This is a genomic window from Bizionia paragorgiae (assembly GCF_900107625.1).
Taxonomy (GTDB): domain Bacteria; phylum Bacteroidota; class Bacteroidia; order Flavobacteriales; family Flavobacteriaceae; genus Bizionia; species Bizionia paragorgiae.
On sequence record NZ_FNQK01000004.1, the window covers coordinates 1 to 57671 of the forward strand.

Annotated in this window: 47 protein-coding genes (1 of these 47 running past the window's edge); 24 read left to right on the plus strand and 23 right to left on the minus strand. The window is 34.1% G+C overall.

Annotated elements, in window-relative coordinates:
• Positions 1-206: 206 nt before the first annotated feature.
• The 7 genes from BLV64_RS03395 (at position 207) to hpf (ending at position 11631) form a co-directional block, all read left to right on the plus strand.
• Positions 207-779, plus strand: coding sequence for a hypothetical protein (locus tag BLV64_RS03395; RefSeq protein ID WP_092132454.1), 573 nt, complete (start codon positions 207-209; stop codon positions 777-779).
• A gap of 57 nt (positions 780-836) precedes the next feature.
• Positions 837-1613: a hypothetical protein gene (locus BLV64_RS03400; RefSeq protein WP_092132456.1), complete on the plus strand. Its 777-nt coding sequence runs from the start codon at positions 837-839 to the stop codon at positions 1611-1613.
• Entirely contained in the window at positions 1582-3192 is a 1611-nt protein-coding gene (locus tag BLV64_RS03405; RefSeq protein WP_092132459.1) for a DNA/RNA non-specific endonuclease, read from the plus strand. The genes BLV64_RS03400 and BLV64_RS03405 overlap by 32 nt, the downstream gene beginning before the upstream one ends.
• Positions 3193-4342: 1150 nt before the next feature.
• Positions 4343-9394 carry an NACHT domain-containing protein gene (locus BLV64_RS03415; RefSeq protein WP_092132465.1) on the plus strand — a complete coding sequence of 1684 codons (5052 nt, stop codon included), beginning with the start codon at positions 4343-4345 and terminating at the stop codon, positions 9392-9394.
• Positions 9395-9664: 270 nt separating this feature from the next.
• Positions 9665-10090 carry a hypothetical protein gene (locus BLV64_RS03420; protein ID WP_092132468.1) on the plus strand — a complete coding sequence of 142 codons (426 nt, stop codon included), beginning with the start codon at positions 9665-9667 and terminating at the stop codon, positions 10088-10090.
• An 868-nt stretch (positions 10091-10958) separates the two neighbouring features.
• Positions 10959-11144 carry a CsbD family protein gene (locus BLV64_RS03425; protein ID WP_092132471.1) on the plus strand — a complete coding sequence of 62 codons (186 nt, stop codon included), beginning with the start codon at positions 10959-10961 and terminating at the stop codon, positions 11142-11144.
• A gap of 187 nt (positions 11145-11331) precedes the next feature.
• Entirely contained in the window at positions 11332-11631 is a 300-nt protein-coding gene (hpf, locus tag BLV64_RS03430) for a ribosome hibernation-promoting factor, HPF/YfiA family (RefSeq protein WP_092132474.1), read from the plus strand.
• 72 nt (positions 11632-11703) lie between these two features.
• On the opposite strand, the gene BLV64_RS03435 is transcribed toward hpf, so the two are convergent.
• Both BLV64_RS03435 and BLV64_RS03440 read right to left on the minus strand, forming a co-directional pair.
• Positions 11704-12801, minus strand: a complete 1098-nt coding sequence (locus BLV64_RS03435) for a sensor histidine kinase (protein ID WP_092132477.1) — start codon at positions 12799-12801, stop codon at positions 11704-11706.
• Positions 12798-13574, minus strand: coding sequence for a LytR/AlgR family response regulator transcription factor (locus BLV64_RS03440; protein WP_092132479.1), 777 nt, complete (start codon positions 13572-13574; stop codon positions 12798-12800). Before BLV64_RS03440 ends, BLV64_RS03435 begins: the two co-directional genes overlap by 4 nt.
• A 191-nt stretch (positions 13575-13765) precedes the next feature.
• Here BLV64_RS03440 and BLV64_RS03445 point away from each other — a divergent pair, with 191 nt between their 5' ends.
• The gene (locus tag BLV64_RS03445; protein ID WP_092132482.1) at positions 13766-15514 is read left to right on the plus strand and encodes an FG-GAP-like repeat-containing protein; all 1749 of its coding nucleotides are present in this window, start codon (positions 13766-13768) and stop codon (positions 15512-15514) included.
• 101 nt (positions 15515-15615) lie between these two features.
• Here BLV64_RS03445 and BLV64_RS03450 read toward each other — a convergent pair whose 3' ends face one another.
• Entirely contained in the window at positions 15616-16734 is a 1119-nt protein-coding gene (locus BLV64_RS03450) for a DEAD/DEAH box helicase (RefSeq protein WP_092132484.1), read from the minus strand.
• Between the two features lie 67 nt (positions 16735-16801).
• Positions 16802-18355, minus strand: coding sequence for a DEAD/DEAH box helicase (locus tag BLV64_RS03455; protein ID WP_092132487.1), 1554 nt, complete (start codon positions 18353-18355; stop codon positions 16802-16804).
• Between the two features lie 103 nt (positions 18356-18458).
• Between BLV64_RS03455 and BLV64_RS03460 the strand changes: the two genes are divergently transcribed.
• The 5 genes from BLV64_RS03460 (at position 18459) to BLV64_RS03480 (ending at position 26043) form a co-directional block, all read left to right on the plus strand.
• Complete coding sequence (locus BLV64_RS03460; RefSeq protein ID WP_092132490.1) at positions 18459-19268, plus strand: DUF1853 family protein; 810 nt, start codon at positions 18459-18461, stop codon at positions 19266-19268.
• A 97-nt stretch (positions 19269-19365) separates the two neighbouring features.
• Positions 19366-21480: a DNA helicase RecQ gene (recQ, locus tag BLV64_RS03465; RefSeq protein ID WP_092132493.1), complete on the plus strand. Its 2115-nt coding sequence runs from the start codon at positions 19366-19368 to the stop codon at positions 21478-21480.
• A gap of 145 nt (positions 21481-21625) precedes the next feature.
• Positions 21626-23944, plus strand: coding sequence for a DNA topoisomerase 3 (locus BLV64_RS03470; RefSeq protein ID WP_092132495.1), 2319 nt, complete (start codon positions 21626-21628; stop codon positions 23942-23944).
• Positions 23934-24521 (plus strand): pseudouridine synthase, encoded by a 588-nt coding sequence (locus BLV64_RS03475; protein WP_092132498.1) that lies wholly within the window; start codon positions 23934-23936, stop codon positions 24519-24521. Before BLV64_RS03470 ends, BLV64_RS03475 begins: the two co-directional genes overlap by 11 nt.
• Positions 24522-24666: 145 nt before the next feature.
• Positions 24667-26043: a mechanosensitive ion channel family protein gene (locus BLV64_RS03480; protein WP_092132500.1), complete on the plus strand. Its 1377-nt coding sequence runs from the start codon at positions 24667-24669 to the stop codon at positions 26041-26043.
• A 73-nt stretch (positions 26044-26116) separates the two neighbouring features.
• On the opposite strand, the gene BLV64_RS03485 is transcribed toward BLV64_RS03480, so the two are convergent.
• The 3 genes from BLV64_RS03485 to BLV64_RS03495 all read right to left on the minus strand — a co-directional run bounded on the left by BLV64_RS03485 (position 26117) and on the right by BLV64_RS03495 (position 29543).
• Entirely contained in the window at positions 26117-26575 is a 459-nt protein-coding gene (locus tag BLV64_RS03485; RefSeq protein WP_092132503.1) for a cold-shock protein, read from the minus strand.
• 95 nt (positions 26576-26670) lie between these two features.
• Positions 26671-27372, minus strand: coding sequence for a hypothetical protein (locus BLV64_RS03490; RefSeq protein ID WP_092132506.1), 702 nt, complete (start codon positions 27370-27372; stop codon positions 26671-26673).
• 164 nt (positions 27373-27536) lie between these two features.
• The gene (locus BLV64_RS03495) at positions 27537-29543 is read right to left on the minus strand and encodes an alpha-ketoacid dehydrogenase subunit alpha/beta (protein WP_092132508.1); all 2007 of its coding nucleotides are present in this window, start codon (positions 29541-29543) and stop codon (positions 27537-27539) included.
• Between the two features lie 128 nt (positions 29544-29671).
• Here BLV64_RS03495 and BLV64_RS03500 point away from each other — a divergent pair, with 128 nt between their 5' ends.
• From BLV64_RS03500 to BLV64_RS03525, 6 genes are read left to right on the plus strand one after another with little or no spacing between them, the layout of a single operon-like run.
• A complete protein-coding gene (locus tag BLV64_RS03500; RefSeq protein ID WP_092132510.1) occupies positions 29672-30622 on the plus strand; it encodes an isopenicillin N synthase family dioxygenase in 951 nt (316 codons plus the stop codon).
• Between the two features lie 51 nt (positions 30623-30673).
• A complete protein-coding gene (locus BLV64_RS03505) occupies positions 30674-31006 on the plus strand; it encodes a translation initiation factor (protein WP_092132512.1) in 333 nt (110 codons plus the stop codon).
• A 3-nt stretch (positions 31007-31009) separates the two neighbouring features.
• Positions 31010-31951, plus strand: a complete 942-nt coding sequence (locus BLV64_RS03510; protein WP_092132514.1) for a DUF1835 domain-containing protein — start codon at positions 31010-31012, stop codon at positions 31949-31951.
• Positions 31941-32810 (plus strand): nucleoside phosphorylase, encoded by an 870-nt coding sequence (locus BLV64_RS03515; protein WP_092132517.1) that lies wholly within the window; start codon positions 31941-31943, stop codon positions 32808-32810. Before BLV64_RS03510 ends, BLV64_RS03515 begins: the two co-directional genes overlap by 11 nt.
• Positions 32811-32847: 37 nt before the next feature.
• Positions 32848-33702, plus strand: coding sequence for a substrate-binding domain-containing protein (locus tag BLV64_RS03520; RefSeq protein WP_092132520.1), 855 nt, complete (start codon positions 32848-32850; stop codon positions 33700-33702).
• Positions 33703-33752: 50 nt separating this feature from the next.
• Positions 33753-34343: a hypothetical protein gene (locus BLV64_RS03525; protein WP_092132523.1), complete on the plus strand. Its 591-nt coding sequence runs from the start codon at positions 33753-33755 to the stop codon at positions 34341-34343.
• An 8-nt stretch (positions 34344-34351) separates the two neighbouring features.
• Here the strand turns inward: BLV64_RS03525 and ung are convergent, their stop codons facing one another.
• A complete protein-coding gene (ung, locus tag BLV64_RS03530) occupies positions 34352-35017 on the minus strand; it encodes a uracil-DNA glycosylase (protein WP_092132526.1) in 666 nt (221 codons plus the stop codon).
• Between the two features lie 145 nt (positions 35018-35162).
• Here ung and BLV64_RS03535 point away from each other — a divergent pair, with 145 nt between their 5' ends.
• From BLV64_RS03535 to BLV64_RS03545, 3 genes are all read left to right on the plus strand, one after another.
• Positions 35163-36656: a YfcC family protein gene (locus tag BLV64_RS03535; RefSeq protein ID WP_092132528.1), complete on the plus strand. Its 1494-nt coding sequence runs from the start codon at positions 35163-35165 to the stop codon at positions 36654-36656.
• Between the two features lie 185 nt (positions 36657-36841).
• The gene (locus tag BLV64_RS03540; RefSeq protein WP_092132531.1) at positions 36842-39013 is read left to right on the plus strand and encodes an endonuclease MutS2; all 2172 of its coding nucleotides are present in this window, start codon (positions 36842-36844) and stop codon (positions 39011-39013) included.
• 1 nt (position 39014) lies between these two features.
• Positions 39015-39440 (plus strand): thiol-disulfide oxidoreductase DCC family protein, encoded by a 426-nt coding sequence (locus BLV64_RS03545; RefSeq protein WP_092132534.1) that lies wholly within the window; start codon positions 39015-39017, stop codon positions 39438-39440.
• Between the two features lie 67 nt (positions 39441-39507).
• On the opposite strand, the gene BLV64_RS03550 is transcribed toward BLV64_RS03545, so the two are convergent.
• From BLV64_RS03550 to aroC, 4 genes are all read right to left on the minus strand, one after another.
• Positions 39508-39753 carry a hypothetical protein gene (locus BLV64_RS03550; protein ID WP_092132537.1) on the minus strand — a complete coding sequence of 82 codons (246 nt, stop codon included), beginning with the start codon at positions 39751-39753 and terminating at the stop codon, positions 39508-39510.
• Between the two features lie 537 nt (positions 39754-40290).
• Positions 40291-41121, minus strand: coding sequence for a sulfurtransferase (locus BLV64_RS03555; protein WP_092132540.1), 831 nt, complete (start codon positions 41119-41121; stop codon positions 40291-40293).
• Positions 41122-41146: 25 nt separating this feature from the next.
• Positions 41147-42475, minus strand: a complete 1329-nt coding sequence (locus BLV64_RS03560) for a dicarboxylate/amino acid:cation symporter (protein ID WP_092132543.1) — start codon at positions 42473-42475, stop codon at positions 41147-41149.
• A 33-nt stretch (positions 42476-42508) separates the two neighbouring features.
• Complete coding sequence (gene aroC, locus BLV64_RS03565) at positions 42509-43570, minus strand: chorismate synthase (protein WP_092132545.1); 1062 nt, start codon at positions 43568-43570, stop codon at positions 42509-42511.
• Between the two features lie 116 nt (positions 43571-43686).
• On the opposite strand from aroC, the gene BLV64_RS03570 reads away from it, so the two are divergent.
• Complete coding sequence (locus BLV64_RS03570) at positions 43687-44541, plus strand: hypothetical protein (RefSeq protein WP_092132548.1); 855 nt, start codon at positions 43687-43689, stop codon at positions 44539-44541.
• 12 nt (positions 44542-44553) lie between these two features.
• Here BLV64_RS03570 and BLV64_RS03575 read toward each other — a convergent pair whose 3' ends face one another.
• Positions 44554-47481 carry an FAD-binding and (Fe-S)-binding domain-containing protein gene (locus tag BLV64_RS03575; protein ID WP_092132551.1) on the minus strand — a complete coding sequence of 976 codons (2928 nt, stop codon included), beginning with the start codon at positions 47479-47481 and terminating at the stop codon, positions 44554-44556.
• 149 nt (positions 47482-47630) lie between these two features.
• Here BLV64_RS03575 and BLV64_RS03580 point away from each other — a divergent pair, with 149 nt between their 5' ends.
• A complete protein-coding gene (locus BLV64_RS03580) occupies positions 47631-48137 on the plus strand; it encodes a hypothetical protein (protein ID WP_092132554.1) in 507 nt (168 codons plus the stop codon).
• 81 nt (positions 48138-48218) lie between these two features.
• Here the strand turns inward: BLV64_RS03580 and bshA are convergent, their stop codons facing one another.
• From bshA to BLV64_RS03630, 10 genes are all read right to left on the minus strand, one after another.
• Positions 48219-49352 carry an N-acetyl-alpha-D-glucosaminyl L-malate synthase BshA gene (bshA, locus tag BLV64_RS03585; protein WP_092132557.1) on the minus strand — a complete coding sequence of 378 codons (1134 nt, stop codon included), beginning with the start codon at positions 49350-49352 and terminating at the stop codon, positions 48219-48221.
• Positions 49353-49369: 17 nt separating this feature from the next.
• Positions 49370-52309, minus strand: a complete 2940-nt coding sequence (locus tag BLV64_RS03590; RefSeq protein ID WP_092132560.1) for a serine hydrolase domain-containing protein — start codon at positions 52307-52309, stop codon at positions 49370-49372.
• A gap of 151 nt (positions 52310-52460) precedes the next feature.
• A complete protein-coding gene (locus BLV64_RS03595) occupies positions 52461-52946 on the minus strand; it encodes an ABC transporter ATPase (RefSeq protein WP_092132563.1) in 486 nt (161 codons plus the stop codon).
• Between the two features lie 28 nt (positions 52947-52974).
• A complete protein-coding gene (locus tag BLV64_RS03600) occupies positions 52975-53178 on the minus strand; it encodes a hypothetical protein (protein ID WP_092132566.1) in 204 nt (67 codons plus the stop codon).
• A gap of 1 nt (position 53179) precedes the next feature.
• A complete protein-coding gene (locus tag BLV64_RS03605) occupies positions 53180-53971 on the minus strand; it encodes a (Fe-S)-binding protein (protein WP_092132568.1) in 792 nt (263 codons plus the stop codon).
• A 56-nt stretch (positions 53972-54027) separates the two neighbouring features.
• A complete protein-coding gene (locus tag BLV64_RS03610) occupies positions 54028-54468 on the minus strand; it encodes an LNS2 domain-containing protein (protein ID WP_092132571.1) in 441 nt (146 codons plus the stop codon).
• Positions 54468-54821 carry a hypothetical protein gene (locus BLV64_RS03615; RefSeq protein ID WP_245705863.1) on the minus strand — a complete coding sequence of 118 codons (354 nt, stop codon included), beginning with the start codon at positions 54819-54821 and terminating at the stop codon, positions 54468-54470. The genes BLV64_RS03610 and BLV64_RS03615 overlap by 1 nt, the downstream gene beginning before the upstream one ends.
• Positions 54822-54904: 83 nt before the next feature.
• Positions 54905-56215: a 4Fe-4S dicluster domain-containing protein gene (locus tag BLV64_RS03620; protein WP_092132574.1), complete on the minus strand. Its 1311-nt coding sequence runs from the start codon at positions 56213-56215 to the stop codon at positions 54905-54907.
• Positions 56216-56250: 35 nt separating this feature from the next.
• On the minus strand, positions 56251-57195 hold the full coding sequence (locus tag BLV64_RS03625) for an MlaD family protein (RefSeq protein ID WP_245705864.1): 945 nt from the start codon (positions 57193-57195) through the stop codon (positions 56251-56253).
• Positions 57196-57253: 58 nt separating this feature from the next.
• Positions 57254-57671: the 3' portion of an N-acetylmuramoyl-L-alanine amidase family protein gene (locus BLV64_RS03630; RefSeq protein ID WP_092132577.1), read on the minus strand. Its footprint extends 698 nt past the window's final position; the window shows 418 of its 1116 coding nt (coding positions 699-1116); its start codon lies off the right edge, out of view — the gene reads right to left on this strand; its stop codon occupies positions 57254-57256.

Sequence of the window (57671 nt, forward strand, 5' to 3'; positions counted from 1 at the left end):
TTTTGTTTCAACCAATAGCACTTTGGTTTGCCATTTCAGCAATTAATAGATTTATCAGTGCTATGAATGATTAAAAAGTCACTCTTGTCTGTGTTACGATATTACTTTAGTGTCTAAGAATAAATAATTTTAAAAACCGTTATAAAAAACTTCATATAAACGGTTTCATTAGATTTTTGTAGTTTTGTTTTTTAATTAACCGAACTATGAAAGCCATACTACTTTTTGCAATAACGATTTTACTATTTTCCTGTAGTGATGATGAGTTTAACTCAACAAAAAAATCAATTTTAATTGAAAAAGAAAACTCGTTAACTGCACAAGAAAAGATTAGAGAATTACTTTTAAAAACTGAAGGCGATTATGAGCAATTAGCTTGTATTTTTAATAATTCTCCAAGCAGTACAAAACGATTAAAGAATGGAGAAACATTTGCTACACCAGAAGCGGAAATAGAAATAAATAAACATTACAACTACTTTATTGTAAAGGAAAATAGTATTGATGATTTTAAGGCAGATTGTATTTCATATAAATGGTATAATCACACCAAAAGTTTTATGTCTAACTGGTGGTTTTGGGGTGTCTTTGTAATTTTGATTATTATTTCTTTCGCAACACTTGATATGGATGGAAATGAACTCTTAATTATCTTTCTTGTTTTATTATTTTATGCTGTAGTCTGGCTTTTAAATTATTTTGGAGGAGAACCAGTTTTCTCTGGTGTTCCAGACAATTTTATTAATACCTTAGATACTGTTTGGGAATCAAAAATATAGCAAATGAAAAACTACATATTTATATTGGTTCTACTATGTCTGTTTAGTTGTAGAAATATGGATACAGAAGAATTGAAAGTTTATAAAAAAGACATCACTTTTAATGAAGCATTATATCTAATTAATGAGCATAAACAGTTTGAGTTATCAAATAATAAAGATTTTTACAATACGCTATTAAAGCAATCAGAAGCGTATTTTATGAATATTACTAATGATTTTATTGAAAAGGAATTTAAGATGTCTGGGTCATTTAATGAAATAGGAATCATTAACAGTAAGACTCCCAAGGAACGGTTTTTAATATGGGAATCGAAAATAAACAACTACTTTTCATCACTATCTTATCTACGATTTATTAAATCTAAAACTAATAATCATTCTAAAAATATAAACAACCAAAGAAGAGCAGAACTTGAAGAGCTTTTGAACTTTATATCTGAGGATTCCTTATTCCTAAAAAAACAAACAGTTTCAATATTCAATGCCTCTGAAGAGAGTGTAAATTTATCTATTTCCAAAGCGAACGAAAGTATTAAGGAAAACTTGAAAGATGTAGCTTACACATCAGCCGAGGTAGCTTCAGTAGTTGCAACAGGAGGGACAGCTATTGTTATTGGTTCAGTTGAAGCGACTGGAATTACTGAAATGGCTTATGATTTTGTTGTCCCAACAGAAGATGAAACTAAAAAAATTCTAATTAAAGAATATTCGAATTTTTTAGAAAACAATAACATTGATTTTACAATAGATCTTAATCAAAATACTACTCAGTATTATGATAGGTTGATAAAATTAATAAATGATAGAAAAAATGAAAAAATACGGTTATAAAATATTAATATTTATCAGTGTTTTAAACTTCGCTTCTTGTAGAAAAGCATCTAAAGAAGTATTAACTCAAAAGGCTTTAAAACAATTAATTTATAAAAGCGATGATGTAGCTCCAATACTTAAAGCAAACTTTCAAGAGGATGTATTATCCAAATTAAGTCTGTCATTAGATAACTCTCAAATAAAACTATTAGCAAAACAAATTGATAATAATAAACCATTAGCCAAGTTATTAAATGATAATCCAAAAAAAATTAATGTTTGGAATTTTTTATCGCATTCAAAATACTCTAATGAAATCGATGCGATTAATTACTTTAGTAATTTACCTAAAAATCAATTTATTCTAAAAACAACTGATGATGTTGGAGAAATTATTGATGTTAATAGCGGAAATGTTTTAGCCAAAGTTTCTGATGAGATAATCTTAGTTACCAAATTAAACAAAAACCCATTTTTAAACCTTAAAAACTTTGCACCTAAAGCCGTTTATAAAATTAAATCTACCTTATACAGTATAGATGATTTGGGAAGAGTAAATAATGTAAAAACACCTTTATTAAAAATAAATAAAAATACTGTAAATATAATTGATGAAGGAGAGCATATTCTTTCATCAAAATTTGGAGGAGTTAATTTAGGAATAAACAAATCTTTCTTATCTATTAATGATTTTAAACAATTAAATTCCGATTGGCACTTGGCATTAGTTAATCGAAAAAAAATAAGCGAAGTTAATATTAAGCCACTTTATAGTGATAAATCGGGCATTCCTGATGCTTTTAATGTTAGTTATTATGATGGACAAACAAGAATTTTAAAACATATACCTAACAGCTTAAAGAAAACAAATCAGGATGTTTTTGAGCAAATGAAAAGACCTGCAATAGGCAAACATATTGATGGTAGAACAACTACTAAATTATTCCCTAAAGACATAACCTTAAAAGGGAATAAACTGTTTTATAACGGAAAGGAATTTGCAAGTATTGATGCAAAAACTAAAACAATTTTAGTAGATAGAAGAGCTGCTTTAAAAAATGGAATTAATCCATTATTAAGCCATCCTAAACTCCTTGAAAATTATAAGTACGTAGTAAAGGATGGAAAAAACACACATATTTTTAAAACGGACAATTTTGGTAGGGTTTACGAAACTGAACATAATATCAAAGAAATAGTCTCAAAGTCTAGAAATGTGGTTGAGCAGAACAACGCTAAGTTATATGGAGACGAAGTAAGTTCAAAAACGACAATCAAAAACTTAACAAACAAACAGCATCAAAAGCTTAGTGATGAAGGAGGACATTTTTTAGCAGATTCTGCTGGTGGTATTCCTGAGTCTATCAATATAACAAGTCAAGCTTATAAAGTAAACCATAGCTCTAAATGGAGAGGTCTGGAGAATAATATCTTAACCTCTGTTAAAAATGGTGATGTTGTAATAGTTAAAAATAGACAACTATATTCTGACAACTCCAGACGTTCGAGTGGAGCTATTATTGATTTACAAATAAATGGTAAGTCTGAACAATTTACTTTTGATAATATTAATAATACTTTAAAAGATATTCAGTAGTTAGCCAACTACGACAGTAAATTAAAATATTTTTCTAGGCAGTCAATGATTACTGTAAACTTAACCGAGATGAAGCGTTGGCAAATTGACCTCATAAAATTTTGGCTAAAACAATAGGAGAGTGGAGCGTACATATTTTAGGGGTTTAGTAATAAACATTCTCAATTGTTATGACTTTCCAAGGAATTTCTAAGCAATCTTAATGAGTCACAATATTTCCTAAAATATAGCGTAACGAGCCGTAATTGTTTCCAAAAGTTTATGCAGTCTTGATTTTTTGTTTTAGGTATTTAGCCTTCGCTAAATAGTGTTTCAAGACAAAAGATAATGAAAGAAGAAAAAAAGATTAATTGAAGTTCTACATATAACAAGTGCATAGAATTTTATTTTTCTTAAAATTTATGCTCTTGTGGAAAGCTTACGAGAATCTCGTGAAATTTTTTATTACGTACATTTTATCGAATACGCGATTTTTAATAAGAGAAAAAAGGTTAGCTTTTATTTTGGCGTTGGCAAGCGTTGGCTATCCCGATGTAAAATCGGGACGAGCGCTTGGTAGCGGCAACTGCGAAGTACATCACGAGGACATATTTTTAAAATAAGTATAATCCGAGTAATTTAACATAACAGCTAATTATAGATACAAATGTTTTTTAAACGCTGCAAAGCAAACCACTTATTAGTTTAATGACCCAGTTCATAATTCACTTAAATAATAAAATGTCCTGAGATATTTTACATAATGCAATTATAGCTAACTATGAGGAACAATTATTCAAGTATGGCGTGTTTGGTTTCCTTTTACATAATTGTTGACGATATGAGCCCAAAGGCAATCATATCTACAATTATATAAAATAGCACAGCTATACGGAAACTGCACACACTATATTTGTCCTATAATGTTCTGCGTTATGTAACTTTGCTTTGGTAAAAGCGAAGTTAAATTTCTACATTTTCTTATTTTTTTCTTCTAAAATGTTTCTATACAATGTTAATGGAACACTCTTTTTACGGAACGACGATAGGAGAGTAGTGGAATGTGTGTGGAATGAATTAAGTGTTCAAAACTTTTCTTAACTATGTGATTCTTTACAAATATTTACCTATAAAAAATCTGTATATTTAATTTTAAAACTTACAATTAAATATGGCAGGTGAAGCAAGTGTTTTTCAGATGAGTGGTGGTGGTTATGATTATGAACATTACGTACAAAGTGGTTTTTTATTAGCAATGATTCTTCAAGGAAGTATTCCTGTATTTCCTAATGGAAAAGTAAGCGAGTTAAGTTTCCAATGTAAAAGATTAGGTTATGAAACTGATGATTTATTTCTAAAAATAAAAGCTCGATCAAATGAACATAGAATAATTGCACAAATAAAATATAATATATCAATAACAGAAAAGAACGATACGTTTTTTGATGTTATAAATGCTTTTTGGAAAGACTTTAATAATGATAAGATTTTCGACAAACAGAAGGATAAATTATTTTTAATTAAATCTAGTTTAACAAATGAAGATAAAAATCAAACACTTGTATTATTAAGTTGGGCATCCACACATAAAGATGAAAAAGATTTTTTTAGTGAAGTTGAGAGAATAAAAGTTAAGAAAGATAAACTAACTGTATTTTCTAATTTACTGAAACGAGCCAATAATAATGTTGAATTATCAGAAACAGAATTATGGGAGTTTTTAAAATGCTTACAAATACTAGCTTTTGATTTTATTAGTGAAAGTAGTATAAGTGAGACAAATGCACTCAATTTAATTAAACTTTCAAAATCTAAAAGCATTGATACTACATCTTTCGAAATATGGACTTCAATTATAATTAAAGCTAGTGAATACAATAGAAATGGAGGAACCTTAACTTTTGAAGAATTAAAAAAAATAGATTTATATAAATACTTTGATTTAACATTAACTCAAGAAGCATTTAAGGCTGTACAAAAGCTCAAAGATGATAGTAGTTTAATTTTAAAACCTTTAAAGTCTAGTATTCAAGACTACCATATTGAAAGAACTTCAACAAAACTATCAGTTTTAGATTCTATAAATAACTATCCAATTACTTTTATTACTGGTTCTCCAGGTGTTGGCAAATCAGCAATAGTTAAGGAATTATTATTTGATGAATTAAAGAACGTTTCTCCTTTTATATTTAAAGCCGATCAGTTCAATAAATCGACAATAGCTCAAGTTTTTGGGGAAATTGATATAACTTATAATCTAGTAGAATTATTTAGTACAATCTCACTAATTCAAGACAAAATACTTATAATCGATAGTGCAGAAAAACTTTTAGAAGGTGATCCAGATAACGCCTTTAAGCAATTACTAGCAGTAGTTGAAGAAATAGGTGGCTTAAAATTAATCCTAACATCTCGTTCATATGCTGTAAATGTAATAACTCAAAAATTTGGAATTAAAAAAGAACTAATTAACTTAATTGAGATACCAAAATTAAATGATGAAGAATTAAAGGAAATACAAGTTGTATTTCCTCAATTATCTACATTATTTTCTAATAATGAAATTAAAGAAATTATGCGAAGTCCTAAATATCTTGAATTTGGACTTAATGCAATTAATAAAAATGATTTTAAATCAGGAACAGAAATTAGCTTAACAGATTTTAAAGATAAACTTTGGTCACAAATTATTGAAAATAGTACTGTAGTACGAAGTGGTCTGCCAAGAAAAAGAGGAAAAAGTTTTTCACATATTGCTATTGGTAGAGCGAAGTCTATGCAACTTTTCTTTGAACCTAATGATAACGAAATTGATTATGAGGCAGTTGAAGCTTTATTAAACGATAATGTAATAATTAAAAACAAAAACATTTATGAATTCTCACCGTCTCACGATATTCTTGAAGATTGGGCTCTAATAAAACATATTTCTAGTATTGAAAAAAAACTTGTAAATAAAGATGAATTATTTACAAAACTTGGAAATCAACCATCGATGAGAAGAGCTTTTAGGTTATGGGTTGAAGAATTAATAATAAGTGATATAGATACTGTAGTAAGTTTAATCAAGAAAACATTAGATAATGATAATGTTGAAAATTATTGGACTGATGAAATTTTAACTGCAATATTCAGGTCTAACAATTGTGAACCCTTTTTTGTTAAATTCAAAAATGAACTTCTCGAAAATAATTGTTCATTTTTAAACAGATGTGTCATAATTATAAGAACAACTTGTAAAGAATACAATTTAAACAAAGAATCTTCTAATGATATTTTATTTCCAGTTGGATCTGGTTGGCAAGAAATTTTGCACTTTATAGCTGTATATATTGAAAAAACTTCTTCTATTAGAAATTCAATTACTGCATTGTTATTAGACTGGGAATTTAAATATATATTCGAATTTAGTACTTGTACTAGCAATGAAATTGCGTCAGCAAATATTATTGTTTTACACTATATAAAAGAAATAGAAAACCAAAATGAATATTGGTTTGGGAGATCTGAAACAGATAAAAAAGAAAGTTTAGTCGAATTGCTATTTGGGTTTGCTGAATATTCTGCAAAAGAAATAGGAGATTTATTAATGAGAGTTAGTAATAGTAGTGATGACGATGATTATAGCAGATTGAGAGGATTTAATGAATTAGTTGTAAAGAAAGCTTTAGCAGGTTTAAGAAATTACAATTTGATAAAAGTTCATCCCGATTTGTTAATAGAATTAGCAAACAAGCATTGGAAATATGTTCCGCCAAAGAAAAAGGATAACGAAGGACCTTTTGGATATAGTTTTCCTTCTGCTAATCAAAGAGAAGATTCTTGGGGTTTAGTTAGACATCGATTTGATTTTTTTCCATCAGGTATATATAAAACATTTGTTTATAATTTTTTAAGACAGCATTCAGGTAAAGCAATAAAGTTTATTATTGACTTTACGAACTATATGACATTATCATATTCTAATTCAGAGTATGGTAAAAAAGAAGATTTAAAACTTATTGAAATTGAATTAAATGATGGTAAAAAAAATGAGCAATTTGGAAATGGATTTTTATGGAATGCATATAGAGGAACTACTGTAACACACTATCTTTTTGAAAGTATTTTATTAAGTTTAGAAAAATACCTATTAAGCATTGCAAAACAAGAAACTTCTGATAATAAGTTTTTAAAAACTATTGTAGATTATTGTTTATCAAATAGTAATTCAGTTGCAATCACAAGCGTACTTGTAAGTGTTTTTATTGCTTATCCAAAGTCATTTGGTAAATCAATAATACCAATTTTAAAGATTAAGGAGTTTTATGAAATGGATTTAGACAGAGCTACAAGAGAGCATTCTGCTTTAGCAATCGCTGATTCTCGCATTAGTTTTGCTCAAAAAGAAAAGGCTGATTTTAATAGGCTTCCACATCGTAAAAAGTATACTAGAGGGTTGAGAGATTTAATTTTTCAATATCAAATTAATTATGGTAATTTAAATAAAGAAATTCACGAAATTTTTGATGGTTTTTATAAAACTAGTAAAGATCACGTTTTATGGGAAAAAGCAATCAACGAAATGGATGTAAGGAAATATGAGGCAACCGTTTTAGACAAAGAAAAAGGACTCATACAACTTGAAGTGAAATATCCAGAAGAAGTTCAAAAAGCTGTTGAAACTTTTACTATTGAAAGAAAAGATGAAGATACATCATTATCTTTTTCGGGGATTTTACGTAATGCAAAAGATGGTGATTTAAGTGAATTAACTTTTGAGAAATGGAATAATATTTACACCCATTTTTCGTCAAATGATGTTCAAAAATCAATGTTTGACATGCCAGTAACTTTGTCTGTAATTGGGTTTAAAGATTTTCCTGAACAGTTAGATAATAAACAAAAAGAATGGTGCATTACAACAATTGCATATACAATTGGTAACATAATTAAATATATAAATTCTAGAGGTTATAGTTTTGGTGAGGATATTGGCTTTAATATAATGGAACAACAAACTTCTATTGAAGCATCTCATTTATTATTTCAAAACATTGATGATGCAAATGATTTATGTGAGGCTGAAATAATGATTTCTTATTTGATAATTAGTGGTCTAGCTGACTATGAGCAAAAATATTTTTTAAAATACTTTAGAAACTCATTTAGCGAGACACTTCCAGATTTATCGAAAAAACTATTTTTATTCTTAATCAAATATTCCAAATTTATTAAAACGAATAAAGCAATCAGATTTAGGAGTAAGGAAGAAGAAATAGAATTTAAAGAAAAGGAGTTTGCTTTTATTAAGAAAATTCAAAATGAAAAAACAGAAATTAAAATTGATTCTATAAACTTTGATATATATGAACCTCATTTTCTTGTCAGAGCATTGTTTATGATTCCTGTAAAGAGTAATTATAAGTTTCATCAAGATTTTATTTTAAAACTAATAGAACTTATAATAAATGATTTGAAGTTAGAAATAGGAGATTCTTTTCGTATATCAAAAAAAGACAGGAAAGTTGATATACGCCAAATGATTGACTTAAGGTTTTATCTAAATGAAGTTCTTATTTACAATGAAATAGAATTTTCAAAAAAAATGATTGATAGATTAACAAACTTTTATTTTGAAGAGAATTTTGAGTTTAATTATAATGAAAAAGATTTATATGAATTTGTAAGTGAAATTATTGATACAACAATTACTAGATTTGAAGATGTCATAATAGAAAATAAAGATCCAATTATTCAAGAGAAATATAGAACCCATTTTTGGTTATTATGGAAACACCTTTATCAAAAAATTGTTTCATCAAAATCTCAACATTTTAGAAAACAACTACTCCTAGATTCTAAATGGTCTGTTAAATCCAATAGTTGGATGGTTTTAGATGGAGAAAAAGCATTTTATGAAGAAATGTTAAATTATTTTGGTGATTCTAGCTTATCTAGTATAATAAATGTTTTTTCAACTTTTGGTGAAAAGATGTTTTTACCTGATGGAATAAAATGGATTGTAAAATTCATTAAAGAAGATATAGAAAAAGCTAAACATTTAGAATCTAAATCATCTGTAAAGTTAATTAAAATGCTTTTTAATAATCATATAAGTAAAATAAAAGAAGACCAAAATTTAGTTTCAGATTTTATGTTCATTTTAAATAAAATGGTGGATAATGGTTCCTGTGAAGCATACTTAATTAGAGAATGTGTTATCATTTATAAAATTAGTTGAAATTAATTATCGATGTAAAACGACCTCATAAAATTTTGGTAAAACAATAGGTAAGTGGAGCGTCCATATTTTAGGGGTCTAGTAATACAGTTTCTTAATATTTGTAACTATACAATAACTTCAAAGCAATCTTAACGAGTTACAATGTTTCCTAAAATATAGCGTAACGAGCCGTAATTGTTTCCAAAAGTTTATGCAGTCATGATTTTTTTGTTTCTTTTTTTATCAAGAAAAAAAGATAATAAAACTTAAAAATGTATCTTGTTATCTATGAATACTATCAATGAAAACGCTTTAAATTTTATGAAATCAGAGCTTAAAAAAGCTCAAATAGAAGTTTCAGAAAATGAAAGTGGGAGAGGAGCAGTAGACTTTAATATCACTACTAATAATGGTAATTCTTATCAATTATTCTTTAAATCTATTGATGCTGTTGCAGAAAAATTTATTAAAATCTCAAAGCAAGATTTAGGAGAATTAAACGAAAATCTTTTAATCAGTTTAGTTCTTTTAATTGAGAGCAAAGCGAAAGTTTTATATCTAATTCCATCAACAGTATTTTTAAATCCAAACTCTATATTTAAAAGTAATGACGTAATGCTAGCACATTTATCGAATTGGGAAATTAGTGTGTTTACAAATGCAATTCCAGAATTAAGTAAATATGCTTTAGAGAATATGATTGACAATCTTTAATTGTTGGTTCTAAATATTATGTAAAATAGAATTTCAGAAAAGCTTAATTGGAATTATAAATAGAACAAGTGCTTAGAATTTTATTTTTCTTAAAATTTAAGCTCTTGTGTAAATTCACGAGAATCTCGTAAAAAAAATCACAACGAACATTTCCTCGAAAACCTGAATTTCAATAATAGTTAAAAGCTAGCTTTTTTTTGGCGCTGGCAAGCGATGGATAATTGTGTTTAAAATAAATTGCTAGAGCAATTTGATTTTATAAAGCAATCGAGCGCAATTGCAGTGGCAATTTTACATAGCGACTAATTATAGAACAAATTGTAGTTCTGAAGATTCTTGATAACTTGCGTATTTGAAAAAACTTGAACCATTGTACAGAATATGAAAGTTATCGATAAGCAAAAACGATAATGTTTAATTACCCATATACAAGCGTTTATTATGAAAAAACACATACTGGGATATTTTACATAATATAGAATTATAGCTTACGAATAATAATGAGAACTTCATAAGCCGTAATTTCTTTTAACATAATTGTTGACGATATAGACCTAAAGGCACTATATCTACAATTATGTGTAAATAGCCTGAAAAACGGCTATACAGAAATTACTGTACATTTGTACTATAATTAATATTATGTAAAATAGAATGTTTATTTACTCTTATTCTCTTCAGTTCTTTGTTTATATCTCACCCCTTGTTAATGGTTTGCCTCTTACACCTCTTACAAAATATACTCATTAATAAAACTTTAACGCAGTTATAGCATTTCAGCAAAGCCTTTACGCAAATGAGCAAAACACCAAGGCATTAAAACCGTAGTTTTGAATAACGATAAATATTAATCTTAAAACTTAAAATGATGAATAGCGAACAATTAGAAGGAAAATGGAAACAAGTTAAAGGACAATTCAAACAAAAATACGGTGATCTTACAGATGATGACGTGACATACACCGAAGGAAAGTTTGACGAAATGCTTGGTAAAATCCAAGAAAAAACGGGAAAAACCAAAGAACAACTTTCAGACGAAATCAATAACTGGTAATTCCAGGTTAAAGCGTTTAGTAACATAAACTTAACGCATATCAAGGTGTCATTTATAAGAATTGACACCTTTTTTTATGTAAAATAGTTCATATACTAATGCCTAAATTTTTGCTAAAACTAGAGATAATTGCAAAGCATTTAGTATCTTTAGGTAACACAGAGAATTAACTAAAAAATAATACTATATGGACATAAATTTTGAATACCACGAAGTCGATCCTAGTGAATCACTAGAGTTTTTTGTCACCGAAAAACTAAACAAACTTTTTAATAAATACGAATTTATAGTTCGTGCCGATGTGTTTTTTAAAATCCAAAACTCATCTAATAATAACGGAAAAATATCTGGTGTCCGCTTAAGTGCTCCAGGTCCTCGCCTATTTGCAGAAGCCGATAGCGATACCTATCACAAAAGTGTTACCGAAGCCCTTACGCAACTTGAACGTCAATTAGAAAAGCGTAAAGGCAAAATGAAGACTCATTAACAACAAAACCTCATAAAACAAAAAAAACTGCTTTTCTCAAAGCAGTTTTTTTTTTTGAACTCTCCACTTACACTACGCTGCCGGAATTTTTATTAGCGCCACTACTCCTCTATCACTGCAATTCTTTAGATAGAACTTATAATTGGTCTCATAAATGGACTGTAAACGCTCATTAGTAATTTTTATACCAGATCCATTGCCTAAAGATAATAGCGTTTCGAAATCAGCCGATAACGGTGTTCCGTTATTACTGATTTCAATGTACACATACTGTTCAATTTTATAAATAGATATACTAATAACCAACTCGGTGTGTTCATAAGAATAGCCGTGTTTAATAGCGTTTTCTATTAATGGCTGTATTAGTAAACTTGGTACTAATTCCTGTTCTAATCCATCCGTAATCGTTTTTCGTATAATTAAATGATCTGAAAACCGTACAACTATAATATCCAAATACTTATCTAAAAATTCTAATTCTTTAGATAGAGGGATTAAAGCCTCGTCGTTGTGCTCTATAATACCTCTAAACAAATCTCCAAAATCTGCGATTACATTTTGAGATTTCTCCGGGTCAATATCAATTAGAGAAGAAATACTGTTTAAGGTATTAAACATAAAATGAGGATGGAGCTGTGAGCGTAACATTTGCAATTTACTAGTCACTAATTGCGTTTGTAATTTCGATTTTTGAAGTTCGATTCCTTTTATTTTATTTACATAACTGTAAACATATATTATAGAAATGGAAGAGAAATAAATTAAAAAATCCTTGTCCACACCAGCTAAAAACCGATCGAATGAAATATTGTCTATAGCTTCATTCACGCTCAAAAGTCCTGTAAAATACCCTATCGCAGTTATCGAGCATAAGGTGGTAAACCCCAATAAAAAAGAAAACAACGCATGTATTAAAAACATTATTTTTAATTGAAAATTCTTATCAATCATTTTATTGGTTAAATAGTAGGATATGATCATAAAAGCAACAACAATCAGCCACTCCGCAACAAATTCATAGACAAAAAACTCTAACCAATTATAAGATTCGTAAACTCCTCTATTAAGCTTCCAATTAATTTTTTTTATTAGTTGAAGTGATAACGCTAAAGTTAAAAATGCAACCAAATAGTTTAATAATTGTTTGTTTATTACCGTGTTTGATTTCATTTAATACCTAGTTTTTTATAAAACATTTTTTTATAACTATGACCTATTCTAAAAAGAGCATCATCTTTCATCTTTACATCCACCTCCCCGTAATTAGAATGGATGAGTTTGTTTATAAAGTTAATATTAACCACTGTCGATCTATGTATCCTACAAAAATCATCGGGTGATATATCGTTTATTATATTATTCAATGAGTCTCTTAAAACATAAGAAGTATCCGAAGTAAAAACATCGATATAGCTTCTAGAAGCCGTAATATATGTAATGCTCTTTGTGTCTATAAATGATACCGACTTCCCTGTTTTTACGGCTAGTTTATTTTTAAAAGAAGAAGATTTCCTAGAATTTGTGTCCTCTACACGTTTTAATAAATCGTTTAATTTAGCCTCAAACAGGGTTTGATTTTGTTGGTTTACATAAGACAAAGCTTTATCCACTGAGGCATTAAACCGGTCTTGTTTATATGGCTTAAGAAGGTAGTCTATCGCAAATAAATCGAAAGCTTTAACAGCATAGGTATCAAAAGCGGTGACGAAAATAACCATGGGTGGTTTTACATCAATGTCTTTTAACACTTCAAAACCACTACAATCTTTCATTTTGATATCCAAAAAAATAAGTGCGGGTTTTAAGTCATTTATCATCTGTATTGCAGACTTTCCCGTTGCAGCCTCTCCTATATAGTGAAGTTCCGGTCGCTTCAAAACTAAACTATACAAGCGCTTTCTCGCCAAGGGTTCATCATCAATAATTAAACAACTTATCATCATTTTTTTAGTGTAAAACTAACTAAAATATACAATAGTAATTGTATATAACTCTTTTTAAAAACGTAATATAAAGGCTTTGCAACACTTTCAATACCCTTAGAAAAGAACTTGACACGCTTCGCAACAATTTTGATAAGCCTAACAACGATAACACCTAGTTTTGATTCTTATTAATTTAAAACTAAACACGAATGAAAATTACCGCACTTAGTATTTGCATGCTACTAACTATTACTAGTTTGCACTCCCAATCGTTTGAAGCCACTAATCTACCGGACATAACAACAACAGCTTCTGGATCTAGAAGTGCTAACTTTGTTGATGTTAATGGTGATGGATGGGATGACATCTTTTTCTCTAATGGCCCTTCTGGAGGACAAAACAACCTACTTTATATAAATAATACCGATGAAACATTTACTACCGTAACCTCTGGTGATATGGTCTCTGATGGCAGTAGCTCGGACGGTACGAGTTTTGCAGATGTTGATAATGATGGGGATTTGGATGCGTTTGTAGTGACTTGGGCTTCGGGGCTTTCTGGAAAAAACTACTTTTATAGGAATGATGGTTCCGGGAGCTTTACTCACGAACCAAGCGTAACTTCTGGTGTCTTCACTTTTTCTGAAATGGCAACTTGGATTGATGTTAATAACGATCAGAAATTAGATTTATTTTTTACAAGTAGCGCAGGAAATGCAGTGAATAGATATTATGAAAACCAAGGTGATGGCTCCTTTACAGCGGTATCCAACTTACCGATTACTAATGAATTTTTAGCCACCCGATCTGTAGATTGGGTAGACTACGATAATGATGGGGATTGTGATTTGTTCCTTACCAATGAAAACAATACAGCCAATTCTCTTTTTAGAAATGATGGCCCTAATAACTTCACGAAAATAACCAACCTTTCTATCGTATCCGACTCAAAAAGTTCTAGTGGTAGCTCTTGGGCAGATATCGATAATGATGGAGATTACGATTTGTTTATTGCCAATTGGAATAACCAAAACAATCAGTTATTTAGAAATGATAATGGCGTTTTCACGGAAATAACATCTTCTGTAATAGCAAGCGGTGGTGGAAACTCTTTCGGATCAGCGTTTGCCGACATTGATAACGATGGAGATTTAGATTTGTTTGTTTGTAATGCATTTTCTAACACACAAACCAATAATTTTGTTTATATCAATGACGGCAATGGTAATTTTACACAAGACACAACTAGTGATTTAGCTCTACATTCCGGATGGACGTTTGGCTGTGCTTTTGGCGATTATAATAATGATGGCTGGTTAGATTTGATCCTTGCAAATACCCTAAATGAAAATCAAAATAATTCACTTTTTAAAAACACAGGTACTGGAAACAACTGGATTAAAATTAACTGTAAAGGTACAGTATCTAATACGTCTGCAGTAGGTACTAAAGTGCGTATGAAAGCAAATATAAATGGCTCCGATGTGTGGCAAACACGCCGCATTGCTGCTTCTACAGGCTATAACAGCCAAAATAGCTACACGGTTCATTTTGGCCTAGGAAATGCGACTTCAGTTGATGAACTGGAAATTACTTGGCCTATTGGAACCGTTCAAACATTTACTAATTTAAATGTAAACACCACTTACAATAGTGTAGAAAATATGACGCTAAGTACTCCTGAATTTAAAAGAAAATCAACTTCAAAACTTTATCCAAACCCAGTTGGTGATACCTTAAATATGGATATAGAATTAAACAAATCGTATTCTAATTTAACCTTATTGATATATGATTTAAAAGGAACATTAGTTTCTAAAATCTCAAAACTAGAGACGTCTAATAAATCACTTCAGACCGCACTTAATGTATCACCATTAACAACAGGGACTTATTTATATACTTTGCAAACCGCTAGTGGCCAGTCCTTACTATCTGGTAAATTTATTAAGAAATAATTGATACACATTAACAACAAAACCTCATAAAACAAAAAAAAACTGCTTTTCTCAAAGCAGTTTTTTTATATCTCTATTTTAAATCGTCTTTAGATTTCCCTTTATAAAGTTAGTGTTTTAAAAGAAATCTGTAATTTCTTTTCTACTGCTTTTAATTGTGTCATTTCATTAGAAAGTACTAAAGCTATCGATTCTCCTTTTTTACCTGCTCGTGCCGTTCTACCACTTCTATGGGTGTAATATTCTAAATGTTCTGGCAATTGGTGGTGAATAACAAAGCCTAAGTTATCAACGTCAATACCACGCGCCGATACATCGGTAGAAACCAAAATTTGAAGACTCGTATTCTTAAACGCACGCATCACTTTATCACGATCTTTCTGCGTCATATCGCCTTCTAAAGCATCTACATTAAAGCCTTCCTTTTGCAATAATTGCTTTAGGCCCTGTGCTCCCGCTTTGGTTTTACAAAAGATTATACCGCGCTCCTCTTCTCTATCTTCCAATAATCGGATTAAGGTTTCAGGTTTGTTGGCAATCGTTGTTTCTACAAAATAATGTGAAATATTAGCGTTTACAACACTGTTTCTGTCAATTTCAATGCGCATAGCATCTTTAGACACATAACGCTTTACAATCTCCTTTAAATCCTCAGGCATCGTTGCCGAAAACAGCCACACATTTCGCGTTCCTGAAGTCGCATTAAGAATGGTATTTAAGTCCTGCTTAAAGCCCATACTCAACATCTCGTCCGCCTCATCTAGAACAATAGTCTTTATCTGTTTTAAATCGATACAATTTTTATCTAGTAAATCTACCAATCGCCCTGGTGTAGCCACTACAATATGTGTTGTACGCTTTAGGTTTCTAATCTGAATGTCTATTTTTTCACCGCCATAAACCCCTTCAACAAAAACCTTGGCATCGTTGTATTTGGTAAATTTAAAAAGTTGCTTCTTGATCTGCTGAACCAGTTCGCGTGTTGGTGATAATATCAAAACCTGAATGGCTTCTACACTCGGATTCACTTTATGTAATGCCGGTATACCGTAAGCTGCTGTTTTTCCTGTACCCGTTTGTGCTAATCCTATAAAATCTTTAGCCGAAGCTAATAACATAGGTATCGCCTGCTCTTGGATCTCTGTAGGTTTTGTAATTCCTAATTCTTTTAAGGATTTAACGTAGTTTTTACGAACTCCTAAATCTTTAAATGTTGTCATAATATAGTGTGTAATTAGAAATAATAAATAGCTAAGCCTAGAATCTGTAAATCAATAGTACTAAATTTTAGTCTTCTGGCGGAAATCCGTGAATCTCTTCAAAAACTTCATCAAAATTAGTACGTAGATACGCGTTTAGTTTTTTGCGGTAATCGTCTTTTAACCACTCGACAAAATTAAAGGTACTTTTACTAATACATTTGGTATAACGCTGAATTCTGAAATCGATATCATCACCCAATAGTTTTGCTAATGCTAAAGCATCCCACAAATCCTCACTGTTTTCAATACAGATTTTAGCGTGATGCTGAATCGAACGTTCTAAAATCACTTTAGACGACTCTCCGTTTCTTATCGATGCGATATAATTTTTCTTAATATCAAAATACACGTCTTCCGATTTTGCAAACTCTGCACGAACCGCTTCTGGCATTTCATACCTGAAGTTTTCTTCTAAATCTTCATCACTTAAAATACCGTCTAAGTAGAAGTTTGGAGATCTAAAAATCTTTTGCCAATCTAAATCACTTCCCCAAGGACCAAAACGGTGTAAGTTGTTACCCAAATCAATCACCGTAAATTTGGACTTGTTCTTTAAAATACGCGACCCACGACCAATCATCTGGTAGTACAATGTTAATGATTTTGTCGCTCTATTTAAAACAATACAATCTACAGTCGGCTCATCGAAACCAGTAGTTAAAATACTTACCGAAGTTAAGATGGCATCAGGCGTTTCTTTAAACCATTTTAAGATGGCTTTACGCTCTTTTTTACTGTTATTATTATCTAAGTGCGCAATAGGATACCCCGCACGTCTAAACGTATCGTAAACGTGTAACGACGTGTTAATACCGTTATTAAAAATTAAGGTTTTCTTACCTTTACAACGCTCTTCATACGCTTGAATAAGCTTGGTAAGCATGTCGGTATTCGTGTATAAATCTTCAGAAGATTTTACAGTATAATCACCGTTTGCACCTACCACTAATGAGGTTAAACCTACATTGTATGAAAACACTTCTGCGCGTGCTAAAAACTCATTTTCAATTAACGACTGAATAGTTTCTCCTACAATTAATTCGTTGTAGTTATCCTTCATCGGTAGATTTATATTACTACTTAAAGGCGTTGCTGTAACTCCTAAAATAAAGGACTTTTCAAAAAACTTGAATAATTTTGTAAATGAGTTGTAGTGCGCCTCATCAATAATAACCAATCCGATATCCGAGATATCTAGTTTGTTATCTGTTAACCTGTTGTTTAAAGTCTCTACCATCGCTACGAAGCAATTGTAGTTCCCTTGATCTGATAAATCCGCTTTACTATCAATCACCTTATTGGTTACTCCAAACTCCGATAACATATTCGAGGTCTGTTTACACAACTCAATACGGTGGGTCATCACCAAAACTTGTTTCTTGTGATGCTTTAAATACTGTCTTACAATCTCAGAGAATATTACTGTTTTCCCACCACCAGTAGGCAGTTGGTAAAGCAGATGGTAATCTTCTGGTGCATCTTCAAAACATTTAAAAATTTTGTTTATAGCTCCCCTTTGGTAGCTATATAAATTCTTTCCTTCCGTGCGTTCTTCTAATTCTAAAGCTGTTACTGACATGTAGTTTATTCAAATTTTACAATGTGCAAAAATACAACGTTTTGTAGGCTTTTCACGATTAATTGCCATAAAAATTTTAAAAAGTGTATTTTTGATTGCTACTATGACAAACACTTCAGAGGAATACCAAAAACAATTCAGTGGGTTTTTCAATACCCCTCACCTATTTAATTCCCCCGTAAATGGCTTAGAGCCATACACTAAAAAACCTGAAAACAGCTTTCGATTTCATGCTGCTATAAATCCGAAAGTGAGACTAGGTCAGCGCGTAGAACGTTTTGTTACTGCCGAACTCTTACAACTTCCAAACTTATCTGTTTTAGTCGAAAATTGTCAGATTAAAAATGAACTGCGTACCATTGGTGAGCTCGATTGTTTGTTTTTAGATCACGCCAAGCCTATTCATTTAGAAATTCAATTTAAATTTTATTTATACGACCCCAGCTTAGGGACTTCTGAAATCGACCATTGTATTGGTCCCATGCGTCGTGACACTTTAAACGAAAAATTAAACAAACTAAAAAACCACCAACTGCCCCTACTCTACGCCCCCGAAACCAAGCCTCTACTCGACAGCCTAGAATTACAAGCAGAAGATATCACCCAAAAAATCTATTTTAAAGCACAATTATTTTTACCTCTAGGAGAATCTGTTACCCTAAAAACACTAAATCCCAATTGTGTTTACGGGTTTTATTTTCATTATGATGATTTAGAACAGTTTGAAGACTGTAAATTTTATTGTCCTAAAAAAACGGATTGGTTGCTGGATGTTTCTCCAGCAGTCCACTGGCAAACCTATTTGCAAATACTGCCTAAACTAATGACTTATAAAAGTGAAGGGTATTCCCCTTTAATCTGGTTAAAAAAACCCAATGGCGAACTCTCCAAATGTTTCGTAGTGGCTTGGTAGTTGAAAACTAATGCTATGGCATAACCTAAGATTTAAGCGCTCTCAAGGGTTAAAAACTTAACTATTCTTCTTTACTTTGCAGTATTAATTTCTATCCATGATTGACACTGAAATACAAAACCAATTACACACGGCTCTAAAAACCTATTTCGGTTACGATAGTTTCCGTGGCCAACAACAGGACATTATAGAAAATGTATTACAAAAAAAAGATACATTGGTTATTATGCCTACAGGTGGTGGTAAATCCATTTGTTTTCAGATTCCTGCTGTTGTTTTGGAGGGACTTACCTTAGTAATTTCACCCTTAATTGCTTTAATGAAAGATCAGGTCGATGGACTTAACGCCAACGGTATTAAAGCCGCTTTTTACAATAGCAGCCAGTCGGCAGAAGAACAACAAAACATTATAGAACAGGCAATCACCAAAGAAATAAAACTGCTTTATGTGGCACCAGAAAGTCTTTCAGGCTTAGAAAACTTGGTTAATGAAAAATATATTAGCTGTGTCGCTATCGACGAAGCCCACTGTATTTCTAGTTGGGGCCACGATTTTAGACCCTCTTACCAACAATTGGGCTTCTTAAAAAAGCAACTCCCCAACACGCCTATTATTGCCCTAACGGCGACTGCCGATAAAGCCACCCGTCAAGATATTATCGAGCAGCTTGAAATACCACATGCCGATCAGTTTGTGGCGTCTTTCGACAGAAAAAACATTGAGTTGGAAGTCCGCCCTGCCGATGCTCGTGCAAAGCAAATTATAAATTTTATAAAAAAACACCCCGGACAATCGGGAATCGTGTATTGCCTGAGTAGAAAAAACACGGAGCAAATCGCTAAAAAATTAAACGATAATGGTATTAATACCGACTGTTACCATGCCGGATTGAGTTTTGAGGATAGAACGCGAGTTCAAGAAGATTTTATATTCGATAAAACGCAAGTGGTATGCGCCACTGTAGCTTTTGGAATGGGAATTGACAAATCTAATGTCCGCTGGGTAATTCACCATAATATGCCTAAAAACATCGAGGGCTATTATCAAGAAATCGGACGTTCTGGCCGTGATGGTTTAAAAGCAAAAGCCCTGTTGTTTCATAGCTATGCTGATGTGATCCAGCTAAGAAAATTTGCTTCTGGAGCTTCTAATGAAGAAGTACAAATCGCTAAACTAGAGCGTATGAAGCAGTTTAGTGAAGCCACTACCTGCCGACGAAAAATTCTACTCAGCTATTTTGGAGAATTGCTAGCCGATAATTGTGGTAATTGTGACGTGTGTAAAAACCCTCCTAAATTTTTTGATGGGACCGTTATTGCACAAAAAATTCTATCTACCATCACCCGAGTGCACCAACAAGAAGCCATAGGGACTCTAATCGATGTGCTTCGTGGGGCCAATAATGCTAATATATTAGACAAAGGCTTAAACCGGATTAAAACCTTTGGTATCGGTAACGATATCTCTTGGAAAGATTGGCAACACTACATTATTCAGCTTATAAATCAGGGGATTTGTGAAATCGCTTTTCATAAAAATAACGCCCTACAACTCACTGAATTTTCAAACAAAGTCCTATTTAAAGGCCTTAAAGTCTACTTAACGCATCCGGTTCATATTACCGAGCAGGTAAAAACTACGGTTGCATCGAAAAGAAAAACAGTAAATAGCAATAGTCTATTCGAGCGTCTAAGAAAATTACGTTACCGCATTTCGCTAGAGGAAAACCTTCCAGCGTATCTTATTTTTAATGATGCGACCTTAAAAGAGATGGAGCGCGTACGCCCTATGTCTGAAAGTGAGTTTTTGACTATTTCCGGTGTCGGACAGCGTAAAATGGAGGTTTATGGTGATGAGTTTATTGCTGAAATCCTAGATTTTATGGGCTCGAAAATTAAAAAGCCTAAAAAAACAGATACACATTTAGTGACTTATGAACTGTACAAATCAGGTTTATCGATCGAGGAAATATCCGTGCAACGAAAATTAAAAGCACCAACAATCTACTCCCATATTGCTAAATTATATGCTGATGGCAAAGACATTAATATGTATGACTTCGTTTCAAAAAGTGATGTTGAAGCCGTTCATAAAGCTAAAATAGAATTAGAATCTCCAAGTACATTAAAAGAGTATTTTGAATATTTTAATGAGCAAATGGACTATTTTAAAATCCGTTTGGCTTTAAGTGTTGTGGATAAAGACGCGTAAAAAGTTGGGCATCGAAAAGGTAGCACCTTGCTAGTAACGTATAGCGATTTAGGGCATAAATCCCTATCGTTAATAACTCCTTGACTTTCCCTTTTAAAAAACCCTTAAAAACACTTACTTTGCGTCTTCAAAAACCAAGTATTAAGTGAAAGTTTGTATCGCCGAAAAACCGAGTGTAGCTCGAGAGATTGCTACTGTTTTAGGAGCTAACACCAAGCGTGATGGCTACTATGAAGGCAATGGCTATGCGGTAACCTATACTTTTGGACACTTATGCACCTTAAAGGAACCAAACGATTATAAACCACATTGGAAAAGTTGGGATTTAAACAACTTACCCATGCTACCGGAAAAATTCGAGACGAAAGTCACCAAGGATTCTGGTATTCAAAAACAATTTAAAATTGTAAAAGGCTTGTTTGATAAAGCCGATGTGGTGATAAACTGTGGGGATGCCGGGCAAGAAGGAGAATTAATACAACGTTGGGTATTAGATCAAGCGAAGTATAAAGGTGAAGTCCAACGTCTATGGATTTCCTCCTTAACCACCGAAGCGATTAAAGAGGGCTTTAACAACCTTCAACCGTCTTCCAAGTATGATAATTTATATTACGCCGGGTTTTCTCGTGCTATTGGTGATTGGTTATTAGGTATGAATGCCACCCGTTTGTACACTGTTAAACACGGGGGCTACAAACAAGTGTTATCTGTAGGGCGCGTGCAAACCCCAACCTTAGCGATGGTGGTAAACCGCTTTAAAGAGATTGAAAACTTTAAACCACAACCCTATTGGGAATTACAAACCTTATACCGAGAGACTTTATTTAGCTATGAAGAAGGCCGTTTTACTAATGTTGAAGAAGGGCAAGTCCTCGCGGATAAAGTAAAAGAACACGACTTTGAAATCGTTTCTATCAGCAAAAAAAACGGTAATGAATATGCACCTAAACTCTTTGATTTAACGGGTTTACAAGTGTATTGCAACACCAAATTCGGTTTTTCTGCCGATGAGACGCTTAAAATCGTTCAAAAATTATACGAGCAAAAAGTAGTAACCTACCCTAGAGTAGATACCACCTTTTTACCCAATGATGTGTACCCAAAAGTGGAAGGTATTTTAAGAAACATTACAAAATACAGTGACTTAACAGCACCTCTATTAGGTAAAAAAATCAAGAAATCTAAAAAGGTCTTTGATGATTCTAAAGTCACCGATCACCATGCCATTATCCCTACTGGGGTACAAATTAATTTACAGTACAACCAACAACAGGTTTATGATATTATAACCCGACGTTTTATTGCTGTATTTTACGACGATTGTAAAGTGGCAAACACAACAGTAATTGGTAAAGCCGATACCGTTAATTTTAAAACTACGGGAAAGGAAATCCTAAGTAAAGGATGGCGCGTTGTTTTTGAAACTGGCGATTCTAAAACCAAAGAACCCGGACTGTTACCGAGTTTTACTAAAGGTGAAAAAGGGCCACACGAGCCTTCATTCCTAGAGAAAGAAACTAAACCGCCAAAGCAATTTACCGAGGCCTCCTTATTACGGGCCATGGAAACAGCAGGAAAGCAGGTGGACGATGATGAACTTAGAGATTTAATGAAAGAAAATGGTATTGGTAGACCTTCTACCCGTGCCAATATTATCGAAACACTCTTTAGACGCAAATACATAAAGCGTAATAAAAAACAAGTGTTACCTACGATTACCGGAATTCAGCTTATTGATATCATCCAAAATGATATGCTGAAATCAGCAGAACTTACCGGGCTGTGGGAAAAGCAATTAAAAGATATTGAAAAAGGAGACTATAGCGCCGGTGCTTTTATAAAAAATATGAAGCAGATGGTAGACCGCCTTGTTTACGATGTGCGCAGTGAAACCGTAAAAGCTAATATCTCGTATACCAATAATAAAACAGGGACTTCTTCTTCTAAGAAATCCTCTAAATCAAAAACTAAATCCGCTAAAAAGGCTGTTGTGGGTCATGCCTGTCCGAAATGCAAATCTGGACAATTAGTAAAAGGAAAAAGCGCTTATGGCTGTAATTTATACGGTAAGAGCTGTGATTTTGTATTGCCTTTTAGTTATGCTGAAAAGAAAATATCATCCAACCAGTACTTAAGATTACTCACTAAAGGGTCGACAGTTAACCTTAAAGGATTTAAAATTGATGGTCATGCTGTGGAAGGCTTACTGCGATTTGATGAAGCGTTTAAATTAAAACTTGAACCCAAAAAAGGCACAGCTAAAGGTGCAACAAAAACAACTTCCGACGATATAGCTTGTCCGAAATGTAAAAAAGGCACCATTATTAGAGGTAAAACCGCCTACGGGTGTAGTGCCTATAAAACAGGATGTGATTTTAGGTTTTCTTACGATGCCATTCGTGAAAAAGCCAACGGCCAGACATTAACCAAAGACCTGGTTTATACTATATTAAATGGAGGGTAAACACTATCATTTTAAAATCTATAAACCCTATGGCATGCTTAGCCAGTTTGCTAGCAACTCCACGCAACAAAAGCGTAAACGGTTTTTGGGGGAGCTCGATGACTTTCCGGAAAACACCATGCCTATTGGTCGCCTAGACGAAAAAAGTGAAGGCTTACTCCTACTCACCACCGATGGTAAACTAAGTCATTTTATTAACAGCTCTGCGATAGAAAAAGAATACTACGCTTTGGTGGACGGCGCCATTTCAGAAGAAGACATCTTACAGTTATCACAAGGTGTAGAAATCGGATTTAGCGGTAAAAAATACCAAACCAAAGCCTGTAAAGTATTTAAATTAAAACAGGCTCCCAACCTACCGGAGCGTTCGAAAAAAATTCGTGATGATCGCCACGGACCAACAACTTGGATATCTATTACTTTAACTGAAGGAAAATTTAGACAAGTCAGGAAAATGACCAGCGCAGTGGGCTGTCCCACCTTACGATTGGTTCGCGTTCGCGTGGGTAACATACACCTTAACACCATGGATATCGGTGCTGTAGAGCCCGTAAACATACCGCAAACTATCGACTAGTTTTATCTACCAATCTCTATTTTTCATTTTTAGGTTATCTCGGTAAAATCATGCGACTCTACTTTTGTTTTAACTAATATTTAAGTGATTATACACCGTAGTCTCTCTAAATCTGAGTATTTTTACATTTAAAAGAACAACATAAATGAAAGAAACACTAGCCACTTTTTTTTACGATTACTTTATAAAATTTAACATCCCCGAAACAGCAGCCTTATACCTCAATCTATTAACGATGATTACGGTACTATTAATTGTACTTTACGTTATAGACAGGGTAACGCGCCGCATTTTAATATCGGTATTCACGCGATTTTCAGGGACTACCAAAACCAATTTTGATGATATTTTATTAAGCCATAACGTGCCTAGAAATTTAGCGCATATTATACCTTTTGTTATTGCCATACGCTTTATACCTGTTGTTTTCTATCATTTTGAAGATGCCGAAGCCTTCTTTATTAAATCTTTATTGGTACTCGGTATCATTATGGTATTATGGATTGTAAGAAGCCTGCTGCAATCCTTAAACAGTTACTTTAAAACCCTTCCAAAATTAAGAGATAAGCCTATTGACAGCTACATCCAAGTCTTTATGATATTTGCTTGGTTTACAGGGATTATTTTTTCGTTAGCGGTAATAAGCGGTATAGAAATATGGAATTTCTTAACGGGATTAGGGGCTATATCGGCAGTTATTCTTTTAATATTTAAGGATACTATACTAGGTTTTGTTGCCAGCATACAAGTGGCTATTAACGATATGGTACGCATTGGCGATTGGATTACTTTTGACAAGTTTGAAGCCGATGGTGATGTTATAGAAATCACTTTAGCAACGGTGAAAGTTCAGAATTTTGACAAAACCATTACAACCATTCCTACCTACGCCTTAATTTCGGAGTCGTTTAAAAACTGGCGTGGAATGACAAACTCTGGGGGAAGACGGATTAAACGACACCTACTTATAAAACAAAGTAGCATAAAATATTTAACCGATGCTGAAATTATAAAACTAAAAGAAATTCAGATTATTTCAGAGTATTTAACCAATCGTCAAGAGAAACTTAAAGAGTACAACTCTAAAAATAACATTAATAAAGACCTCTTATTAAACGGTAGAAATTTAACAAACATTGGTGTCTTTAGAAAATACATTCAAACGTCGCTAGAGATGAATCCTGCCTTAAACAAGGATATGATAGCGATGGCAAGACAGTTGCAACCAACGACCCAAGGAATTCCATTAGAAATTTATGCGTTTAGTAGTGACAAGCGTTGGAAAAACTACGAATATGTGATGTCTGATTTATTCGATCATATTTTAGCGGCAGTGCCTTATTTCGACTTAGAGCTATTTGAACTACCAAGTTCAACCAGCAGTAAATATATTACCACTAAAACAAAAGGACCGATTGACTCCTATGGAGAAAGAAAGGATAATGAAAAGGAAAGCTCTGAAAAGGAATCTACAGAAGATAGTAAAACCGGATTAGATTATAATGATTTAAACCCCAAGTAGGGCTGACTAGTTTAGAACTAAAAAAGCCTCGATTTGAATAAAATCGAGGCTTTTTTAATTTATAATTATACTGTTATATTTTCTTAACACGAACGGCATTTAAACCTTTCATTCCTTTTTCTAGTTCAAATTGAACTTTGTCATTTTCGGCAATCTCATCGATTAAACCACTAACGTGACAAAAGTATTTTTCACTATCTAGTGCATCAATAATAAATCCGAAACCTTTAGAAGAGTCATAAAATGACACTTTTCCTTTGTGGATTGGATCTACTTCTTCTTCTTCTCCTTCTTCTTTTTTAGGGACTCCTAAAACAATGTTCTTTGCCTTTACCTTTACTTTGTCCTCTGGATTTGGTGGCGTATCCGTTAGGTTACCGTTAAAATCTACATAGGCCATAGGTATTCCTGAAGTTCCATTTTCAGCAGCTTCAGCTTTACGGGCTTCCATCTTCTTTCTTTTCTCTTCTCTCTTCTTGAGGCGTTTTTTTTCTTTTTCTAATTTGTTAAATGTCTGTTGCGACTTTGCCATTCTATTCTTTGGTAAATTGTTATTTTAAGTTAAAAATTGATAATCAATTATTTACAAAAGTACGAATTTGTTACGTGAAAACGAAAAAAAATATTTTATTCGTTTTTTTCGCTATCTTCTTCTTTTACAAGCGTTATAGTTGCTTTTACTCCTGTTGCTAAATTCCACTGATTGGAAGATATGATAATTCCTTTGTCATCTAAGACTTCAAATTGCGCTGTATTAGGTCCGCTAGACCCTTGATTTAACGCTTCGAAATCAATAACATTAGTTCCGGGCTCTAGTTTTAAAAAGAGACCTTTAAAATGTGTTTCCAGTAAAACACGCTCACGCACTACTTTTCCATTTACATAAACACGTATTAAATCACCATCGGGATACTGGTGATCGCGGTAAATGATATTTACTCGCATGGCTCGCGTACTATACTCTCCCAAATATTGAGTCGTTGTGCTACCGTTTTGACGTCGTTCGTAATCAGGCCTTAATTTTAAGGCGTTTTTTAACTGATCTTGATACAACTCCGCTGGGTTTCTAAACGGCGTTTCATTAGTGATCGTAAAATGAGGGCGTTTAACCACGGGAAGCTCTTCCTTTTTTGGCGTTTTAACCTCTGTATTCGAATCTTCCGGTGTTACACTAATAATCGGCTCAGGGTTTATTATAAGCTCATTGTCCGCTTTAGGGTCATCCACCGCTTCCGCAGGAATGATTATAGACTTGTTTTCACTGTCTATTTGTGCGTTCACACCCAACGAACAAACAGCTATAAATAAAAAAGCTAACTTAAGTTTCATTAAATAATTTGATCTTTGAAACTAAAATAAAACAAAAACCATACCTAAGTGTAAATAAAAACTTAAAATTGATTTTGAAAACGACTTTTATAATTTATAAAAACTAAAACAGCCTAAAAACGTAGTGTTTATAGGCTGTTGTTATTTTAATATGTATTCCTTATTTAATACTCTAAAAGTGCTAAAAGTTCGTTTTCGAATTTATCACGCGATAAATATTGATCTTCTAAGTGGTTAATAAATGGAATTGGCGTTTCTAAACTAGCAACACGCTTTACTGGTGCGTCTAAATCCTCAAAACAATGTTCCATAATTAATGCCGAAATATCACTTGCAATACCTCCAAACATCGAGTCTTCTTGTAAGATAATAGCTCGCCCTGTCTTTTTTACGGATTTATAAATAGTCTCTGTATCCAAAGGTTGTAAGCTACGTAAATCGATAACATCGGCCTGGATATCCTGATGTTTATCCAATGTGTTTAAAGCCCAATGCACTGCAGCTCCATAAGCAATAACGGTAACATCATCACCGGTTCTTAAGGTCGCTGCCTGACCAAATGGAATAGTGAAATAATCGGTTGGCACCTCTTGTCTTATACTTCTATATAATGCTTTATGTTCGAAAAACAATACCGGGTTAGGGTCGTTAATCGCAGTAGCTAATAACCCTTTGGCATCCTTAGGGAATGCAGGGTAAACCACCTTTAATCCTGGGGTTTTAGTAAACCAAGCCTCATTAGTTTGAGAATGAAAAGGTCCAGCTCCAACTCCAGCTCCACAAGGCATACGCAACACCACATCTGCGTTCTGGTTCCAACGGTAGTGAGATTTTGCTAAGTAATTAACTACAGGATTAAATCCTGAAGTCACAAAGTCACTAAACTGAAGCTCAACAACACTTTTAATACCCGCAATAGACAGTCCCATTCCTGTTTCTACAATCGCCGATTCACAAATTGGCGTATTGCGAACACGGTCTTTACCAAACTGCTCAACAAAACCATCGGTGATTTTAAAGACACCGCCATATTCGGCAACATCTTGTCCCATAATTACAAGGTCTTCATGACGTTCCATAGATTGCTTTAATCCTTGAGATACAGCATCTACAAATCGCAACTCTTCAGTTTTAGAGTTTTCTTTAACCTCTTGATAGTCAAACTCTCTATACACATCATTTAATTCGATAGTTTCCGAAGATTTAATATGTTCTTCAGCTCCAGCGATCTCCAAATGCGTATCTATTTCTGCTTTAAACTCTGCTTTTAAACGCTCATCATCAGCTTCCGTTAAAAGCCCTTCCTCCATTAAAAAGTGTTTAAAGTTTGTAATAGGATCTTTCTCTGCCCAGGCATCCATAAGGTCTTGAGGAACATATTTAGTACCACTCGCCTCTTCATGTCCACGCATCCTAAACGTTTTAAACTCTATTAAAATTGGACGTGGATTATTTCGAATGCTTTTAGCCAGTTCAGACACTTTAGTATATACCTCTATAATATTATTACCATCAATAATATGCGATTCTATACCATATCCAAGAGCTCTATCGGCTAAATCCTTACAATTGTATTGCTCATTAGTAGGTGTCGATAATCCGTAGCCATTATTTTCAATACAAAACAGCACGGGTAACTGCCATACTGAAGCCACGTTTAAAGCTTCATGGAAATCCCCTTCACTAGTCCCGCCTTCACCTGTAAAAACAGCTGTTGCTTGGTTTTTATTTTTAAGTTTACTAGCAAGAGCAATCCCATCGGCAACTCCTAATTGCGGACCCAAGTGAGAAATCATACCCACAATTTTAAACTCCTGGGTTCCGAAATGGAAACTGCGATCACGACCTTTAGTAAATCCTGATGCTTTTCCTTGCCATTGAGAAAACAATCGGTGTAATGGAATATTACGGGAGGTAAAAACCCCTAAATTTCGGTGCATGGGTAAAATATACTCCTCATCATTCATAGCTAGGGTAACCCCTACCGATATGGCTTCTTGCCCAATACCACTAAACCATTTACTGATACGGCCTTGTCGTAACAAGATTAACATTTTCTCCTCGATAGAACGAGGTTTCAACATGGTTTTGTATAATTCTAAAAGGGTCTCATTACTTAGAGCCCCTCTTTTATAATCTATTTTGCTTTTCATCTCTGAAATTAAGTTCATACTAATCGTTTTTCAAATATAGCATAATTGCCGTAATTGTATTAAAAGGACGTTAAAAATATGGATTATAATCTTTGCTATGTTTTCTTTACATTTGTAATAATAGATTTATAAATAAAACAACTCAAATGAATAGTATACCTAGCGTTAATTTAGAAGATTTCATTTCGGGAGATCCTGAAAGAAAGCAAAAGTTTGTCAATGAAATCGGTAGAGCTTATCAAGAGATAGGATTTGTAGCCTTAAAAGGTCATTTCCTAGATGAAAGTCTTGTTGAAAGATTATATGATGAAATAAAAAACTTTTTCGAATTACCTGTAGAGGTTAAACGCAGTTATGAAATTCCGGGAATTGGTGGTCAACGCGGTTATGTTTCGTTTGGAAAAGAAAGTGCTAAGGGTAAAAAGGAAGGCGATTTAAAAGAGTTTTGGCACTTTGGTCAATACGTTGATGACAATCCTAAATTAGCAGCAGAATATCCAGACAATGTGATTGTTAAAGAGCTTCCTGCTTTTAACGAAGTTGGAAAAGAAGCTTATGGCATGTTAGAAAAAACAGCTAAATATGTACTACGTGCTTTAGCCTTATATCTCGATTTAGAAGAAACCTATTTTGACAACTTTATTCATAATGGTAACTCAATTTTAAGACCAATTCACTACCCTCCAATTACCGAAGAGCCTAAAGCGGCAGAACGCGCAGCAGCTCATGGAGATATTAATTTAATCACCCTTTTAATGGGAGCTCAAGGACGTGGATTGCAAGTGCAAAACCATGATGGCGAGTGGATTGATGCTATTGCAGAACCAGATGAATTAATGATTAATGTGGGAGATATGTTATCGCGCCACACTAATAATAAACTAAAATCGACTATCCACCGCGTGATTAACCCGCCAAGAGAACAATGGGGAACCTCACGTTATTCTATTCCATTTTTTATGCACCCGATTAGTGAAATGAAATTAGATGTATTGGAAGGTTGCATCGATGATGAAAATCCGAAACAATTTGACGATATCACCGCTGGAGAATTCCTAAATCAGCGATTAATCGAATTAGGATTAATAAAAAAATAAAACGTAACGAATCGTTTTAACTATTTAAGAGGATTCACTATTGAATAACAAATGGATTTACAAGACCAGTTAAAATCACTTTTTCCTGACCACGAGCCTTCTAATACCGAGGAAGAAACAGAAAACAAAGGCTCGGAGATTTGGATGCAAGACGACCCCATACTCTGTAAATACGAAAAGCGCAAAGGGAAACCCATCACCATTATTGATGGCTATACTGGTGCTACCGAAGATTTTAAAATTCTAGCCAAAGAACTAAAGCAAACCCTTAGTGTGGGAGGTAGTTTTAAAGATGATAAAATTATCATTCAAGGGGATTACCGCGATAAGATAATGGCGATTTTAAAGGAGAAAGGATTTAACGTAAAACGTGTTGGAGGATAACACATGACCGAGTCCACTTTACATATCACTAATGGCGAAAGCTTAACCGCATACCTTCAGGAGCTTAATTTTGAAGGCGATTTATTATCGTGGAATGAAATGTTATGTGAAGGCCCTACCGTAAGTGATGTTGCCTCGCCAGCGTTTTTAAAATTGCGGAAAGCCTTTTTTAAAGACACTTACGGGTTTGATTATAAGGAAAAAGAGTTCAAATCAGAAATCAAACGTTTAGATCGGATTAATGATTACGAGCGTGTAATTTTATGGTTTGAATATGATTTGTTCTGTCATATTAATATGATAGCCGTTATTAGTCTGCTGATGCAAAAAAAAGCGGTTATCCCTATGTATTTAGTATGTAGCGGACGAATAGAGGGTGAAAATGAATTGAAAGGTTTAGCTCAACTCACTCCTAAACAACTTAACGACCATTATTCAAATAAAATAAAACTTACCGTAGATGATATTGCGTTAGCCGAAAAAGCATGGTCTATCTATTGCAGTGATGATCACAGTAATTTTGGTCCTTTAATTACCCGGCCTTCAAATTTTGTCTATTTAAGCAATTGCTTGAAAGCACATGTAAGACGCTTTGCCGATACGCGAAGTGGCTTAAACACCTTAGAGTTTAATATTTTAAAACTCATAGACACACACACTATTAATTCAAGGCATCATCTTTCGGGATATGTTTTGCATTATCAAGGCTTTTACGGTTATAGTGACCTTCAAATAGAGCGTATCATTAACAATTTAGTTGTTTTCTATACAGAAACCGAAGAGGAATTGCTGTTAAATCGCGAGGGACACTTGGTCTTAGAGCATCAAAAAAATGTATTCAATAGCATTGAAAATCAAATGATTTACGGCGGTGTAAGTAAACGTGATTTTACTTATTTTAAAGACGAAAACAAACTTATAAAAACAACATTAAATGCCCATTAAAGACTCAGAACTAATATTAAATCCAGACGGTAGTGTATACCACCTAAATATTCGTCCGGAGCACTTAGCCAAAACAGTTATTACTGTGGGCGATCCAGATCGTGTAGATGGGGTAACCAAGTATTTTGATAGCGTGAGCTTTAAAACGCGAAAGCGCGAATTTCATACTCAAACAGGTCTGTATAAAAACAAACCGATTACTGTAATCTCTACAGGTATTGGTACCGATAATATTGATATTGTATTTAATGAACTGGATGCTTTAGTCAATATCGACTTAGAGACTCGAGAAATAAAAAAAGATTTAACGGCGTTAGACATCGTTAGAATTGGAACTTCAGGCTCCATACAAAAAGACATCCCTATCGACGCCTTTTTAATTAGCGAATACGCTGTGGGATTTGATAGCTTACTTCATTTTTATAACAGTGAAGCTATTCAAAACAAAGATATCTCGGAAGCCTTAATAAAACATACTGGATGGGACAAGCAAAAATCAAGTCCCTATGTTGTAAAAGGTGATGATAGCTTATTCAAAAAGTTAAGTTCCGATAAAACACATGCTGGTTTTACTGCCACTAATGTTGGTTTTTATGGTCCGCAAGGCCGCGTACTACGATTAGCCTTACAAGATGCCGCTTTAAACGATAAATTAGCTAGCTTCAATTATAAAGGCCTTAGCATTACCAATATGGAAATGGAAACCTCAGGTATTTATGGCTTAGCGAAACTTTTGGGTCACCGTGCCTTATCTATGAACGCTATTATTGCTAATCGCGCCACAGGAGAGTTTACAAAAAACGGAAAAAATACAGTAGACAGCTTAATTCAATACACACTAGATAAGCTTACAGAATAACATATAATACGTTCCCTTAGAAAGGAATAGATACACAATGAAGAAAGTAAAAATTGGAGGAGTTCCGGAACATTTTAATTTACCTTGGTATTTAGGTTTAAAAAATGGAGAGTACAAAGACGCAGGTATTAACTTACGTTGGGAAGATTATTTTGGTGGTACTGGCGAAATGAATAAAGCCTTACGCAATGGAGATATTGATATGGCGGTGATTCTTACCGAAGGTATTATTACCGATATCATTGCAGGAAACAAGAGTAAAATTGTTCAAACTTTTATTCAAACTCCACTAATTTGGGGTATTCATGTTGCTGAGCAATCCGATTTTGAATCGGTTAAAGATTTAAAGGGGACTAAAGCTGCTATTAGTCGTTATGGGTCGGGTTCACATTTAATGGCTTATGTAAACGCCAAAAAAAACGACTGGGATTTAGAGAGTGACTTAGATTTTGAAGTCATTAAAAATCTAGATGGTGCCGTGGAAGGTTTAACAGATGGTGCTGCCGATTATTTTATGTGGGAAAAATTCACCACGAAACCCCTAGTAGATAATGGCACCTTTAAACGCATAGGAAATTGTCCGTCGCCATGGCCCTGTTTCGTTATAGCGGTACGAGAAGAGTTCTTAGAAAACAATCGTGAAGAGGTGAAAACCATTTTAGAAATTGTAAATAGAACAACCTTAGACTTTAAAAATATTCCAAGTATAGATAGAATGATTGCCAATCGCTATAAACAGGAGATTGAAGATGTACAAGAATGGCTATCACTCACAGAATGGTCTCAATCTCTAATTGATGAGGCTACAATTAATAAAGTTCAAGATCAGTTATTAGCTTTAGAGATAATTCCTAATACATTAGACTACAAAGACTTAGTTGAAGAGTTGTAATAGCTACCACGTAGGGATTGTTATTTATGAAATAAAAATAATTTAACATCATGAAAATCACATCATTAATCATTCTTTCTACCATTTCACAATGTGTGAGCTTATGTTGCCCTGAAGATGACGATTATAATGGTAATCACTATTTTATAGAAAATAACGAGCTGCTTAGCGTACAAAATAATATTACCCAGCTTAATGTTGGCGATACCCTATATTTTGAAACGAATATAAATACAATCCAAACCACTACGACTAACGATACTATTGATTTATATGATTTTTCTCGGCCGGATGAATCTATGCGTTACCATCTATTTGTTTATAAACCAAATAGTAATGATGACCTAGAACCTCTAACTTTAAATGAGAATACGATCATACCGATCACTGGTCCAATTTTAGTTTCAGAAGATCCTGATAACCCGTATATAACTGTAGAAACAATATTAGAAAATGACGCCTTTAAAAATGTTTTTGGGGTCGTTGTATTGGAAACGGGAACCTTCTATATTGGTAGTTATCTTGATGCGCCAAACGGGGAAATTAATTTAATAATCAGTAACGGGATTGACGATGTACATATAAACACTAAAATCGTAAATTCCAATCCGCAAGGTCTCTATCAATTTACCGTCAATTAAAATTTAAATTACCAGGAAATGGGTGATTTGCCTTGTGCTTTTAGGAGGGTGTTGACTTGACTAAAATGAGAATTCCCAAACCAATAACCACGGTTTGCACTTAAAGGCGACGGATGACCAGAAGTTAATATGGTATGCTTCGTCTCATCGATTAACTTAGCTTTCTTTTTTGCGAATCCGCCCCAAAGTAAAAATATAACTTTGTCTTGCTCCTCACTAATCGTTTTAATAACGGCATCAGTAAAGGTTTCCCATCCTTGCTTTTGATGACTTCCCGCTTCATGAGCACGAACGGTTAATGTGGCGTTTAACAAAAACACCCCTTGCTCTGCCCAACGCTCTAAGTTTCCGGATTGGGGATACGGAATACCCAAATCAGCTTCTAATTCTTTAAATATATTTACTAAGGAAGGCGGGTGAGGCATTTTATCACTAACACTAAAACACAAACCGTTGGCCTGATCAAAATTATGGTAAGGATCTTGTCCTATAATTACAACTTTCACAGCGTTAAACGCACACATTTCAAAAGCCTTAAAAATCTCATCTTCTGGAGGAAAACATGTAGACGTATTATAAGCGTCTTCAACAAAGGCTTTTAACTGCAAAAAATAGGGTTGTTGCATTTCAGATTTAAGGTGTAAATGCCAAGATTCAGGAAGCGATAACTGCATACGGTTTAAAGGGTGTAAGTTTTAAAAGACGAAAATAATGTTATCTTTAAAAATAGAAAATAATTATCTCTTTTTATAGGGTTTTACTTTCCTATAATTTTAAATTTGCAGATTAATTAACGCCTTCAGTTTATCCGTATTTAATATGAAAAACATAAAATTTCCTACAGCTCAGACAATATTATTAATCATTGCTGCCTTAGTAACCTTATTAACTTGGTTAGTACCTGCCGGAAAATATAATACTTTAGCTTATGATTCAGCATCGAATACGTTTATTGAAGTCGCTAAAGATGAAACGAAAACCTTACCTGCTACTCAAGCAACCTTAGACGGTTTATCGATAAAAATTCCTTTAGAGAAATTCACCAATGGAGATATATACAAAGCCATTAATATTCCGAATACCTACCGCGAGTTAGAGTCTAAACCACAAGGTTTAAGCGATTTTATTAAATCCCCAATAAAGGGAATTATAGAAGCCGCCGATATTATTTTTCTAGTATTAATTATCGGAGGTTTAATTGGTATTATTAATAGTACAGGCGCTTTCGATGCGGGTATCGCTTGGTTGGCGCGCGTGCTAAAAGGTCGCGAGTATATTTTAATTATTTTGGTCACGACATTAATTGCTGCCGGTGGTACTACTTTCGGACTTGCGGAAGAGACTATTGCCTTCTTCCCTATTCTTATTCCTGTGTTCCTCGCTGCAAAATATGATGCTTTGGTAGGAATTGCTTGTATATTTATTGGATCTTCAATAGGTACTATGTGTTCCACTATTAACCCGTTTAGTACTATTATTGCTAGTGATTCGGCTGGAATAAATTGGACAACAGGGTTGCCGGGTCGTATATTTATGCTATTAAGCTGTTTAGCAATTTGTATATTTTATATTATGCGTTACGCAAAGCGCGTTAAAAATGACCCTACTAAATCTATAATTTACGATCAGAAAGAACAAATTGAAGCACTTTTTGGAGACAAAAAAGACCAAACAGTAACTTTTACTTTTCGCCTACGTTTAGCACTTTTTGTATTTGCTCTTTGCTTTTTAGTCATGATTATTGGAGTGTCTATGTTAGACTGGTGGTTTTTAGAAATGACGTCTACGTTTTTAGTGGGTGCGATTATAATTGGAATTATCACCCAAATTAGTGAATCCGATTTCGTAGAAACCTTTGTAAAAGGAGCTGCTGATTTATTAGGGGTTGCCTTAATTATTGGAATCGCTCGTGGTGTAACGGTTATCATGGCCGATGGTTTAATTAGTGACACCATGTTATTTTATGCTAGTGGTATTACCGAAGGCATGTCTAAAGGATTATTTGCAAGCGTAATTACTTTAATTTATGCTGGACTATCGTTTTTTATCCCAAGTTCTTCAGGGATGGCTGTATTAACAATGCCCATCATGTCTCCTTTAGCAGATACTGTAGGTATAGGACGTGAAATTGTAGTTAACGCTTACCAATACGGATTAGGGTTATTTTATTTAATTAATCCTACAGGTTTAATTTTAGCCTCTTTAGCTGTAGTAAAAGTTGGTTTTAATAAATGGTTAAAGTTTATTATGCCACTATTTATTGTATTAATAGTGTTTACTTTATTAGTTATGACAGTTTCAGTATACCTATAAACTAGGCAACTTTCAGTCTCTTTTATACGCTTAAAAAGATGTGGAGACACGCTTAAAAAGGTGTTTTCACCCCTATCAAGCAAACTGCAGTAAAAGTTTATGGTTTAAATAGGAATACGTAACTTTGTTATCGCTAAGCAAGATTAATTTAACAAAGCGAATGTACCGCCTTTGCGGCTAAACTAATGATAAGTATTCACGAAAAAACATTACAAGATTTAGAGTTTTCAACGGTTTTAGAACAAGTAAGTGAACACTGTGTAACCCACCTTGGACATTTAAAAACTTTAGAAATCACACCGTTCAAAAATAAAGAGCAGCTTCTAAAAGAGTTACAGCTCACGAACGAATATGTCTCTTCTTTTTATAACGATAATCGTATTCCTAACCACGGATTTGATACGATTACCAAAGAAATCCAATTACTTAAAATCGAAAACACTTTTTTAGAGCCTCACAGTTTAAAAAAGATTGTTTCTATATCCTTAACTAGCAATGAGATTGTCAGCTTTTTAAAAAAGTTTGAAGTGTACTACCCGGGCTTACAGGCTTTCTCCTCTCAAATAGAAGTTACTAAAGCCATTATTGAGCGTATAGATGCTGTAATTGACAGGTTTAATGATGTTAAGGATAATGCCTCACCTTTACTTTTTGAGATCCGTCAAAGTATCAATGCGTTAAAAGGCAAAATTAATTCTAGTTTTACATCGGCTTTAAACCTGTATCACGGCTTAGAATACTTAGATGATATTCGAGAATCGGTGGTCGATAATAAACGTGTTTTAGCTGTAAAAGCCATGTACCGCCGTAAGGTTAAAGGTGCTATTATGGGAGGGAGTAAAACAGGAAGCATTGTGTATATTGAGCCTGAAGCTACCCTACAACACACCCGTGAATTAAATAATTTAGAATATGAAGAGAGCGAAGAAATCGTTAGAATTCTAAAGCAGGTTACAAATTATTTACGCGACTTTTTACCACTCATAGAATACTATCAACTGTTTTTAACAGAAATGGATGTTATTTCTGCCAAGGCTAAATATGCGCGCTCTATAAACGGTATTCTACCTGAAATTACAGAAGAAAAAAATGTATACCTCAGGGATGCCTATCACCCACTACTCTATTTAAACAATCTAGAGAAAAAAGAAAAAACCTATCCGCAAACCATACAACTCGATCAAGAGAGTCGTATTATAGTCATTTCCGGACCCAATGCCGGAGGTAAAAGTATCACGCTTAAAACCGTAGGCTTACTACAACTGATGCTTCAAAGCGGAATGTTAATCCCTGTTCACGAACGCAGTAAAGTGAGTGTTTTTGATCGGATTTTAACCGATATTGGTGACAATCAATCTATAGAAAATCATTTAAGTACCTATAGCTACCGATTAAAACAAATGAATTACTTTTTAAAGAAATGTAATAAAAACACCTTGTTTTTAATTGATGAATTTGGAACTGGATCAGACCCTGAATTAGGAGGTGCTTTAGCTGAAACCTTTTTAGAAGAATTCTACGCTAGAAATGCCTATGGAATAATAACAACACATTATGCGAACTTAAAGATTCTTGCTAGTGAAAAGCCTGAAATGATTAATGCGAATATGATGTTTAACGAACGCACCTTAGAACCTATGTACCGCTTGGCACTTGGGCAACCAGGAAGTTCTTTTACCTTTGAAGTCGCACAAAAAAACGGTATTCCTTACAGCTTAATTAACCGAGCTAAAAAGAAAATAGAACGCAGTAAAGTGCGTTTTGATGCCACTATTGCAAAACTTCAAAAGGAGCGTTCACGACTAGAGAAAACGTCTGAATCACTAAAAATTAACGAAAAGAAAAAACAGACTGAAGCCGATAAGCTAGAAGGTATTAATGAGAAAATTCAAAAAAAGCTAGAAAGCTATCAGGAGCTTTACGACGAAAACCAACGGTTAATTTACTTGGGTCAGAAGGTGAATGATATCGCCGAGAATTTCTTTGAAAACAATCGTAAGAAAGAATTATTATCTGAACTCTTTAAATTGGTTCAAATAGAAAACTCGAAGCGTAAACGCCTAACTGCTAAAGAGAAAAAAATCACGAAAGCAAAAGTGTCTCAAGTCAAAAAAGAGGCTGAAAAGAAAGTAGAAGTCATTCGTGAGAAGAAAAAGAAAGCGAAAGAAAAGGCTGTGGTTATAGAAAAACCAAGACCGACTTTAAAGGTTGGTGATCGCGTGCGAATGAGTGATGGTCGATCGGTTGGGAGTATTGATAAGATTGAAAAAAACAAAGCCACAGTAAACTACGGGTTGTTTACAACCTTAGTAAATATTGATTTGTTAGATTTAGTTGAAGCCGTAAAGAAAACCTAAAATGATTTCCATTCCCAAACATAAACAACTGATTTTATTTGATGGCGTCTGCAATTTGTGTAATTCGTCTGTTCAGTATATTATTCGTCAGGATAAAAAAAACACCTTTTTATTTGCGGCATTACAAAGTGACCTAGGGAAAGCGCTTTTAACGCAATACAAAATAGACAGAACGAAAACAGATTCTATACTCTTATATGTACCCGAAAAAGGTGTGTTTTCTAAATCTACAGCGGCTTTACACATTGCAAAACACCTTGGCTTTCCAACCCAATTATTAGTAGTGTTTTTGGTTGTGCCTGCCTTTATACGAAATTTAGTGTATGATTTTATAGCTAGGAATAGATATAAATGGTATGGTAAAAAGGATCATTGTATGATTCCTACTCCAAACTTGAAAGCTAAGTTTATTGACCAAACCCCATAAAAAAGTCTGAATTAATTATATTCAGACTTTTAGTATTAGTTTACTTAGATTGGCACTCTTTTATAAACTAGCTTATTTTGATTGTACCGTCTTCTGATGAAATCAATTTGATATACATAACCTTATTATAATTTATAATATCAATTTCATCCAGCTTTTTAATACCTTTTACGTCAATAACGTAAGATTCAGTTAAAGTCTGGTTTGTTTCTTCTGTATAAATAGACTCATTAGATTTAACAGTATCGTTAACCTCCTGAGCAGTTGCGAAAGAAGCGAATAATAATAAAAATAATGTAGATAAAAATTTCATTTGTTTGGTGTATACTATTTATAACACTATAAAGATAAGGGGGTTAAAAAGTTAAATAGAATTTAATCGATGAAAGACCTAAGAATTTGATTAACACAGTAAATGTGCTAATTTTATCGATGAACAACATCTGTATACTTAAACTATGTTGTATTTATTTAAGGGACACTAATTACAACATTATAAGCGCTTTACAATTCTAAATTCCTAAATGGCTATTCAACTAGTAAGATAGCTACACTTGTAAAAGCATACACTTTACGTACTAAAAAGTCCAGTTTACGAAATATGATTTTAATCGCTTGCTATTATCTTCTATATTCACAGTACAGAAGTCTCAAAATATAACTAATTAACTTAACCCCAATTTCTGTTAATTGGGAATGAATTAAGTTCTCTTAAAGACCATAGTCTACTCTTTAAAAGGTTCTAAGCATTGCGATTAGAAAAAATTAATCTGTATTTTGAGACTTTTTTTAAAGCAACACGCTTCATTAATCTTCAATCTAAAAAGCTTAAGTAAACGACCTGAGAAATTTAGGGTTTTAGGGTTCCATATTCGGTCCAAGACCCATCGTAAACTTTAGTCTGTTTAAAATCGGCTACCTCTGCTGCTAAATCTAAAATGCAGGCCGTTAACCCAGATCCACAAGAAAATACTAGCGTATTATTCTTAGGGGTTACGCTGTTAAACAAACGTACTAACTCCTCTTTTGGTTTTAATTTACCTTCTACTAAACACCTTTCAAAGGGTAGGTTTTTAGAATTTGGAATGGTACCACTTCGCAATCCCTCTCGAGGTTCTGGAACTTCACAGCGAAATCGCTCAGCACTTCTAGCGTCAATAATAGTATGTTTTTCACTTTGAGATAGGACGTCTAGATCCTTGAAATACGTTACCCTATCAGGATTAAAAACCGCCTTAAAATCACCTTTGGGCTTACTGTTGTTTCCCTTTGGCTCTGTAGGATAATTTTGCTCAATCCAAGCCGGTAAACCACCATCTAAAATAGCACTATTAGCGTGACCAAAAGTTTTAAAAAGCCACCATACGCGTGCACTTGAATAGACACCTTTATCGTCATAAACCACAATGGCACTGTCTGAGTTAACCCCTAATTTTCTAGCTTCCTCTTGAAATTGTGAAGCGGAAGGAATGGTATTAGGAAAATCACTTGACAGGTCACTAAAACGCCCTTTCAAATTAAAAAATTGTGTATTTGGAAGCTGCACTTCTGATGAAACATTTTCGTTTTGAGCAGTCACTTTAACCATGCTCGCATCAAAAATTAAAAGGTTTGAAGCGTTTAAATTTTCCCGAAGCCAATCGGCAGACACAATAGGGCTAGAAAGTGATAGTTTAGACATATAACATCAGATTAATACATTTATTTTAATGCGTATTTTTAGTGCGTGGATAATTATCGTCCCATTCTTTTGGTTTCGGATCTTTTAATTTCCCTAAGGACTTCGCTACAAGCATAGATACTGTGGCATCTCCGGTAACATTTACCACCGTTCTACACATATCCAACGGCCTATCTACCGCAAAGATTAAGGCCAATCCTATAGGTAATAATTCTTTTGGAAAACCTATAGACTCTAAAACTATAACAAGCATTACCATTCCCGCACTAGGTACGGCAGCACTTCCAATAGAAGCTAATAATGCCGTAGCAACGATAACTAATTGATTGGTGAAAGTCAAACCTTCAGGCCATATTACTTGCATTATAAATACTGCGGCTATACCTTGATATAAACTAGTTCCATCCATATTTACTGTCGCTCCAACAGGTAAAACAAATCCGGAAACTTCTTTATCTACTCCCAAATGCTCTTCTACACGCTCCATTGTAACTGGTAATGTTGCGGCACTACTACTAGTTGAAAAGGCTAGTAATTGCGCTGGACTAAATCGGCTTAAAAACCATAATGGTGATTTCTTAGTATAAATAAAAATAAGGAACAGGTAAAAACATATCATTAAAAACAGGCCTAAAACCACACATCCCGCATAATAAAGGAGTTTTACTAAAATCTCCGTATCGTCGAAAGCTATGATAACATTTGCTAATAACGCAAAAACGGCATACGGTGCAAACAGCATGATTAAATCTACCATTTTCATTACGACCTCATTTAAGGAGTCGAAAAACCGCACTAAAGGTTTCGCCTTTTTCTTAGGTATTAATAAAAGACAGATACCAACAAACATGGCAAAAAAGATAACTTGCAGCATTTCAGGTTTAGCAAATGCATTAAAAATATTACTTGGAAACACATCGACTAAAGGTTGCAACGGACCGGTTTCTTTTTGCATATGGGCTTTACCAATCATAATATCGGCCGAGCCCTGATAGGTATCTTTAATCTTCTCTATGGTGTCTTGCGGCATGCCCTCACCAGGTTTAAAAGTGTTTACAATGGTTAGACCAATAACAATAGCGATAATGGTCGTTCCCATATAAATACTTATGGTTCGTAGCCCCATAGATTTAATCTTAGAAATATCTTTTAAATCTGAAATTCCTTTAATTAAAGACGCTAATATTAAAGGAACGGCAATAAGTTTTAGCAAATTAATAAATATGGTACCAAACGGCTTTATCCAATCGGTTACAAATCCTTTTCCACCATCTATGGAGTTCATTATAAACCCAAAGATGACTCCTAGAACCATTCCAATAATTATTTTCCAGTGTAATGCTAATTTCATAATTGCTTTTTAGTAATTCAGTACGTATTAATTCTTCTATTTATACATTTTATTCAGTAGAAAGTAGTCAGCCAATACCAAAGCGGCCATAGCTTCTACTATAGGAACAGCTCTAGGTACAACACAAGGATCATGTCTCCCTTTGCCTTCTACAATGACACGATTACCTTTATTATCAATAGAATCTTGCGGTTGCATAATGGTCGCTACAGGTTTAAAAGCCACACGGAAATAGATATCCATTCCGTTACTAATCCCCCCTTGAATACCACCAGATAAATTTGTTTTTGTAGAGCCATCAGGATTAAAAACATCATTATGCTCACTACCTTTCATTTTCGCCCCACAGAATCCACTACCATACTCAAAGCCTTTTACCGCATTTATAGACAGCATGGCTTTTCCAAGTTCGGCATGTAATTTATCGAATGCAGGCTCTCCTAATCCAATAGGAACATTTTTTAAAACGCAAGTGATGGTACCTCCAATGGTATCCCCTTGTTTTTTAATTTCTTTAATTCGGGTAATCATCTTTTCTGCAGTCACAGTATCGGGACAACGCACGACATTGGATTCTGTTTTTGAAAAGTCTAAATCTTGATACGGTTTATCGATAAAAATATCTCCCACCGAAGAGGTGAAAGCTTCTATTTTTATCCCCTCAAGCATTTGCTTGGCAATCGCGCCTGCAACCACACGACATGCGGTTTCACGAGCCGAACTACGTCCGCCACCACGGTAATCGCGGTGCCCATATTTTTTATCGTACACATAGTCGGCATGACTTGGACGATAGGTATCTTTTATATGCGAGTAGTCTTTAGATTTTTGATTGGCATTTTCAATAATAAAGCCTATTGGAGTCCCAGTAGTTTTACCTTCAAATATTCCAGATAAAAAACGAACCGTATCCGGTTCTTTTCTTTGGGTGACAATTGCCGATTGTCCGGGCTTTCTACGATTCATCTCATTTTGAATCGCCTCGAAATCTATGGTAATATTTGGTAAACAACCATCAATAATTCCGCCAATGGCTTCACCATGAGATTCACCAAACGTCGTTACATTAAATAGTTTTCCAAAGGAATTTCCTGCCATATTTTATTTTTACGCTAATGTAATTGTAAAATCACAGAAACAAAAATTGTAGTTTAATTTTATGTAGTTCTTATTTTTTGCCCTAAATTTAATAAAATATAAAAAAACCACCTGAAATGATTTCAAAAACCCATTTTTTTTCACTGTTAATGTGTCTGTTTTTAGTTGTGTCATGCTCTGATGACGACACCAATAATGATGGTCCTAATGGCACCGGAACGCCTGCTACAAACACAAATTATTTTCCGACGAACCTAGATAGTTATTGGAATTATGATGTTGAAATAAACAGCACGGTAACAACTAATCCTGAATTTTCTACCGATCAACTCACTGTTGCGAGTATCGATAATTCTAGTTTTACACTTTCTGCTAATAACGGACTACCACCAAATGGAACAATGAGTGGCATTTTAATTAGTGGTACTTTAACAAACACCAACAGCACATTAAGTTTAAATGGTGTATTAGGGTTACCAGCAGAACTTGCTGATATCATTGATTTTGATATTACTTTAAATAACGCTATCCTCTACGATACGACAGCACCTAATAATAGCGTGCTATTTACTATGAGTGACCAAGTCACGCAAGATATTCAAGGTATACCGCTAACCCTAGCCTATGAAGTGCAATCAACAGGTTTAAATGTTTATGATACTATTACACTTAATGGCGAAACATACACTAATGTGGTTGCTAGTGAAATCACTTTAAATCTTGGTGCAGTCGCGACTTATGATTTTAATGGCTTTCCAATAAGTATCGATGTATTGGACCCGCAAGACCTATTAATCGTTACGAGTTACTATGCTGAAAATATAGGGCTGGTACATGCAGAATCTCAATTTGATTATGAAATAAATGCTACAGCCCTGGCAGCCTTAGCAAATATAGGGGTGAATTTAACTATTCCACCTACGGGCTCTGGGACTAATGTACAGGTTCTTAATAGCTACGGTCCGCAATAGAGAAACACCTATTTATATAAGGGCTTCTTTTAGAATAGTGATGGGATGTTTAGCTTCCCGCTGCGTCCCATCTTTTATTTGGTGTCTACAACTCGTTCCGTTGGCAGCTATAAGGGTTTCTAATGGCGCTTTACGAACCGAAGGAAATAATGTTTGCTCTCCAATTGTCATGCTTAGCTCGAAATGTTCCTTTTCATAACCAAAACTTCCTGCCATTCCACAACAACCACTTGGTATAATAGTTACTTTGTAATTTTCAGGAAGATTTAACACATTAAAACTATGAATTTGATTGCTTAGCGCCTTTTGATGACAATGTCCATGAAACTTAATAGTTTTAGATTCTGAAGTAAATTGAGCTGCTGAAATAGTACCATTTGAAATCTCTTGGCTTAAAAACTCCTCAATTAAAAACGTGTTTTTCGCAATGTTTTTAGCTGCTTCGCGATCATCCGCTAGTTTTAAATACTCATCTCTAAAGGTTAAAATTGCTGAGGGTTCAATACCTAAAAGTGGCACCTTATCAGAAATATGCTCTTTATAAAGTTCTATATTTTTATTCGCCACTGCTTTTGCTTCTTCTAAAAAGCCTTTAGAAATAAAGGTGCGACCAGACTCTTCATTTTTGATGAGTTTAACATCGTAGTTTAGGGCCTGTAAAAGCGCAAGGGCATCACGGCCAATTTCGCTGTCTAAATAATTCGTAAACTCATCATTAAATAAGTAAACCGTTTTAATAGTCGGATTATCGCCTGTTTTATGTAAAGTCTTTAGGTAGCTTTCGTGTAAGGTAACGCTAGATACCAAGGGTAGGGTTCTGTGCTGGGCTATCCCTAATGTATTTTTAATAATTCCGGATGTAAATCGGTTAGAAAACACAAAATTAGTAAGTCTATAAAACCGTTGTCCAATCGCATTGTATTTTGTGTTATGGGCAAACAATTTTGTTCTTAGATCAACGGGGTTATCTTTATGGTATTGGTAAAGAAACTCTGCTTTTAGCGTGGCTACATCTACACTACTCGGACATTCGCTAGCACAGGCTTTACAACTTAAACACAAGTCGAAAACGGCCTTTAATTCCTGATGATTAAACTTATTATGCTCTGTCGAGTTTGTTAAAAATTCTCTTAAAGCATTCGCTCGCGCTCTTGTGGTATCTTTTTCATTTGCAGTAGCTCGGTAACTAGGACACATGGTACCGCCAAACTCCACTGTTTTTCTACAATCACCAGAACCATTACATTTTTCGGCCGCTCTTAAAATACCTTGCGAAGCGGAGAAATCTAAGAAGGTCTCAATTTGCGGCTCTTTTCTATCTGTTTCATAGCGCAAATTGGCATCCATTGCGTAAGCTTCAACAATTTTTCCTGGATTAAAAATACATTCCGGATCGAAAGCTGCTTTGATACGTTTTAATACCTCGTAATTGGCTTGACCAATCATTATTGGAATAAACTCAGCTCTAACTATCCCATCGCCGTGTTCACCACTAAAAGAACCCTGATATTTTTTCACCAAATGTGCTACACGCGTGGTGATTTCTCTAAACAACGCCACATCTTCAGCTTGTTTTAGATCTAAAATAGGTCGCAAATGCAGTTCACCGGCCCCAGCATGAGCATAATACACTGCCTTTTGATTAAAGCCTTTCATCAAGGCTGTAAAATCTGTAATATAATCGCTTAAATCTGCAATGGCAACGGCTGTATCTTCAATACAAGCGACCGCTTTTTTATCGCCTATAATATTTCCTAATAGTCCTAAACCAGCACTTCTTAAATCTGCAGCTTTATGAATAGCATCCCCTATTAGTACACTATGAGCATAACTCAATTGGGAGTCCTCCAAAGTTTTAATAAGTGCCTCGGCTAATGTCTTAGCTTTGGTACTGGTGTCCGCTTTTATTTCACAAAGCAAAATAGCCATAGGATCACCTTGAATAAAGGTTCTATTTTCTGTTTGTGTTTTGTTTTGTTTGGTACAATCTAATATGGTTTTATCCATCATTTCACAGGTAAACAACTCGTGTTTCATTACCGGAACAACCGCCTGTAAACAATTTTCAATACTCTCAAAATGCGCTGCTACCACTATAGACTCTTGAGGCGGCAAAGTATCCAACTGTAAGGTGATTTCCGTTGTAAACGCTAAAGTACCTTCACTTCCTGTTAACAGCTTACACATATTAAAAGTGCCCTCCACTTCAGAAAAGACTTCTGTTTGAATGAGCTCATCAATAGCATATCCGGTATTTCGGCGGTGTATTTCTGACTTAGGAAACTGTGAAACGATTTCTTGCTGTACGTTCTCCTTACTCAAATCATCATAGATTGCCCGATAAATACTTCCTTCTAAAGTTTTTAAAAAACGTTTGGCCTCAAACTCTTTTACAGAGAGTTTTGAAAAGGAAACTTCACTCCCATCGCTTAACAACGTGTTTAAAGCGACCACTTTATCACGAGTAACACCATATTGAATAGATGTGGTTCCCGATGAATTATTGCCGACCATACCTCCTATCATACAGCGGTTTGATGTGGATGTATTTGGTCCGAAAAACAAACCGTAAGGTTTTAAATAGTTATTTAGTCGGTCGCGAACAACTCCGGGTTGAACCCGTATCGTTCTATCGGCCTCATTAAAACTAATGATTTTAGTAAAATATTTAGAAACATCTACAACAATACCTTCTCCTACACATTGACCTGCTAACGATGTTCCTGCTGTTCTTGGTATTAAAGAGGTTTTATGCTGTTTTGCAAAGGCAATTAATAACTGAATATCTTCTTTGGTTTTAGGCAATGCCACTGCAAGAGGTAACATTCTATAAACAGAAGCGTCTGTAGCGTATAATACACGCATTAACTTGTCGTAATGTAAATCGCCTTCTAATTGTTGCTCAAGTTCTCTGAGCGCCTTGTTTATCGTTGTTTCCATAGTCTGTTAAAGGGCACTAATATCGTCGTTTTAATTCGCAAATTAATAAATACTTAACGAATGTTAACAAAAGATTAGTAGGGAAAAGAAACAACCAAACGTTTTATATGTTAATTTTGGATTACTAATTTTAAAATCAACATATAATTATGAAAAAAGTAATTTTATTGACTGTTGCTATTTTAGGTTTTGGATTTGCAGCTTCCGCTCAAACAATCTCAAAAAATGCAATTGGTTTACGTTTAGGTGACAGTGATGGATTTGGTGCTGAAGTTTCTTACCAACGTGCGCTATCTGACAACAATAGGTTAGAGCTTGATTTAGGTTGGAGAGACGGAAAACATTACGATGGCTTTAAACTAGCAGGTATTTACCAATGGGTATGGAATATTGATGGTGGATTTAACTGGTATGCTGGTCCTGGAGCTGGTTTTGGTGCTTATAGCATTGACAATGATTACAAAAAACACGGACATTTTGAAGATGACAGTGATACTTTTGTATTCTTAGCTGGTGATATAGGTATCGAATACAATTTTGATTTCCCATTATTACTGTCCTTAGATTTCAGACCTGAGTTAGGTTTTGGTGATGACAAGTTTGACAATAATGATTTAGACTTTGATATTGCCTTAGGAATAAGATACCAATTCTAAAAACAGTTAAAATATAATACTAAGAAAGCACTTCGATTGAAGTGCTTTTTTTATGTTTTAAGATTAAGGAAATATATAAAATTATAGTTTACAATTTCGTAGGGTTTCTTCGTAAATCGCTTCATACTGCGGTACAATATTGGCAATAGCAAATTTTTGAGCTTGCGCTTTAGCATTCTTTTTAAACTGCTGTAAAGTGTTCTCGTCTTTTAGAATTTTAATCGCATTCATACTCATCTCGTCAATATCGCCAACATCACTTAAAAACCCTGAAAACCCTTGCTCGTTAACCTCTGGAATTCCTCCTGTATTACTGGATATCACGGGCACCCCTGAGGCCATAGCTTCTAATGCCGACAAACCAAAACTTTCGGCTTCACTAGGCAGTAAAAACAAGTCAGAAAAACATAAAATTCGATCGATTTCATTACTATTTCCAAAGAACACAACCTTATCAGTAATGCCTAATTTTCTACATAAACGTTCTGCAGGCTCTCGTTCCGGACCTTCTCCAACCATCATTAATTTAGCAGGAATTGACTTTTGAACATTATAGAATATTTTAATAATATCAAGAATCCGCTTTACAGGTCTGAAATTACTAATATGAGTAATTATTTTCTCGTCTTCGGTAGCCATCATAGCCCTTTGACAATCGGTAAAATCATGATTAAACTTATTTAAATCGATAAAGTTGGTAACCACTTTTATATCATTCTTAATATCAAATAATCGCAAGGTATCCTCACGAAGACTTTTAGATACTGCGGTTACGGCATTAGATTTATTAATGCTAAACGTGACTGCGGGCTTATAAAACGGGTGACTCCCAACTAAGGTAATATCGGTACCATGTAAAGTGGTTACAAAAGGAATATAAATACCGTCCTCTTGCAACATTTTTTGCGCCATATAAGCGGCGTAAGCGTGAGGAATAGCGTAATGAACATGAAGTATATCTATTTCATGAAGCTTAACCATATCGACTAATTTACTCGATAAAGCCAATTCGTAAGGTTGGTAATGAAACAGCGGGTACTCTGGAACATTCACCTCGTGGTAATGTACATTATTACCTAATAATTCTAAACGCACCGGTTGATTATAGGTTATAAAATGAATATTATGACCTCGCTTAGAAAGTTCTAAACCTAATTCTGTTGCGACAACTCCACTCCCTCCAAACGTTGGGTAACATACAATTCCTATTCTCACCTTTTAATATTTTTTATCTATTTAATAGCTTCGTAAATAACCTCTTGAATATTGGTTCTAATATCCTCTCTTAAAAGCATATTCTTTCCTTTTGATGTAGGATAGGTTCTATTGGCTAAAAATACGTAAACTAATTCTTCTTCTGGATCTGCCCAAGCGTAAGTACCGGTAAATCCTGAGTGACCAAAACTAGTCATAGACACACAACCACACGTTGGACCTTGTTCTCCTAATTGAGGTTTGTCGAAACCAACGCCTCGCCTTACATTTTTCTCACAATAATAACAGGTATTAAATTTATCGATAGTTTCTGGATTTAGATACCGTACCCCACCATAAAATCCTTTTTGTAAGTACAGTTGCATTATTTTAGCAATATCATTAGCATTACTAAACACCCCCGCATGGCCACCAACACCACCTTGCATGGCCGCTCCCATATCGTGTACATACCCTTGTACCTTTTGAAACCTGTAATAATCATCTTCTTCTGTTGGAGGAATTTTGGTATTCGAAATGGTCTTGTATGGGTTATAAAGGGTGTGATTTGCTCCTAGGGAGCTATAAAAACGATCTTGAGCAACTTCATCTAAGGTTTTGTTATAATGTTTTTCTATATACTGTTTGATAATATAATAAGGTAAATCGCTATAGCGGTAACGCAATCTATTTAATAAATCGGTATCCTTTATAATCTTAGGAATTGAATCTTGATAATCATCACGCATAAATAAATGCGGAGCGACTTCTGTAGTAAACCCTGGTTTGCTAGTCGTGCTATAGTACTTGGTTGAAGGTTTTTTTGTTACCGAATCTAAAGTGGCGTAATAAAATGGAATCCACGGCTTCAATTGAGCGTAATGGGATAACATTTTTTTAATAGTCATGTTTTTCTTATTCGAATTTTTATAATAGGGTAAAATTTCAGATAGTTTAGTATCTAACGATACAATACCTTGTTCTTCTAACTGCATTAATAAGGGTAAAGTCGCAACTATTTTTGTTAAGGATGCCACATCATAAATATCGTCTGACTCTACAGGTCTATTACCCTCATAGGTATGTTTACCAAAATTTTTATTGTAAATAACTTTACCTTTCCTAGCCACTAGAATTTGTATACCTGGCGTCATTTTTTGATTCACAGCATAGTGAGCAATAGAATCTATTTTTTTTAACTTTTCAGAATCCATCCCCACACGCTCAGGAATGGTATATCCTAAACGTTCTAAGCTATTTTTTTGAATACCATCTCCTACTTTAAAATAAGGTCCTGCTGATACTGGTAAAGTACCTTTTGCTGTAATAGCACCAAATAACAACTGCGCTGTTTTTTCCTGAGCCACTTGACTATTTTGGTAGCTAACAACAACACTCTCAATATTGGTTATAGACTCTATATCTAACAAGGCATAAGGTCTTGTAAAGATATTTAGTATTACGGTATTAGTACGTGCTATTTCGTACAGCCACGTGAGCTCTTTATTAGTAAACTCGTAGCTTTTCCACGGATTATCATTAGACTTATGGAATCCCACAATAACCGTATTGTAGTTTTGTAGCTTTTCTATTAACCCATCTAAATTAGGGGCTTCAATTTTGTGAACTTTACCGTATTTTTTTAAGGCTTCATAAAACGCACTGCCATCATCATTTCCTAAAGAAACATACGCTATTTTTTTGGTCTCCAAATGTCTTATCGGTAATAATTCCTTAGGATCATGCGCCACGGTAATAGCGTTTTCCATTAAGGTTTCATAAAGCGCATAATCTTGTATACGATTTAAGTCATCTACCAAATTAGCTGTTCCTATAGGTTCATATTTATTTAATCCGACTTTATATTTAGCTTGTAATATTTTTTTTACTGAAAGTGCCAAGCGGTCTTCGGTAATAGCACCACGTTCGTAGGCTTCAGCGATTTTATCAATCCCTTTCTCTACGTTTTCAGACATCAGCATCACATCATTTCCTGCTAAAAAAGCAGCTAAATCAATTTCACCAGAATTTGAAGACTGAGACACCGTCTTCACAAAGTCTGCCGCACCTTTCATGGTAAGGGCATCAGTAAAAATTAAACCTTTAAAACCTAAACGTTCTTTTAGAATATCGGTTACAATGGTTCTAGATAATGATGATGGTCGTCCGTCTTGAGCTTCTAAACTCGGTACATTTAAATGCGCAACCATAACACTAGACAAGCCTTCAGTTATCAATTTTCTGTACGGATAAAGCTCGATCGAATCTATACGTTTTTGGTTGAATGCAATCGTTGGAAGTGTTTTATGAGAATCACTAGCTGTATCTCCATGTCCTGGAAAATGTTTTGCACTAGCTAAAACACCAACACTTTGCATCCCTGTCATAAAAGCCATTGCTTTCTCGGTAACATTGTCTCTATCTTCACCAAAAGAACGATTTCCAATAATTGGGTTTTTCGGATTGGTATTGATATCTACTACAGGTGCGAAGTTAAAATGCACACCTAAACGCTTACTGTGTTCTCCTAATTGGCGCCCTGCCTGTTCTATTAATTTCGGGTCCTTAATAGCACCCAAGGTCATATTCCAAGGAAAAGAGAAGGTGGAATCTAAGCGCATACTTAGGCCCCACTCGGCATCCATCCCAATTAGTAAAGGCGTTTGCGAAGCGGCTTGCAATTCATTATTCAATTTGGCCTGACGAACGGGTCCGCCCTTAGAGTAAATTATACCTCCAATTTTCTGATCTTTTATCAGCCGTATAATTTTGTTTTTATTGGCTTGTGACTGATTAGAAAATACTTGAACCATGTACAATTGTCCGATCTTTTCTTTTAAAGTTAAGGAACTGTAGACACTGTCAACCCATTTTTGCTGACCGGTAACATCTTTGGCCAATAAAGGATTAACTGACTGCTGAGCAGTTAAAGTTAGAGAAAAGATAAAAAATATGAGGGCGTAACTATATTTTAGCATAAAAATAATAATCTATAAAACTGTTACATTGGTGTAACAAATTGAATAACGACAAATTAGTATAATTCTTATTATTAAATAAGAACTTTAAGACAGTTTTGTGGTATGAAGTAAAAATAACTGCTGCCAATAATAATTGGCAGCAGTTATTTTATTTTAAGAAGCGATTATGCCAGCTTTCGCTAGCGGGAACCTCCCAGTTCTCTTTATATTCGCCAATATTTGTAACGAGGTTATTGAAAACAATAGTGTTTTTAGAAACCGCTTTATCTTTAGCCATTTTTCTAAAATCGGTTAATGTTTTATAAGCGACGTACTCGCCTTGCTTATAAGAAACATTCATTTTATCCATTAAATCCACGTTGTATTCTTTTTCTAACTGTTGGATAAAGTGAACCGAGCTGTCTACACTACATCCGGTTGCTGCCTGTACGTTCTGATTGACAGCTAAAATTATAAAACGTTTGTATTTAATCTCGTATCCTGCTTCTAAATCGGTTCCATGAGCGGCCCAATTAGAAATAAACACGTTTAATTTTTCTTTAATTTCTTCTAATTCTACATCCGAAAATGAGCGATTAGCTTGATATATCCAAACTTTTGAAGTTTCTGGAAGTGTATTAAAATCTACTAACATTAGTGTATTTACTTTAAAAAATGACAGTTTACTCCTTTTTTTTACCTGCTTTTCTTAAGGAATAGTAATTGATACCGGCCATAAATAAACCGAATAAAAAAAAGTGAATTAAAAATTTAAAAATCGAAAACGGAACATCATCATTATAATCAAAAGCCGCCATTACTCCGGCGTAAACTAAACCGGCAAAAATGCCAGGTAGAATATACTTCTTTTTATCTATGCGTGTCATATTACAAATCTTGAGCGTTTGCGATAAGTTCGGCAATATCCATCACTTCTACATCTGCTTCTTTTTCTTTTCCTTTTACCCCATCGGTCATCATGGTATTACAGAATGGGCATCCGGCAGCGATAATTTGAGGTTTTGTTTCTAGAGCTTGCTCTGTTCTCTCAATATTTATGTCTTTATTTCCTTGTTCTGGTTCTTTAAACATTTGCGCACCACCAGCTCCACAACATAATCCACGAGACTTACAGCTTTTCATTTCTACGAGTTCGGCATCCAGTTTTCTAATTAATTCCCTTGGCGCTTCGTAGACATTATTAGCACGACCTAAATAACACGGATCATGGAAAGTAATACGCTTTCCTTTATACTGTCCGCCTTCAATAGTTAATCGTCCCTCGTCTAATAGTCCCTTTAAAAATTGGGTATGGTGAACCACTTCATAGTTACCTCCTAAGCCAGGGTATTCATTTTTTATGGTGTTAAAACAGTGCGGACAAGCGGTAACGATTTTTTTAATTTCGTAAGCGTTCATTACTTCAATATTAGTAACGGCTTGCATTTGAAACAAAAATTCATTTCCTGAGCGTTTAGCGGGATCTCCGGTACAGCTCTCTTCGGTTCCTAATACGGCAAACTCTACATTTGCTTTATTTAATAACCTCACAAAGGCTTTTGTAATTTTTTTGGCTCTATCATCAAAGCTTCCAGCACATCCTACCCAGAAAAGTACTTCTGGTTGTTTGCCTTCTGCCATATATTCTGCCATTGTTGGCACTCTAAGTTGTTCGCTCATATCGATGAGTTTTATGTTTTATACGTGTGAAGCCGTTTAACAACGGCATTAATTATTTATTTCTTATCGTCAAAGACCTGAATAGTAACTTTTTTTTCTACCAAATCTGTAAACTTTCCTTTATACTGTGTTGCTTTTACCAGGTGATTGTCTATCCAATGGTAATTTCCTCCACGAGGTTTCCCCATTAATAAGCTATGAAATTTAAAGCCGTGTTTATCTAACCACTCGGTTGTTACGGTTCTATGTGCTTCTAATCGGGACGTGAAAAAGCAAATCATGTGGCCTTCATCGTACCATTTATTACAGGTTGCTAAGGCATCTAAATACGGTAAACAGGTTGCCATACGTTCAGGTTCCTCATTCGGGATATCGTCTGTAATTGTACCATCGATATCAATTAAATAATTTTTTACACCTTCAGGTAATACAGGACTCACTTTTTCGCCTGCTTCTACTTTCTCATGTAAAAATTTATCAGCCTCTTCTCTTTTCATTAGTTATCAATTTCTCCGTCTGGTGTTATTGAAGCGAAATCGTCTTTCGATATCCTTATATAAATAGCTAATTTTTTATAGCCATTTTCCATCCTATTTAGTGGCGCGTACTTTTCAATATCTGCTCGGCGTAACGCCTCTTCCCCTATTTTTTCAATTTGAAAGTCTGTGCAATAATCACAAAACACTTTTTTTAATATAATGTTCTCGGCATTATTATCTTTAAATTGTATCTCGGTATATGCCTTTATTTGTAATGAATCCTTAGTATAGGACTGCGCGCTACTTTCGCTAAGCCCATAGGTGCTGAATATAATAATTAGAAGTATTATGTTCTTATTAAGTATATTCATTTTCATTGTTTAAATTAAGAGTTATTCATTCTACAATTAGCATTACTGCAACGGCTTGTGATGCACCGATTTTAATAGCACCACTAGTTTTCGTCTTTCCAATTTAATCTATCCATTTGATTGTATGGCCATGGCGCTCCATTATTCTCAATGTTCGTCATCATATTATTCAACTCCATTGGTGCTGCCGACTCTTCCATTACTAAATAACGACGCATTTCCATAATAATGTTTAATGGATCGATACTTACTGGACACGCTTCCGTACAGGCATTACAACTCGTACATGCCCACAGTTCTTCTTTAGTAATATAATCGTTTAATAATTGTTTACCGTCGTCTACAAAAACACCTTTATTAGCATCAATGTTTTTTCCAACTTCTTCTAAACGGTCTCTAGTGTCCATCATAATTTTACGAGGAGATAATTTTTTCCCCGTTAAGTTTGCGGGACACTCACTAGTACAACGACCACATTCTGTACAAGTGTATGCGTTTAATAAATTTATCCAACTTAAATCTTGAACATCACTTGCTCCAAATTTTGCTGGAGCCTCATCTTCTGCTCCCGCTTCTGGCGCAGCAAAAGGATCGGCATCCGGATCCATCATTAACATCACCTCTTTAGTAACGGCATCGTCATTATCAAATTGACCTTTTGGGTTAATTTTACCGTAATACGTGTTCGGGAATGCTAAAAGAATATGTAAGTGTTTAGAGAAATATAGATAATTTAAGAAAATTAAGATTCCTATAATATGTAACCACCATGCGGCACGTTCTATAATATGTAAGGTGCTTTCAGAGAAATCGCTAAATAAAGGAGCGATATACTGGCTGACTACGTTTCCTAGACCTGCATTTTGAAAGCTCACATCGGTAGCATTCATAATTAAAAACAGGGCCATTAAGACCATTTCAAAATACAGAATAATATTACCATCGCTTTTTGGCCACCCTTTCATTTCGGCGCTCATAAAGCGTTTAATTTTAATGATATTACGACGTATCCAAAATACCACTACTGCAACAAAAACTAGGGTTGCTAATATCTCAAAACTTCCTATAAGCACGCCATAAAACCCGCCTAAGCCAGAAAGAATTCGATGTGTTCCAAATAATCCATCGATAATAATTTCTAACATTTCAATATTAATAATCACAAAACCGACGTAAACAATAACGTGAAGAAAACCAGAAACTGGTCGTTTCACCATTTTACTTTGGCCAAGTGCAATCATGATCACGTTTTTCCAACGCTCAGATTTATTATCATTGATATCTTTAGCCTTTCCTAATTTAATATTACGGATAAGCTTTTTTACATTCGATGCAAAATATCCGATTCCCGCTATTAAAACGATTGCAAATAAAATATTTGGTATATAATCCATAATTATGATTAGTTTGATGTAATTGGTCTTTTATATTATTGTCTTGGATCTTCCGGTTCTGTGTACTCTTTTGCTTTTCTTCCGAAAACGGATACGTGAATATAACGTTTCGGGTTCAGTTTAAAATCTTGTAATAATTCTCTTAACTGCTCTGATGCAATTTCAAGATTGTTATATAGGTCTTCGTCTTTAAGTAGTTTCCCCATCGACCCCTCTCCGTCTTCTAAGCCATTTAATAAGCCGTTTACATTGTTTAAGGTCTGATCTAACTTACCAACGGTTTGCGCGATATCAACTTCTTTCAAACTTCCAGAAAGTACTGCTAAATCTTCACTAACTTTATTAAAATTAGTAATGGCACCATCTAAATTAGTTTCGTTGGTGGTTACTAATCTATTAAAGGATGCTGCTAAGGTTTGAAATGATTTTAAAGTGGTATTAAATTCTGCTAAAGCGTTTTTTAACCCTTGTTCAGAATCGTCAGTAACTAAACCATTTAAATTTATTAATAAGGAATCGGCAGATTGTAGTGTTCCATCAAGACCTGAACTAATATCTGAGAAATTCTTGGTCAAGCCTGTAATAAGCCCTTCTTCTACTACCGACGGAATAAAATCTCCTGAAACGGCTATTTCAGTCCCTTTTCCTTCAACAATTGCTAAGGCATTACCTCCCATTAAACCCGTTTCATACATACGTATTTTACTGTCTTTCGGGAATTTTAAATCGTTATCAACCGAAATTTCAACACGTGTTTTACCCGTTTCAAAATCGTATTTTATCTCATTAATTTTACCGATTTTATTACCTCTAATCGTTACTGGAGAGGATAAAGATAAAGCGTTGTAGTCGAATTGTGTATAATAAGTATTTTTAGATTTAAAAATATTCTCGCCTTTCAGATAGTTAAATCCGAAAATAAAAAATAAAATTCCTAAAATAACTAAAAGTGCTGTTTTAACTTCTCTTGATATTTTCAAAGTAAATTTTGTTTAATTGGTAAGAAACAAAAATAAAATAAAATTAGAAAGAATACCCTTAATTATCGTCTTGTTTTAAGGCTTTTTCTAAACTAATACGTTTTCCATCCCTATAAGCGACAACAAAACTCGATGTGTAGCCTTTTTTCTTGGCTTGGGTCTCCATGAGTCTAATCTTATTATAGTCTGAAGTGTAGCCATAAAAATACTTATAAAGGTTACCTTCTTTTTCTCGAGCCACCTCTTGAAGCCCTTTAAAATTAAAAGGTTTCAAGTCTAATTTTTTAGAACTAGCAGCTATTTGCACTTTAAAAACGGTGTTATTAATAATTTTTTCAGGCACAGCTAAAGACACATCTTCCACTTCCTTTATAAAATAGGTATCCACAAAGTTCTTTTCTATAGCCTCTTTATAGTCTACTATGGCATTACTCATAGCTTTAGCCAATTCTAACTGCCCTTTTGAAGAGTTTAAA

What these genes read in the sequence shown, in the direction of transcription:
- BLV64_RS03495 (WP_092132508.1), bottom strand. Translation starts at nt 29,543, where the DNA reads ATGAACTTAATTTCAGAGATGAAAAGCAAAATAGATTATAAAAGAGGG.
- BLV64_RS03405 (WP_092132459.1), top strand. Translation starts at nt 1,582, where the DNA reads ATGATAGAAAAAATGAAAAAATACGGTTATAAAATATTAATATTTATC.
- BLV64_RS03450 (WP_092132484.1), bottom strand. Translation starts at nt 16,734, where the DNA reads ATGACAACATTTAAAGATTTAGGAGTTCGTAAAAACTACGTTAAATCC.
- BLV64_RS03395 (WP_092132454.1), top strand. Translation starts at nt 207, where the DNA reads ATGAAAGCCATACTACTTTTTGCAATAACGATTTTACTATTTTCCTGT.
- recQ (WP_092132493.1), top strand. Translation starts at nt 19,366, where the DNA reads ATGATTGACACTGAAATACAAAACCAATTACACACGGCTCTAAAAACC.
- BLV64_RS03620 (WP_092132574.1), bottom strand. Translation starts at nt 56,215, where the DNA reads ATGGATTATATACCAAATATTTTATTTGCAATCGTTTTAATAGCGGGA.
- BLV64_RS03535 (WP_092132528.1), top strand. Translation starts at nt 35,163, where the DNA reads ATGAAAAACATAAAATTTCCTACAGCTCAGACAATATTATTAATCATT.
- BLV64_RS03420 (WP_092132468.1), top strand. Translation starts at nt 9,665, where the DNA reads ATGAATACTATCAATGAAAACGCTTTAAATTTTATGAAATCAGAGCTT.
- BLV64_RS03500 (WP_092132510.1), top strand. Translation starts at nt 29,672, where the DNA reads ATGAATAGTATACCTAGCGTTAATTTAGAAGATTTCATTTCGGGAGAT.
- BLV64_RS03555 (WP_092132540.1), bottom strand. Translation starts at nt 41,121, where the DNA reads ATGTCTAAACTATCACTTTCTAGCCCTATTGTGTCTGCCGATTGGCTT.
- BLV64_RS03460 (WP_092132490.1), top strand. Translation starts at nt 18,459, where the DNA reads ATGACAAACACTTCAGAGGAATACCAAAAACAATTCAGTGGGTTTTTC.
- BLV64_RS03570 (WP_092132548.1), top strand. Translation starts at nt 43,687, where the DNA reads ATGATTTCAAAAACCCATTTTTTTTCACTGTTAATGTGTCTGTTTTTA.
- BLV64_RS03540 (WP_092132531.1), top strand. Translation starts at nt 36,842, where the DNA reads ATGATAAGTATTCACGAAAAAACATTACAAGATTTAGAGTTTTCAACG.
- BLV64_RS03425 (WP_092132471.1), top strand. Translation starts at nt 10,959, where the DNA reads ATGAATAGCGAACAATTAGAAGGAAAATGGAAACAAGTTAAAGGACAA.
- BLV64_RS03605 (WP_092132568.1), bottom strand. Translation starts at nt 53,971, where the DNA reads ATGAGCGAACAACTTAGAGTGCCAACAATGGCAGAATATATGGCAGAA.
- BLV64_RS03525 (WP_092132523.1), top strand. Translation starts at nt 33,753, where the DNA reads ATGAAAATCACATCATTAATCATTCTTTCTACCATTTCACAATGTGTG.
- BLV64_RS03600 (WP_092132566.1), bottom strand. Translation starts at nt 53,178, where the DNA reads ATGACACGCATAGATAAAAAGAAGTATATTCTACCTGGCATTTTTGCC.
- BLV64_RS03550 (WP_092132537.1), bottom strand. Translation starts at nt 39,753, where the DNA reads ATGAAATTTTTATCTACATTATTTTTATTATTATTCGCTTCTTTCGCA.
- BLV64_RS03615 (WP_245705863.1), bottom strand. Translation starts at nt 54,821, where the DNA reads ATGAATATACTTAATAAGAACATAATACTTCTAATTATTATATTCAGC.
- BLV64_RS03485 (WP_092132503.1), bottom strand. Translation starts at nt 26,575, where the DNA reads ATGGCAAAGTCGCAACAGACATTTAACAAATTAGAAAAAGAAAAAAAA.
- BLV64_RS03520 (WP_092132520.1), top strand. Translation starts at nt 32,848, where the DNA reads ATGAAGAAAGTAAAAATTGGAGGAGTTCCGGAACATTTTAATTTACCT.
- BLV64_RS03545 (WP_092132534.1), top strand. Translation starts at nt 39,015, where the DNA reads ATGATTTCCATTCCCAAACATAAACAACTGATTTTATTTGATGGCGTC.
- BLV64_RS03515 (WP_092132517.1), top strand. Translation starts at nt 31,941, where the DNA reads ATGCCCATTAAAGACTCAGAACTAATATTAAATCCAGACGGTAGTGTA.
- BLV64_RS03490 (WP_092132506.1), bottom strand. Translation starts at nt 27,372, where the DNA reads ATGAAACTTAAGTTAGCTTTTTTATTTATAGCTGTTTGTTCGTTGGGT.
- hpf (WP_092132474.1), top strand. Translation starts at nt 11,332, where the DNA reads ATGGACATAAATTTTGAATACCACGAAGTCGATCCTAGTGAATCACTA.
- BLV64_RS03440 (WP_092132479.1), bottom strand. Translation starts at nt 13,574, where the DNA reads ATGATGATAAGTTGTTTAATTATTGATGATGAACCCTTGGCGAGAAAG.
- BLV64_RS03510 (WP_092132514.1), top strand. Translation starts at nt 31,010, where the DNA reads ATGACCGAGTCCACTTTACATATCACTAATGGCGAAAGCTTAACCGCA.
- BLV64_RS03455 (WP_092132487.1), bottom strand. Translation starts at nt 18,355, where the DNA reads ATGTCAGTAACAGCTTTAGAATTAGAAGAACGCACGGAAGGAAAGAAT.
- aroC (WP_092132545.1), bottom strand. Translation starts at nt 43,570, where the DNA reads ATGGCAGGAAATTCCTTTGGAAAACTATTTAATGTAACGACGTTTGGT.
- ung (WP_092132526.1), bottom strand. Translation starts at nt 35,017, where the DNA reads ATGCAGTTATCGCTTCCTGAATCTTGGCATTTACACCTTAAATCTGAA.
- BLV64_RS03475 (WP_092132498.1), top strand. Translation starts at nt 23,934, where the DNA reads ATGGAGGGTAAACACTATCATTTTAAAATCTATAAACCCTATGGCATG.
- BLV64_RS03480 (WP_092132500.1), top strand. Translation starts at nt 24,667, where the DNA reads ATGAAAGAAACACTAGCCACTTTTTTTTACGATTACTTTATAAAATTT.
- BLV64_RS03445 (WP_092132482.1), top strand. Translation starts at nt 13,766, where the DNA reads ATGAAAATTACCGCACTTAGTATTTGCATGCTACTAACTATTACTAGT.
- BLV64_RS03505 (WP_092132512.1), top strand. Translation starts at nt 30,674, where the DNA reads ATGGATTTACAAGACCAGTTAAAATCACTTTTTCCTGACCACGAGCCT.
- BLV64_RS03595 (WP_092132563.1), bottom strand. Translation starts at nt 52,946, where the DNA reads ATGTTAGTAGATTTTAATACACTTCCAGAAACTTCAAAAGTTTGGATA.
- BLV64_RS03435 (WP_092132477.1), bottom strand. Translation starts at nt 12,801, where the DNA reads ATGAAATCAAACACGGTAATAAACAAACAATTATTAAACTATTTGGTT.
- BLV64_RS03580 (WP_092132554.1), top strand. Translation starts at nt 47,631, where the DNA reads ATGAAAAAAGTAATTTTATTGACTGTTGCTATTTTAGGTTTTGGATTT.
- BLV64_RS03415 (WP_092132465.1), top strand. Translation starts at nt 4,343, where the DNA reads ATGGCAGGTGAAGCAAGTGTTTTTCAGATGAGTGGTGGTGGTTATGAT.
- BLV64_RS03590 (WP_092132560.1), bottom strand. Translation starts at nt 52,309, where the DNA reads ATGCTAAAATATAGTTACGCCCTCATATTTTTTATCTTTTCTCTAACT.
- BLV64_RS03400 (WP_092132456.1), top strand. Translation starts at nt 837, where the DNA reads ATGGATACAGAAGAATTGAAAGTTTATAAAAAAGACATCACTTTTAAT.
- BLV64_RS03575 (WP_092132551.1), bottom strand. Translation starts at nt 47,481, where the DNA reads ATGGAAACAACGATAAACAAGGCGCTCAGAGAACTTGAGCAACAATTA.
- BLV64_RS03610 (WP_092132571.1), bottom strand. Translation starts at nt 54,468, where the DNA reads ATGAAAAGAGAAGAGGCTGATAAATTTTTACATGAGAAAGTAGAAGCA.